Genomic DNA, 55,307 nt, shown 5'->3' on the forward strand with positions numbered 1-55,307 from the left:
GCGGTGGTGGCGACTGCTCGGTGACGTGGAACTCCCCGAGCAGGAACCCGCGCACGACCCCGTGGAGCCCGTCGGGTCGCCGCACCTCGGGCGGCAGGCCGTCGAGGTCGAGGTCCTCGTGGAGGTCGTCCCAGCCGTCACCCGGCGAGGCGGGCACGACGAGTGGCCGGTAGCCCTCGAGACTCTGCCCCACCACGGGTTTCGGCGAGCAGCAGCCGATCTCCCAGGAGGACACGTGGAAGCGGATGGTGCGGTGGTCCGTCATCTCGAAAGCCCCGCGATCTCGGCGAACCGGGGCGCGAAGGCTCCGGGCGCGGGGTACCCGACGACCCCAGGGTAACCCCGTGGGGGTCCCGGCGCCACGGTTCCGGTGTCCCGTCGGGTGCCCGGGGGGTTCTCAGCCCCGGTAGGGCGACGGCCCGCCCGGCGCCCGGTCGCCGGGCACGCGCACCGTCACGCGGAACTCGTGGCTCGAGGTCGGCACGACCTCCCCCGTCCACGGGTCCTCGAGGTGCCCGTCGTCCTCGCCGAAACCGCACAGCGCCGACCCGTCCGGAACCCGCAGGATCGGCTGCGTCGTCCCGTCCTCGTGGACCACCTCGACGTCGACCACCCGACCGCGCACGCGCTCGACGGGCCAGGTGACGCCGATCTCGTGCCGCACCTCGTCCAGCGACGTGGTGGCGTCCGGCCGCGTCACGACCATGCAGGCGACGTCGACGACCTGGCCGCGCTCGTACGACGGACCGCAGCACTCGTGCTCCCAGCCGCCCACCCGCACGACGACGTCGACCACCCGCTACCCCTCCGGCCGGAACAGCGAGTGCGGCGACGTCCGCGGCGGCACCCGCAGGCTCCACGGCTCGTCGTCCTCGCCGGGAACGCCGTACCCCTGCTCCAGGAGGTCACCGAACTGCTGGAGGTAGGAGAGCAGGGACGGGGCGAGCACCTGGTGCTGCTCGTCGTCGCGGCCGAAGGTGATGACCTGCCCGACGGTCCCGCGCACGTCGGGGTCGAGGTCGACGCCGACGTGGTTCCCGCCGCCGTCGTGGGTCAGCGGGACCCAGCCGCGCAGCGCGTACCTCGGGTGGACGAAGCCCTCGGGGGTCGAGGACGCGAACTCGTCGAGACCGGTCTCGCCGTCGAAACCCGCCCACTGGTCCCAGTGCAGCAGCACCCCGGCCAGCGGCAGCAGCGGTTCACCGCCGACGAGGCCGGCGGCCCACCGCGGGTCGTCGTGCCGCCACTGGACCTGACCGTCGGCCAGCCGGTAGACCGTCCGCACGTCGGCCGGCAACGGCCGCCCGAGGTGCGCCTCCGCCGCACCGAGCTGAGCGTCAGTGGCCGGCGGGTTCAGCAACGGGTCCCCGGGCACGAGGCGTGCCACCCGCTCGAACGCCGTGCGCGTGCGCTCGGCCACGTCCCCCGTGCTCCGCTCGTCGGTCATGCATCGAACCTACCGAGACCGCCGAGTGCGCGGTTCTGCATGCACAACACCCTTGACGGACGCGCAGGCGAGGGTGATGGTGTCCGTGTGCATGCACAACGACGAGGTGGGGCGAGGGAGCGGGCGTACGCGCAGTTGCGTGCCGACGTCCTGGACGGTGAGCTGCCACCCGGTGCCGTGCTGGCCGAGCTGGAGCAGAGCGCGCGGCTCGGCGTCTCCCGCACCCCGGTCCGCGAGGCCTTCGCCCAGCTCGTCCACGACGGCCTCGCCCGGCCCGTCGGGGGCCGGGGCCTGGTCGTCGCCCCGCTCGACCCGGCCGACCTCGACCAGCTCTACGACGTCCGCGAGGCGCTGGAGGTCAAGGCGGCCCGGCTCGCCGCGCGGGCCCCGGGCCGGGCGGTGTTCGCGCGGTTCGCCGACCGCTTCGGTCACGCCGCCGCTCTCGTGGGGACCGGGGAGCTCGACCGCTACTACGCCCTCACCGCCGAGTTCGACGCCGCGGTCGACGAGGCCGTCGTCAACCCCTGGCTCGTGCGCGCGCTGAGCGACGTCCGCACCCACCTCGTCCGCATCCGGCGCCTGGCGCGGCACGACCCGGCCCGGCTGCTCGCCGCCGCGTCGGAGCACCAGCTCATCGCCGAAGCGCTCGCGGCGGGCGACGCCGACCTGGCCGCGCACGCCGTCCACGTCCACCTGCACCGCAGCCGCACCCACTTCAAGGCCCACCTGAACACCCCGTCCCACCACCAGCACCAGCACGACGAGGAGAGCGCGTGAAGCAGCACGAGGTCCGCGTCCACCGCAGCGACGAGGAGTTCCCCCGCGAAGCCGAACTCGCCTGGCAGCTCGCCCGGCTCGCCACCGACGAGGTCGCCGTCGGTGGACCCGTCGACGACGACGTCGCCGAGATGGTCGTCAACCGGGTCATCGACAACGCCGCCGTCAGCGCCGCGTCGCTGCTGCGCCCGCCGGTCGTCGCCGCCCGGTCCCAGGCGCTGGACCACCCACCCTCGCGCGGTGGTTCCGGTGCGCGGGTCGTCGGGACGACGGAGACGACGTCGCCGGAGTGGGCGGCGTGGGCGAACGGCGTCGCCGTGCGCGAACTCGACTTCCACGACACGTTCCTCGCCGCCGAGTACTCCCACCCCGGCGACAACATCCCGGCTCTGCTGGCGGTCGCGCAGCACGTCGGCTGCGACGGGGAGCAGCTGCTGCGCGGGATCGTCACCGCGTACGAGGTGCAGGTCGACCTCGTGCGCGCGATCTCCCTGCACCGGCACAAGATCGACCACGTCGCCCACCTCGGCCCGTCCGTGGCCGCCGGGCTCGGGACGATGCTGGGCCTGCGCACCGAGGTCGTCCACCAGGCGATCGGGCAGGCCCTGCACACGACGACCGCCACCCGGCAGTCCCGCAAGGGCGCCATCTCCACCTGGAAGGCGCACGCCCCGGCGTTCGCGGGGAAGGTCGCGGTCGAGGCCGTGGACCGGGCGGTGCGGGGGCAGACCAGCCCCGCACCGATCTACGAGGGCGAGGACGGCGTCATCGCGTGGCTGCTCGACGGCCCCGACGCGCGCTACGTCGTGGAACTCCCCGAACCGGGAGAACCCCGCCGCGCGATCCTCGACACGTACACGAAGGAGCACTCCGCGGAGTACCAGGCCCAGGCCGTCATCGACCTCGCCCGCCGCCTGCACCGCGAGCACCCGGAACTGCGCGACCCGCAGAACGTCGAGAGCATCGTCCTGCACACCTCCCACCACACCCACGTCGTCATCGGCTCCGGGGCGAACGACCCGCAGAAGTACGACCCGACGGCGAGCCGGGAGACCCTGGACCACTCGGTCCCGTACATCTTCACCGTCGCGCTGCAGGACGGCGGGTGGCACCACGTCGACTCCTACGTCTCCGCCCGCGCCGGCCGGCCGGACACCGTCGCGCTGTGGCGCACGGTGTCCACCGTCGAGGACCCGGAGTGGACCGAGCGGTACCACGCGACCGACCCGGCCCGGAAGGCGTTCGGCGCCCGCGTCGAGGCCCGCCTGGTCGACGGTCGCACGGTCGTCGACGAGATCGCCGTCGCCGACGCCCACCCCCTCGGCGCCCACCCGTTCACGCGGTCGCAGTACGAGGCCAAGCTCGCCACGCTCGCGGCGGGGGTCCTACCCGACGAGGAGGTCGCCCGGTTCACCGCCCTCGCGCGACGGTTGCCGGAGCTGTCCGCCGAGGAGGTCCGCGACCTGCAGGTGGTCGCCCCACCCGAACTGCTCGAGACCGTCCCGCTGCCCGCCGGCCTGTTCTGAGGAGAACCCCGTGCTGCATTCGTCGACGACGCCGAGCGCCAAGCGCGCCGCGTTCCGCCAGGCCCTCGCCGGGACCGACCTCCTGCGGTTCCCCGGCGCCTTCAACCCGCTGTCCGGCCGGCTCGTGCAGCGGCACGGGTTCGAGGGCGTCTACGTCTCCGGGGCCGTCCTGTCCGCCGACCTCGGGTTGCCCGACGTCGGGTTGACGACCCTGACCGAGGTCGCGGGCCGGTCCGCGCAGATCGCGCGGGTCACCGACCTGCCCGTCCTCGTGGACGCCGACACGGGGTTCGGGGAACCCCTCAACGTCGCCCGCACGGTGCAGGTGATGGAGGACGCCGGGGTCGCTGGTCTGCACGTCGAGGACCAGGTGAACCCCAAGCGGTGCGGGCACCTGGAGGGCAAGCAGGTCGTCGACGAGACGACCGCCGTGCGCCGGGTGCGGGCCGCCGTCGACGCCCGGCGCGACCCCGACTTCCTCGTCGTCGCCCGCACCGACGTGCGCGGGGTGGAGGGTTTCGAGGCGACCGTGCGCCGGGCGAAGGCCGTGGCCGACGCGGGCGCGGACGTCGTGTTCGCCGAGGCGATGGCCGACCTGGGGGAGTTCGAGGCGATCTGCTCCGCCCTTGACGTCCCCGTCCTGGCGAACATGACGGAGTTCGGGCGGTCCGACCTGTTCACCCACGAGCAGCTGCGCGAGGCCGGGGTCCGCATCGTCATCCACCCCGTCTCGCTGCTGCGGCTGGCGATGGGAGCGGCCGACCGGGCCCTGGGGGGGTTGAAGGACGCGGGAACCCTGGAACCGGTGGTGGGGCAGATGCAGACCCGCGCGGAGCTCTACGACCTCGTCGACTACGCCGGCTACGGCGAGTTCGACTCCTCCGTGTACGACTTCAGCCTGGAAGGGAACCGAGGATGACCCACCCGACGATCAGCAAGGGCCTGGCGGGGGTCGTCGCGGACACCACCGCGATCTCGAAGGTCGACCCGGACACGAACTCGCTGCTGTACCGGGGCTACCCCGTGCAGGAACTGGCGACGCGGTGCTCGTTCGAGGAGGTCGCCCGGCTGCTGTGGGACGGCGAGCTCCCCGACACCGGAACCCTGGACGCCTTCCGGGAACGCGAACGCACGGGCCGCGCCCTCGACGAGCGCGTCCGCCGCGTCGTCGACGACCTGCCCACCTCGGCGCACCCGATGGACGTCGTGCGGACCGCGGTCAGCGTCCTCGGGGCGCTGGACCCGCAGGCCGCCGAGAACTCCCCGGCCGCGGAGCTGGCCAAGGCCGAACGCCTGTTCGCGGCGTTGCCGGCGGTCGTGGCGCACGCTCAGCGCCGCCGCCGCGGGCAGGACCTGCCCGCCCCGCGCGAGGACCTGGGGTACGCGGCGAACTTCCTCTGGGCCGTCACGGGCGAGGAGCCGGACGAGGTCGCCGTCCGCACGTTCGAGACGTCCCTGGTCCTGTACGCCGAGCACTCCTTCAACGCCTCGACGTTCGCCGCCCGCGTCGTGACGTCCACGCTGTCGGACCTGCACTCGGCCGTCACCGCCGCCGTCGGGGCCCTCAAGGGCCCGCTGCACGGCGGGGCCAACGAGGCCGTCTGGGCGGCGTTCGAGGAGATCGGACCGGGCCAGGGGGCGCCGGACCGGGCCCGGGCGTGGCTCGCGGACGCCCTGGAGGACCACCGGAAGGTCATGGGGTTCGGGCACCGCGTGTACCGCCACGGGGACTCCCGCGTCCCCACCATGCAGGCCGCGCTGCGGGAGCTGGCGGGGGCCCGCGGCCGGGAGGACCTGCTGGAGCTGTCCGACGCGCTGGAGACCGCGGTGGTGCAGGCGAAGGACATCCAGCCGAACCTGGACTACCCCGCGGGCCCGGCTTACCACCTGCTCGGCCTGGACACCGACCTGTTCACGCCCGTCTTCGTCGCGGCCCGCGTCGTGGGCTGGACCGCGCACGTGGTGGAGCAGCGGGCGGCGAACTCCCTCATCCGCCCGCTGTCGGCGTACGACGGTCCGCCGCTGCGGCACGTGCCGTCGCCGCAGGCCTGAGCGGGCCGGTCAGGTGCTCCGGGCCGGTGCGGTGCGGCACCCGGCGAGGAGGCGGGTGACCATCTCGCGGGCCTGCTCGCGCCCGTACCCCGGCCCGGGGATGGACAGGTTGCCCACCGCGCGCAGCAGGGTGGGCGCGACGATCCGCGGGTCGAGCTCCCCGGACCGCTGACCGGCTTCCAGCAGCGACGCGCACGCCGGTACCAGCTCGTCCAGGACGAGGGCGTGCAGGTTCGCCAGGCCCGAGTCCTCGGAGAGCAGGGCCTCACCCAGGCCGTGCTTGGTGGCGAGGAAGTCGACGAACGCCGCGATCCAGCGTTCCAGCGCGTCGACCGGTGGGACCGCCTGCTCCCGCAGCGTCGCGGCCAGGGCCGTGCACTCCTGCACCTGGTGGCGGTACACCGCGCCCACCAGGTCCGCCCGGGTGGGGAAGTGGCGGTAGACGGTGCCCACCCCCACCCCGGCGCGGGACGTCCCCCTGCAGGTCAAGGTCACGGCGCCCGTGACGGGCCGCGACCTGCCTGTCCTCGCCTTCTCCCACGGCAACTTCTCCCACGGCAACGCCTGGTCCGTGGACGGCTGCGGACCCCTCGTGGACCGCTGGGCCGCCGCCGGGATCGTCGTCGTCCAGCTCACCCACCTGGACTCCCGCCGCCACGGGATCGGCCTCGACGACCTCCTCGCCCGGGTCGGCACCCAGGTCCCCGGGCCGGCGGAGCGCACCGACACCGGCTGCGTCGCCGTCGCCGGGCGCTCCTGGGGCGGGCAGAGCGCCGGGGCCCTGCTCGGGGCGCGCGTGCTGGACGCCGACGGCACCCCCGGGGAGGACTTCCGCCACCCGCCGTGCGGGCGGGCGCGCTCATCGCCACCACGGGGACCGGCGACAGCCTGACCCCGTCCGCGCGGGAGCACCTGCCGTTCATGCGCCCGGACTGCTCCACGACGACCGCTCCGACGCTCGTCGTCGGTGGGCAGGACCGGTCGGCGATGCCCACCCGCGGTCCGGACTGGTTCACCGACGCCCACCGCCCCAGCCCCGCCCCCCGGCGGCTGCTCACGTCACCGACGGCGAGCACACCCTCGACGTCCTCGGCGGGGACGCCTCCGCCTGGGACGACCTGCGGCAGCGGGCCGCCGCGAGCTCGGGTGCCTTCCACGTCGAGAGCCAGGACGGGGCGGACGAGGGGGGACGCCGGTAGCCCGGGCCGGGCGGACCGGGCCGGTCACCGGCACACTGCCGGGGTGGCGAAGCAGAGCGCCGGTGTCCTGCTGCACCGGGAAGGCGCGAGAGGGGTCGAACTCCTCCTCGCCCACCTGGGCGGGCCCCTGTGGGAGCGCAGGGACGAGCACGCCTGGACGGTTCCCAAGGGCGAACCCGAGGCGGGTGAGGAACTCCTCGACACCGCCCGCCGGGAGTTCTGCGAGGAACTCGGCCTGGCGGTCCCCGACGTGGAGCTCGTCGACCTCGGATCCGCCCGCCAGTCCTCCGGCAAGGTCGTCACGATCTGGGCCGGCCGGGCCGACCTCGACGTGACGACGATCGTGCCCGGGACGTTCACGATGCCGTGGCCGCCGCGCTCGGGGCGCACGGCGGAGTTCCCCGAGGTCGACCGCGCGCAGTGGTTCTCCCCGGCGGACGCGCGGGCCAAGCTGGTGAAGGGTCAGGTCGTGTTCGTCGACCGGTTGCTGGACCTGCTCGACCGGACCTGACCCCTGCTCGGGGACGGGAGGACGGCAGGAGCGTGTGACGGTGCTGCTCCCACCCGCTCGCAGAGCTGATCCGAACGGGTGAAGCGTGCGGCCGCAGACGGTCGACACCCTGCTCTGGACGGGGTGGACCTCGCCGGAAGGCCCCCTCGTGTCGGACGCCTTCCCTACGGTCGTCCGCATGATCGAGTCCTCAGCCACCGCGGCCGCGCACAGCTCGGTCCGCGAATCGGAACCGTCTCCCGGTTCGCTCCGGTTGGAGACCGGCCTCGGCGTCGGGCCGTTCGGGGTCCTGGCGAACCCGCGGTTCTTCCAGGGGTTCCTGGAGCACCCCGTCGCCGCGGCCCGCGGCCTCCTGGCCGTGGCGGCGGTGGCCCGCGCCCGGTACTCCACCGGCGGGCAGGCGGGGTTCCGCGACCCGGTCGTCACGGCCGACGGGACGTCGCTGCGTTTCGAGTCGTTCTCGAGCTGCTGCGGCGTCCACGCCCGGCTCGACCTGCTGCCCGATGGCCTCGACGGCGAGACCGCGCAGCGAGGCACGACGAACGTCGACGTGAATCTCCCGCTGCAGCGAGCACTCGCCCTCGTGGGGGACCGTGACCGCCTGCACGTCGCCGTGGGGCCGGAGGACCTGACGGTGACCACGCCGACCGCTTCCGTCACCGAGGCGAAGGTGGCGCTGCCGCCCCGCTGGGTCCGGGGTTTCGCCGAGGCGGCGGTGTCGCTGGCGCGGATGGACCTGCGGGCCGAGGTCCCCGCGGCCGAGGCCAGGAGGTTCCTGCGTGCCCTGCCGCGTGGTGCCCGGCAGCAGACCCTGTGGGTCGTCCCGGCCGGGCGGGGTCTGCGGACCGCCACCCGCCCCGTGCCAGGTGCGGTCTGCCTCGCGGGGCCGCGCCGCCTCGAGGCGCTGAACGCCCTGCTGCCGCTGGCCACCACCGTCCGGCTCCACGGTCCGCCCGTCACCGGACGACCGACGGCCAGTGCGTGGGAGATCGACCTGCCCGGCGCCCGGCTCACGCTGGTCCTGTCCCCCGAACCGGCCTGGGGTTTCTCCGGTGAGGGCGGCGTGCTGGAGGTGCTGGCCGCGGTGGACCCCGCTGACGACACTGCCCGGGTGCTGGACCTGCTGTCCTGGGTCCCCGGCCTCCCGCTGGAGGACGTCGCGGACGCCCTCGCCCTGGACGCGGCCCGCACCCGGCGCGCTCTGGTGGAGCTGGGGACCTCCGGCCGGGTGGGCTACGACCTGGCTGTCGCGTCCTGGTTCCACCGGGAACTGCCGTTCGACCCCGCGCGGGCCGCGTGTGACAACCCCCGCCTGCGCACCGCCCGCGCCCTGGTCGCCGAGGGTGCGGTCCACGAGCGGCCGGACGGTGTCGTGGTGGTGCGCCGTCCGGACGGTGAGCGCCGTGTCCGGCGCGCCGGCACCGGTTTTTCCTGCACCTGCCCGTGGTGGATCGAGCACACGGGTGCGCGCGGGCCCTGCAAGCACGTGCTGGCGGCGCGCATCGTCCTGCAGGCCCGGACGAGCGCGCCGGCACCGGCGGTGGTCTCGTGACCCCGCTGGTCGAGGAGCTCCGGGTCGCCCTGGACCGCGACAGCGCGAAGCTCGTCGCCGAGCTCCTCACCGGGGTCCCGGAGGCCGAGCGGGCCCCCTGCCGGACCCTGTTGAAGCACTACCGGGAGAACAGGTTCCGCGACGCCTGGGTGGTGGCTGCCGCCGGTCTGGAGAGCGGGGCCGTCGCGGTGGCCCGCCGGTTGCGCAGCGCGAGCCCACCGACGAGCTGGCTCCCGATCGCCGGGTACCACCCCGACCAGGCGCGGACGTCGGGGGCGCGAGCCTGGCCCCTCGTCGCCGACGTCCTGCTGGACCGGCAGGTGGCGTGGCTGCCCGACCTCGTGACCCGCCTCGCCGAGGTGGATCCACGGGGGTGGGGCGACGACCGGCAGGTGCTGACCGAGCGGCTGCGCCTGGCTCTGGACCTGCCGCGCCCCTGCGGTGCCGGGTACCTGCGCTGGGTCGTGCAGCAGCGGCTCAGCGTCTCCTGGCGACGGGACGACCGTTCGACCGCCGAACGGCTGCGCGCCGAACCGGACCCCGACGCCCTGGTCGCAGCGGTCCTGACGGTGCCAGGCATCGGCACCGAGCTGGACGTCCGGCGTGGGGAGCACCTCGCGCAGTGGGGGCCCGAGGGCTGGCACGCCGCCCTGCGGGAAACCCTTGCCGACGGCACGCTGGATCGGGACCGCTTCCTCGACGCCCTGCTCGGTGCGTTGCTGGTCGGCGGTCCCGTCGCCCACCAGCACGACCTGGCCGTCGTGCTCGCCGACACCCGGGTCTCCCCGGAGCAGACGGCGACCCGGGTCCGGGAGTTCTGCGCCCTGGTCCCCGAGAGCACCGGCCCCGTCGCCGGCGCCGCCCTGGACCTCGTCCGGGCTGCTGTCGCGGGCGAGGTCGTCACCGCCCGCGGCGCTCTCGCGGCCACCTCCGCCGCCTCGCACCGCAGGGAGAAGGGCCTGGTGCGCACCCACGTGCGCTGGCTCGTCGACCTCGCCCGGCAGCACCCGGACCTGCGCGACGACGTGCTGCTCGCGCTCGCGGAGGTGTTCGCCCACGAGCACCACGACCTCGCGCGGCAGGCGTGGGACGCGGTCGACGGACTGCGCGACGGCGCCACCGGTGCGGTCCTGGACCACCTGCGGCACCGGTCCGGGGACCTCCCCCCGGACGTGCGCGGGCGAGCCGGGCAGGCACTGGGCGGCGTGCCCGACGCCGCGGCCCGCGAGGCCGCCGACACGGCCGACGACGATTTCGCGCCACTGCCCCCGGCGCCCCACCCGCCCCGGGTGCACGACCTGGACGAGCTGGTCGAGGCGATCGTCCAGCACTCGCGCCACGGACGCCCGGGCGACGCCGAACGGGTGCTCGACGGCATGGCGCGCTTCGGCGCACGGGACCTGGGCGCCCTCGTCGCCGCCCTGGACCCGGTCGCCGACCGGTTCGCTCTCAGCTGGGAGCGCACGCCCCACTTCGCCGTCCACCCGTTCCTCGCCGCAGTCACCCGACGCCCCGGTGCGCCGCGCTGGCGCGGGGAAAGACCCCCGCCTCCTGGGCCGCTCCCCGCCGGTGGTGAGGGGGTGCTCGCCCTGCGGGCTCAGGAGGTCGTCGACCGGGTGCGCGCCGGGGAGTCGTCGCCGCTGCTGTCCTTCCCGGACACCGCGGTCGGTCACGTCGACCCCGACCGCGTGCTCGAGGACCTGCAGCGCGCCGCCGCGACGGGAACCGCGCCGTGGCCCGCCGACCTCGAGCAGACCTGGCTCCGGTTCCCTCGCACCGACCTCGCCCCCTCCTACCTCGACCGGCTGCGCTCGGTGGGCGCACCGGCGGCCGACTGGCTGCTGCAGCAGCTCACCGCCGCCCGCCCCGAGGCGCTGGCGACGGCCGAACCGGTCCCGGAGCGGGGTTCACGCAGCGGGTACCGGGTCGCGGCCGAGGGGGCGGGACGGCCCGCTGTGTCCCTGAGCGGTCCCGACGCACGAACCCCACTGGCCAGGCAGGGACTCGACGGGACGGGGCTGCCCGCCCAGGTCGTCGGGCTCTGGTGGTGGGGCGGTGGGTGGGAGGCGGCGTACGCGCTGAGCTGCCTGCCCTCGCACCGGGAGGTCGCGGCCGGTCACCTCGTCGCGGCCCTGGTGAACACCGAGCAGCGCCGCGAGGTCTCGATCGTGTCGGCGCTCGCGGCGCTGCCGGAGGCTCAGGGCCCCACCGGCCGGGCCACGCACCTGGCAGTGGCCTACGCGTTGCTCAGCTCCGACGAGCGGGTCCGGCTGGCCGCCCTCGACGCCCTGGGCGGGTTCACCGCCGGCGGCGGTCTCGACGCTCCTGCGGCGGGCGCGGTGCTGGGGGAGCTGCTCACGCTGGAGGAGGTGAAACCGGTGCGGGTCGCCCGGACCCTCGCCCCACTCGCCCATGCCGACCGACCGCAGGTGCGCGGTTTCGTCGCCCGCTACCTCCTGGCCGCGCTGACCACGGTGCTCCCACTGCAGCGCAAAGGATGTGCCGACCTCCTGGCGCTGGCCGCAGACGCCTGCCACGAAACGGGCCCCCACCCGCGGGTGTCCGGCCTCGCGGAGGTCGTGGCCGCCGGCGGCCGCAGCAGGCTGGTCGCAGAGGCCCGCCGGCTGCTTCCCCTCACTCAGCCGTGAGGGGGAGCGGAGCCGGGTCTGGCCCCCGGGGCACCTCAGCCGTCGATCTCGACCGCCCCGACGGCCGTGACCCGGCCGGAGCCGAACGTGTCGAACCACGCCTCGACGACGTCGAAGGAGGACTCGACGTCGCCGACGAGCAGCGTGGCCCGGCCCAGGGGGCCGGCGGCCAGGGCGTCGACCAGGTGGCCGGTCACCCCGGGGGCGAAGAGCAGGTCCTCGGCGTCCAGCCCGCGGTCGACGGATTCCACGGCCAGTTCGGCCGCCGTGCCGTAGCGGTCCTCCCCCGCGGCGCGCTGCGGTGCGGGCAGCGGGGCCAGCGCCTCGGGCGCCACCCCCTCGGGCCCGCCGGTCACGGTCGTCGACGTCACCCCGCGGGCCGTCAGGGCCGCGGCCGCCGGCAGCGGGTCGCCGTCGGCGACCAGCAGGAGCGGTTCGGCCAGGCGGGCCGCGGGTCCCGACGCCGCGAGGGCGTCGACGAGGTGGTCGTCCTCACCGGAGGCGACCCAGCCGTGGGCGGCCGGCGGCATGAGCGCGACGAGGTCGCGCGAGGTCTCGTAGCGGTCGGCCCCGGCGACGCGGGCCACGCTCGTGACACCGAGGGCCCGCAGCCGCTCCGCCGTCGCCCCACCCAGCGCGTCGGCCCCGCCGACGAGGAGGACGGCCCGCACCCGGTGCTGCTGCAGGTACGCGGCGGTCGCGGTGGGCACGGCGTCGCGGGTGCCGAGCAGCACGGGGGCGGCCAGGCTGCGCGCCAGCGGCGCCGCGGACAGCGCGTCGACGAGGTGGCGGTCCTCACCGCTGACGAGCACGGCCACGTCGGCCTCGGGGAAGCCGTGCTCGGCGATGGCGGCCGCGGTGGCGAACCGGTCGACGCCGCTGAGCTGGACGACCTGGTTCGCCGTCCCGTCCGGCAGCGGCGCACCCCGGTAGGACGTGCCCGCCGCGCACCCCGGGTGGGCGATCGGGAGCTGGGCGGAGCAGACCGGCCGCAGCGTCTCGAACCCGGCCGCGGGGGCGGCGGAGGCGGGGCCGGCCACCCCCAGGGAGGTCGCGGCCAGCCCGAGGACGAGGGCCGCGGGGGCGAGGGTGCGACGCAGGGCGGGGCGGTTCACGGGGCCTCCTGGGACTGGTGCGGGAGGGGCCAGTGTGGCAGCCGTGACGTCCCTGAGCAGGGGGTTCCGGGCACCCGACCGGCCGAGCGCACCCTCGACCCTCCTGTTTACTGGAGGGGTGATCCGCACCCTGCTCAACGGCAAGATCCACCGCGCCACCGTCACGGGGGCCGACCTGTCCTACGTCGGCTCCATCACCGTGGACGCGGACCTGCTGGAGGCCGCGGACATCGTCGAGGGCGAACTGGTCCACGTCGTCGACGTGACCAACGGGGCCAGGCTCCAGACCTACGCCATCACCGGCGAGCGCGGCTCCGGTGAGGTGTGCATCAACGGCGCGGCCGCGCACCTGGTCGACCCCGGCGACATCGTGATCATCATGTCTTACGTGCAGGTCGAGGAGTCCGAGCGCGCGGCGCACCGCCTCCACGTCGTGCACGTGGACGCCCGCAACGCCGTGGTGGCGCTCGGGACGGACGCGGCCGAGCCCGTCCCCGAGACCGTCTGACGGACCTCGGGAGCAGCGGGACCCGCTAGGCCGGGACGGGGGTCTTGACGCGGGCCTCCACCAGCACCGGCAGGTGGTCGGACCCGGCCTGCTGCAGCGTCTTCACCCGCTCGATGTGCATGCCCTCGGAGATCGCGAAGTCGAAGTGGCCGCGGAACCGGCGGCGCACGTACGTCGGCAGGTCGCTGTGGGAGACCTCGAAGCCCTGCTCGGACAGCCGGCGCGCCAGCGAGCTGGCGAACCACGGGTAGTTGAAGTCCCCGACGACCAGGGCGGCGGTGCCGTGGGCCGCGGCCCGGATGGCCCCGAGGGCCTCGGTGATCTGGTGGCGCCGCATGGCGTTGGTCGCCGAGAGCGGAGCGGTGTGGATGGAGGCCAGCGTCAGCAGCGCCCCGTCGTCGTGGAGGTCCTCGAAGCGCACCGCCAGCAGCCGCTCGTGCGCCGGGGACAGGAAGCGGTCGTGCATGGACCGGCGCAGCGGCCGCAGCTCGTGGCCGTGGGCGCGCAACCGGTCGGGGCGGTAGTACAGGGCCAGGCCCAGGCGGTTGCGCTGCGTGGCGCCGGCCAGGACCAGCGGGCCCACGGTCTCGGGCAGGCGCAGGGTGTCGCACTCCTGCAGGCACAGCGCGTCGACGTCGTGGACCTCGGCCAGGTCGGCCAGTTCCAGCGTCGCGCGCCCCTCGTGCAGGTTGTAGCTGATCGCCCGCAGTGCGCGTCCCGTCGGCTGTCCCACTCCTCGAACGTACCGCCCGCTCAGGGGGAACGCTCGGTCTCCACCGACCGCACCACCCGGTCGCCGATCTCGAGCAGCTGCCGGGTCTGCTCGGGGGTGAGGGCGTCGAACACCAGCCGCCGCACGGCGTCCACGTGCCCGGGGGCCGCCGCGACGACGGCGTCCCGGCCGGCGTCGGTGAGCGTGGCGAGGGTGACGCGGCCGTCGCCCGGGTCCGGGCGGCGCCGCAGCAGCCCGCGCCGTTCGAGCCGGCCCGCCACGTGCGACAGGCGCGACAGCGATCCGTTGGCCGAGCCCGCCAGGCACCCCATCCGCAGCGTGCGGTCGGGGGCCTCCGACAGCGCCGACAGCACCCAGTACTCGAAGTGCGTCAGGCCCGACTCCCGCTGCAGTTGACCGTCCAGGGCCGCGGGCAGGGCCGTCATGAGGGTGACGAGCCGCCGCCACGCGGCCTGCTCGTGGTCGTCGAGCCACCGGGGTTCCACGTCGCCTCCACTGCTTGACGGTTCAAGTCGCTCGCCCTACCGTCGATTGAAGCATCAAGTGAGGGTCCCGGGGAACGGGTCGGCCCCTCGACGTACCGTCGAGCGGTCCGGCCCGCCGGTGCCCACACTGGGCGCGGCGACCCCCCGCCCGCCCGGGGCACCGCAGGTCTGAAGAGAGGAACAGATCGTGACCCAGACACCCGTCGCGACCGTCCGCACCGCCGTCGACGTCCCGCTGCGCTTCGCGGACGGCTACCGCACCAGCGCCCGCGTCCACACCTTCGCCGGGCTCGTCGACGGCAAGGAGCACCTCGCCCTGTCCCTGGGGAACTGGCAGGGCCGCACCCCCCTCGTGCGCCCGCACAGCGAGTGCCTCACCGGGGACGTCTTCGGCTCCGAGCGGTGCGACTGCGGCCCGCAGTTCCGCGAGGCCGTCGAGCGCATCGCCACGGCCGGCGGGGTCCTGCTGTACCTGCGCCAGGAGGGCCGGGGCATCGGCCTGTACGCCAAGCTCGACGCCTACGCGCTGCAGGACAGCGGGTTGGACACCTACGAGGCCAACGTCGCGCTCGGTCGCGGCGAGGACGAGCGCGACTACACCGTGGCCGCGCAGATGCTCGGGGCCCTGGGGATCGAGGGCATCGCCCTGCTGAGCAACAACCCCGACAAGGCCGGCCAGCTCGCCGGCCACGGCATCGTCGTGGAGCGGCAGGTGCCCACCGGCGTGCACCTGTCGGCGGCCAACGCCCGGTACCTGCGCGCCAAGCGCGACCACACCTCGCACACGCTGGACCTGGCGGGCTGAGCGTGACGTCACCCCTGCTCCCCTCCGGCGCACCTGCCGACGGGCCCACTCACGGGTCCACCGACGCGCTGGACGCGCTGGACGAGCGGCACGTGCGGCGGGCCGTGGACCTGGCCCGGCACGGGGCCGGGACGACGTCGCCGAACCCGGTCGTGGGGTGCGTGGTCGTCGCGGCCGACGGGGCCGTGGTGGGGGAGGGGTGGCACGAACGGGCCGGGGGCCCGCACGCGGAGGTGAACGCCCTCACGGCCGCGGGCGGACGCGCCGCCGGGGGGACCGCCTACGTCACGCTGGAGCCCTGCAACCACCGCGGGCGGACCGGGCCGTGCGTGGAGGCGCTGCTGGCCGCCGGGATCCGCCGCGTCGTCTACGCCGTCGACGACCCCGGCGCCGTGCAGGGCGGGGGGGCCGGGCGGTTGCGCGCCGCCGGGGTCGACGTCCGCGGCGGTGTCCTGGCCGCGGAGGCCGAACGGGGCAACGAGGCGTGGCTGACCTCGGCCCGCCGGGGGCGGCCCCACGTGCTGTGGAAGTTCGCGGCCACGCTGGACGGGCGCTCCGCCGCGGCCGACGGGACCAGCCGCTGGATCTCCTCACCGGCCTCGCGGGCGCAGGTGCACGACCTGCGCCGGCGGGTCGACGCGATCGTCGCCGGGTCCGGCACGGTGCTGTCCGACGACCCGCACCTGACCGCCCGTTCCCCCGACGGGGCCCTGCAGGGGCGCCAGCCCCTGCGCGTCGTCCTCGACCGGCGCGGGCGGGTCCCCACCACCGCCCGGGTCCTCGACGACGCCGCCCCCACCCTCGTCTCGACCGCCGCCTCCCCCGCGGAGCTGTTGCAGGAGCTGCACTCCCGCGCGGTGGTGTCGGTGCTGCTGGAGGGTGGGCCGACCCTGGCCGGTGCGTTCCTCGCGGCCGGTCTCGTCGACCGCGTCGTGGCCTACGTCGCCCCCGCGCTGCTGGGGCAGGGCCCGTCCGCCCTGGGACCGGCCGGGGTCGGGACCATCGCCGAGGCCGTCCGCCTCGACGTCGACGAGGTCGAGGTGGTCGGCGGCGACGTGCGCCTGTCCGGCCGGCCCGTGCGCTGACCCGGCCGGACGAGGGCCGCCACGGCGGCCCGGGCGGGATCAGCGAACGCGGCTGCCGTGGTCGGAACGGGCGACCGACAGGACGACCCGCCCGTGCACGTCGTCACGGCCAAGGACCGCGCGGGTCTGCGCGCTGATCCACTCCGCCTGCGCCGCGACCTCGTGCAGGTCGGCGGTGGGTTCGCAGGTGGCGCGCAGCTCCAGGACGAGCTCCCCGCGGTCGTCGATCGTGCGGCCCCTGGCGCTGCGGACGCCGGGGTGGGCGGCGAGCAGCTCGGCGGCCGTGCGGGCCGGGCCGTCGGCGGCCAGGCGCAACCGCCCGGAGGCCTGGTTGCCCGGCAGCGTCAGGTCGTCGGTGCCGCGGCGGGGCAGGTGGGCCACCAGCCACCACACGGCCAGGACGCCCAGGACCACGGCGGCGACGGCGGCCGACGCGGCGAACCAGCCGGCGCGCACCGCGTCCCCGGTGCCGGAGACGAGGCGGTCGCCCGTCCCGGGCAGCACCTGCGCCAGCCAGCCGCCCCACCACGCGACGGCCGCGACCCCGCCGACGAGGAGGACCAGGCCGAGCACGAACGCCACGAGACGGTCCACTCCTAAGACCTTGCGGCTCACCGGTTCCCGTCCTTCCCGCCCGCGCGGGGCGTGTGCAGGTGCAGCTTGACGCGGGGCCGGGGGTCCAGCCCGGCGACCAGGTCCTCCAGGGACTGCTCGAGCCGGGCCCGGACGTCCGGGGAGGTGGCGTGCACGCGGACCTCCAGCGAACGGCGGGTCGCCGAGCTGGAGGCCTTCAGGACGCCGTCGGTCCCCGACGCCGTGGTCGTGGCCAGGCGGGCCAGGTCGTGGGTCGTCGTGCTGACCCCGGCCCCGGACCCGGCTCCCGAGTCGGCTCCTGAACCGGTCCCGCGCAGGGACAGGGCGTGGCGCGAGCGGCGGGCCACCGCGGTCAGCAGCAGCCACACCCCCACCACGACCGCGACGACCCCGGCCACGGGCACGACGGGTGCGGTGCGGCGCAAGCCGTCGAGCCCGTCGGCGGCCGGGGCCAGCCAGCTGCTGCCGGACAGCGTCCCCCAGCTCACGAGCGCCTCGCGGCCCAGGACGACCGCGAGCGCCAGGAGCAGGACGGCCAGGACGGGGCCGACGACACCGATGCGGCCGGCTCCCGTGGGCGCCGAGGCCGGGGCCAGCGGCCGGGTGTCCTTCGTGAGGTCGACGTCGCTCACTCGACCCTCCTCCCCGTGTCGTGCTGCGGCAGGACGTACCGCTCGACGGTGACGTCGCAGGCGTCGACGGTGTAACCGCCGAGGTGGTGCAGTTGCGTGCGGACGCGGTCGCGGACCGCGGCGGCCAGGTCGGCGGCGGGCGTGGGCCACGAGCCCGCCACGTGGACGTGGACGCGGACCCGGTCACCGGCGCGGGTGCAGTCGACGCTGGGCAGGGCGCGGCCCAGGACGGTGTCCACGGCCCCTCCCACGGCCCGGCGGGCCTGCTCGGCGGGGCCGGAGCCGGGGGCCGGAGCGGGTGCGGCGCCGGTGCGGACGCTGCCGGGGACCTCGACGGCGGCCCGGGTCGCGATGCGCTCGGCCACGCGGTCGGCGACGTCGGTGCGCCCGCGGTCGGCGGCGTCGGGGCGGGCGTCCTGCGGGGGCAGGGTCCCGGTCTCAGCCACGGCTGCGTCCGGGCAGCAGGGAGCTCAGGTCGATCCGACCCTCCAGGTGCGCGCCGACGAGGTAGCCGACGGCGCCGAAGAGCAGGGCGAGCACGAGCCAGCCGACACCGGCGGTGCCGGCGATGAGGGCGAGCAGCAGACCGGCCAGCAGGCCGGTGGTGGACGACGACATCTGGACTCCTCGAGCAGGGTGGTCGGTGGGGACGGGCCACGGGGTCCTCGTCGGGACCCCGTGGCCCGGGGGGCCCGGGGAGGGCCCGCAGGCGGGTCAGGGGGCGGGGGGTGCGGCCGGGTCGGCCGCGAGGTCCGCCACGTTGACGAGCACGGCCGGGTGCAGGCCGTCGACCGCGAGCCGACGGTCCACGGCGTCGTGGACGGCCTGGGCCGTCTGCCGCACGGGGGCGTCGGCGGTGAGCACGACGTGCACCTCCACCGGGTGCGAGCCGTCGGCGTCGCGCGCCCGCGCGGTGAACGCCTCCTCGCGCAGACGGATCCCCCCGACGCGGCGGCCGGGCAGGTAGGTCCCGATCTCCCCCCGGTTTCCGGGGTGCAGGGCGCTGACCCCGGGGACGGCGAGGACGACGGCGGCCAGGTCGTCGGCCAGCCGTTCGATCGTGACCTGCTCGGCGACCGCCCGGCGCGCGGTGCCGCGGTCCGCGGGGTGGTCGGCCGCGGTCACTGGACCCGTGCGACCGGCGTCTCGGCGTCCTCGTCGTCCTCCTCGGGGAGGTGGACGTCGGAGACGGCGAGGTTGACCTCGGTGACCTCCAGGCCGGTCATGCGCTCCACGGAGGCGATGACGTTGCGGCGCACGGCGGAGGCGAGATCGGTGATGGGGACGCCGTACTCGGCGATGAGTTCGATGTCCACGGCGGCCTGGCGTTCGCCGACCTCGACCGAGACGCCCTGGGAGTGGTTCACGCGGCCGCCGGGGATGCGCTCGCGCAGGGCGCCGACGGCGCGGGCGGCGCCACCGCCGAGGGCGTGGACACCGGAGATGTCCCGGGCGGCGATGCCGGCGATCTTGGAGACGACGGTGTCGGCGATGGTGGTGGCGCCGTGGTCGCTGCCCAGCCCGGCCGGCTTGGCGGAGTTCCGCTCGGGGGCACCGGGACGGGTCGTGCTGGTGGTCACGTCGGACATGGTTCCTCCTGCGTCTCGACCGGCCGCCCTGCGCGGCCGGATCGTCCGTTCAGCAGGGTCGAGTCGCGGACCGGGAGAACGTCACGCTCTCAATCATGTGACGTGCGTCACATCTCCTCAGGTCGGGCCGGTGGGCCGGGGGACCCCGCCGCCGCGACCTCGCGCAGCGCCGTCCGGAACGCCCGGACGGCCGGACGGCCACCGGCGCCGCGCCGCACCCCCGTGAACAGGCGACGGGTCGGAGCCTCCGGCAGGTCCACCACGCGCAACCGCAGGGGCCCGGCCCGCACGAGGTCGGGCAGCAGGGCGACGGCGTGCCCGGTCTCGACCAGGTGCACGTGCAGCAGGGCGTCCGGGGTCCGGATGCGCACGTCCGGCTCGAAACCGGCCCGGCGGCACCGGGCCAGCGCCCAGTCCCCGGGGTCGGTGCCCTCCGGTTCCAGGACCCACGCCGCCGCCGCCAGGTCCTCGATGCGCGTGGCGCCCGCCCACGGGCCCCCCGTCGGCACCGCCAGCCGCAGCCGGTCGTGGACGAGGTCCTCCTCGTCCACCTCGGCCGAACGCGGGTGCGGGCGGTCGGGGTACTCCTCCCCCAGGACGAGGTCCACGTCCCGGGCGGCCAGCGCCGAGAACGCCGTCGCCGGCTCGCGGTGGTCGATGACGACGCGCAGCGCCGGGAACCGCTCGGCCAGCAGCGACAGCGTCCGCGGGACCAGGGCGAACAGGACGGTCTGGAAGCTGGCCACCCGCAGCACCCCGGCCACCTCCCCGTCCAGGGCCGCCAGGTCCGCCTCGGCCCGCTCCAGCTGGGCCAGGACCACGTCGGCGTGCCGCACGAGCACCCGGGCGGCGGGGGTCAGCACCACCCCGCGACCGACCTTCTCCAGCAGCGCCACCCCCGCCTCGACCTCCAGCTGGGACAACTGCTGGGACACGGCCGAGGGGCTGTAGCCGAGCGCGGCCGCGACGGCGGCCAGGGTCGAGCGGCGGTCGAGCTCGCGCAGCAGCCGCAACCGGTGGACGTCCAGCACGGTCCCTCCCGACCCGTCAGAAGAACTGAACGGTACCGCGGAGAAACGTGCGCTGGACAGGACGGTCCGGGTCGGCAGACTGGGGACGTGGGTCCCGTCCTCCTCGTCATCGGTTCGTGCACCTCGCTGCAGGTCGGCGCGGCGCTCGCCGTCCACCTCTTCGCCCTCGGGGGGAGCACCGGGACGACCCTGCTGCGCCTGGGGTTCGCCGCGCTCGTGCTGCTCGTCGCGGTCCGCCCGCGCGTGCGGCGCTGGACGGGGCTGCAGTGGCGCGCCGCCGTCGCGCTCGGCCTGAGCCTGGGGGCGATGAACGGCTGCTTCTACGCCGCGATCTCCCGGATCGACCTCGGGACGGCCGTCACGATCGAGTTCCTCGGGCCGCTGACGCTGTCGGCCGTCCTCAGCCGCCGCGCCCGGGACCTGCTGTGGGTCGCGCTCGCGCTCGTCGGTGTCGTCGTCCTGGGGGTCACCGGCGAGCACCACGGCGGTTCCCTCGACCCCGTCGGCGTGCTCTTCGCGCTCCTGGCCGGGGTGTTCTGGGCCGCCTACATCATGACCAGCGCCCGCGTCGGCGCGGTGGTCCCCGGCCACGGCGGTCTCGCCGTCGCCACCGCCGTCGGGGCGCTCGTCCTGGTCCCGCTCGGTGCCGGCGGTGCGCTGCAGGCCCTCTCGGCGCCCGAGGGCCTCTGGCTCGCGTTCGGGACGGCCCTGCTCGCCAGCGTCGTGCCCTACTCCCTGGAACTGGCCGCGCTGCGCCGGCTGCCCCAGCGCACGTTCGGCATCCTCCTCAGCCTCGAACCCGTCATCGCCTCCCTCGCGGGGTGGGCGCTGCTGGGGCAGCGGATGACACTGCTCGGCGGCGTCGGGGTCGTGCTCGTCGTCCTGGCCTCGGCGGGGGCGACCGCGACCGCCCGGGCGGACCGGCGCCCGGTGGAGAACGGCCGGGACCGGGTGGACCTCACGGCCCCGGCCGGCTGAGGCCGCCGACGGGCCCGTGCCCGGACTGGCACGCTGGTCGGGTGACCACCTCGACCGCGCGGTACTGGACCTGGGGACGGCGCCTGGAGGTCGTCGGCTACGTCGGGGGAGTCGTCGCCGGCGTGGGACTGGCCGTCGACAACGCGCGCGAGCGGAACTGGTGGTGGCTGGTGGCCGCCGTCCTCATCGTCGTGGTGGCCGGCCGGGAACTGCTGCTGACGCTCCGCCGCGGGTCCGCGGCGGGCCATGCGGCCGCCGACCGCCGTCGGCAGGAGGTGCAGGAGGTGCAGGAGGCCAGGTCTGCGTTGACCGACGACCGGCTGCGGGCGCTGGCCGAGCAGCACCGGCTGGACGTGACGACCTCGTCGGGGAAGATCGCGCTCATCAGGGTGCTGCGGGCCGAAGACCCCCGGCTGACCCTGGTGGACGCCAAGACCCTGGTCGACGGTCTGCAGCGGTAGGCGGGCCGGGTCGTGCCGGCGGGCGACCGGGCCGCCCTCGGCGGTGGCCGAGCTCGCGCTCGTGACGTCGCGTCACGCCTCCTCGCCCGATCGGGCTACAGGTGCGGCCCCGGACGGCCGAGGCAGTGGGGGAGCAACGACCCCCCGCAGCCCAGATCGTCCGGAGGACATCGTGGACACCACCGCCCGCACCCCCCGCCGCACCACCACCCGCCGCCGTCGCCTCCTGGGGGCGGCCGTGGCCGTGGCCGCCGCGGCCGGTGTCGCCGGGGCGGGGGCCGCGCACGCGGACGGACCGGGTCTCGTCGGCGACGGTGGGCAGGCGTGGCGTTCCTACGAGCTCGTCAACACCGCCCGCGCGCAGGCGGGTCTGCCGGCGCTGGGGCTGATCGAGGAGGCCAACCGCGTCGCGACCGACTGGGCGTTCCGGATGGCCGGTGACGCGCAGCTCAAGCACAACCCGGACCTGTCCCGGCAGCTCCAGGGGTGGTCGCTCGTCGCGGAGAACGTGGGCGTCGGTGCCGACTCCGACCAGCTCCAGGGCGCCTTCATGGCCTCCCCGGGCCACCGCGCGAACATCCTGCGCGCCGAGGTCAGCGTCGTCGGCCTCGGCGCCGTCCGCTCCCAGGACGGGCGCCTGTGGGTCGTCCAGGTCTTCGAGCAGCCGAACGGGCCGGTCGCCGGGTTCCACCCCGCTCCCGCGCCCGTCGCCCAGCCCGCGGCGCAGCCCGCCGCGCAGGTGGCCCCGCAGCCGCTGCCCGCTCCCGCCTCCGCCGTCGCCCCCGAGCTCGAGCGGGACCTGCGCGACCGGGCCTGAGCGCGGGTCCGCCCGCTCAGGGGCGCCGGCGCCGGCGCCGGCGGTGCTCGACGAACGCCTCGAGGTTCTCGCGGTAGTGGTCGGCGACGGCCTGGGCCGCGGCCTCGTTGCGGTAGCCCTCGTCGACGCGGATCGTCACGTAGACCTCCCACGCCCCGTCGCTGCGACGCCCCAGCCGCACCTCGGTCCACTCGTCGTCCAGGTGCGGCAGCAGCATCAGTTCCGGGAAGTTGCCCGGGTCGGCCAGCAGGTCGTCCGCCATGTCCCCACCCTGGACCCTCCGGCCCGGTGCGGGCGGCAGGACACGGCGAGGGCGCGCCCGCCGGGGCCCCTCACCGGTCGCCCAGCACCTCCACGTCACCCAGCCGCCGCCGCCACCGCGGCAGGTCCCGCCGCCGCGGCCGCACGAGGTGCGGGGTCCGGGCCGCGAGCAGCAGCGGCAGGTCCCGCAGGCTGTCGCTGTAGGCGTGCTCGACGGGCAGCTCGATCCCGGCCCGGCGCAACGCCTCGACCTTCGCCCCGCCCCGGATCGCCGCCGCGCGCGGCGTCCGCCAGCGCCGGTGCTCGTAGGCCGTGGCGACCAGTTCGACGTCGGCCAGGCCGAGGGCGTCCAGGACGAGCCGGGCCAGCGGTTCGGCGCACGCCGTGGCCACGACCACCCGGTCACCGGCCGCGCGGTGCTCCCCGACCCGGTCCAGCGTCTCGGTGATCACCCCGGCGCGGGCGTGCCGCACCGCGTGCTCGCCCCACGACCGCCGGAGCGCCGCCTGCGTCGTCCCGACGGTGGCCGTCGCGACGACGAGCAGCTCCGCGCGGCGGTCCAGCAGGAGGAGCGGGGCGAGCGCGAGGGCGGCGACCAGGCGCGGCGGCGAGCGCCGCCACCGCCGCAGGAGGAACGCGCCGAAGGCGTCCCCGGCGACCAGCGTCCCGTCCAGGTCGACCACGACCGCGCGCCGCCGCCCCGCAGGGCGACGGCGCACGGACGGGAGCTGCGCGGGGGGCCGGTTCAGGAGCTCTGCTGCTCCGTCAGCCAGCCGAAGGGGGCGGCGATCGCCTCGGCGGCCTGCGGCCCCCACGTCCCCGGCTCGTACGGGTGCAGCTCGGGACGCTCGTCCAGCATCGGCGCGACGACCCGCCACGCGTCGCGCAGCCCGGCCGAGGTGGTGAACAGGGCACGGTCGCCGATGAGCACGTCGCGCAGCAGCGCCGCGTACGGCGGCAGCGGTTCGGCGTTCGGCAGTTCGGCCAGGTCCAGGTAGAGCCTGCCCGGGACGAGGTCGTCGGACACACCGGGACGGCGGGCCGTGACCCCGGCGAACACGGACCCGTTGCCGGACAACGTGAACGTCAACGTCTCGGGCGCGGCCTCGTCGTCCTTCTGCGGCGAGTTCAGCGGCCGCTTGAACACGAGGGTCACGTTCTGGTGGCTCTCGGCGAGCTTCTTGCCCGTCCGCAGCACGAACGGGACGCCCTGCCAGCGTTCGGTGTCCACCCACACGCGCGCCGCGACGAACGTGTCCGTCGTCGATCCCTCGCGGACGTCCTTGATCTCCTGGTAGCCCGTGCCCTGGCCGAGGATGACCTCGGCGGGGTCCACCGGCCGGATCTTCGTCAGCACCGCCTCGCGGGCCTGGGCCAGCGCGTCCGAGGTCCAGTCCGCCGGCGGTTCGAGGGCGACCTCGGCGGCGACCTGCAGCAGGTGCGTGACGAGCATGTCCAGCGTGGCGCCGGTCTCGTCGTAGAACGTCGCCCGGTCGTCGACCCCGAGCACCTCGGGCACGTCGATCTGCACCTGCGCGACGTGCTCGTTCGACCACAACTGCTCGATCATCCGGTTCGCGAACCGGATGACGTGCAGCTGCTGCGTCGCCTCCTTGCCCAGGAAGTGGTCGATGCGGAAGACCTGCTGCTCGTCGAAGACCGACAGGACGAGCCGGTCCAGCTCCTCGAACGACTCCGGCGACGTGCCGTAGGGCTTCTCGTAGACGACCCGGGTGCCCTCGGCGAGGCCGTGCGCGGCGATGGCCTTCGTGTAGGACTGGAACGTCGAGGGCGGCAGGGCGAGGTAGTGGACGACCTGCGCGTCCTCGCCGACCTCCGCCTTCGCCGCCGCGATCGCGTCGAGCAGCTCGCCCGGGTCGTCCTCGCTGAACCCGCCGCCGGCGAACCGCAGCCCGGGCAGGATCGTGTCGATCACCTCGTCGGTGACGCCGCTCTTGCCGCGGGCGAACTCCCGCAGGCCGTCGCGGACGTGCTCGCGGTACTCCTCGTCGGGGGTGGCGCGGCGACCGCTGCCGATGAGGACCCACCGCTGCGGCAGCAGGTCGGCGGCGGCCAGGGCCGCGAAGCCCGGCATGACGAGCCGTTTGGCCAGGTCGCCGCTGGCCCCGTAGACGACGAAGACGGTGGGGCCGGCGCTCGTGGTGGCGCCCAGCGCGTTGTTCATGCGTCTCCAACTCGAGACTCGTGGGGGGACGTGCGGGGGTCCCGGTGCGGGACCGGCGCCTACGCTACCCGCGTGAGGAACACCACACCGTGGGCGGACCGGTTCGGGTTGGGCCTGGCCGCCGTGGGCCGCCCGGCGTACATCACCCTCGGCCGCGAGCAGGATCTCGCCGCCGGCCGCTCCGTGGAGCAGATGCAGGCCCGCTGCCACGACCTGCTCGACGCGGCGTGGGACGCCGGGGTGCGCTACGTCGACGTCGCCCGCTCCTACGGCCACGCCGAACGCTTCCTCGGCACCTGGCTCGCCGCCCACCCCGGCCGCCGCGAGCAGCTCACGATCGGGTCCAAGTGGGGCTACGAGTACGTCGGCGCCTGGACGCTGGACGCGGCCGTGCACGAGCGCAAGGACCACTCCTCGGCCCTGTTCGAGCGGCAGTGGTCCGAGACCTTGGAGGCCCTCGGCGGTCCGCCGGACGCCTACCTCGTGCACTCCGTGACTCCCGACTCCGGCGCCCTCGACGACGAACCCCTGCTGCGGGCGCTCGCCGACCTCGCCGGGACCGGTGTGCGGGTGGGGATCTCCACGAGCGGGCCGGCGCAGGGCGCCGTCGTGGACCGCGCGCTGTCGCTGTCCACGCCGTTCACCGCGGTGCAGTCCACGTGGAACCTCCTGGAACGCTCGGTCGGCCCGGCCCTGGCCCGGGCGCACGCGGCGGGCTGGCTCGTCGTGGTCAAGGAGGGCGTCGCCAACGGGCGCCTGACGGTTCACGGCGCCGCCCCGGTGCTCGCGCAGCTCGCCCGCCTCGACGGCCAGACCGTCGACGCGTTCGCCCTCGGCTCCGCGCTGTCCCAGCCGTTCGTCGACGTCGTCCTCAGCGGCGCGGTGACGCGGGAGCAGCTGGCGCAGAACCTCGCCGCGCGCCCACCGGCCGCCGTGCCGGACGGTGTGGTGGAGCGGCCCGAGGAGTACTGGGCGACGCGGAGCGCGCTGCCCTGGGGGTGACCCTCACCCGGCCGGGGAGAAACCCCGCGCGACGACGAACGCCACGGCCGTCACGTCCACGACGACCCCGACCACCACGAGCAGCAGGAGGTGGGCCGAGGTCGTCGCGTCCCGCAGGTGAGCGTCCGTGAGCAGGTGGGCCGTGTGCCGGCACTGCCGGGACCCGGCCAGGTGGTGCGAGACGACCCCCGACGCGGCGCACGCCACCCCGAGGGCGACGGCGGCCGCTCCGAGCTCGGGCGCGGTGAGCCGGGCGCCTCCCAGGGACAGGACGCTCGACGCCAGGCAGGTCCGGCGCCAGGCAGGTCCGGCGCCAGACAGGTCCGGCGCCAGGCCGGCGTGGTGCGTTCGGGCTGCAGACCGGGGTCGAACAGTTCGCGGTCCGTCACCGGGACAGCAGTCCGAGGACCACCGGCAGCAGGGAGGCCGCCAGCCGCAGGTCCGGCTGCAGCGGCAGGTCGAGAGACCCTCCAGGGCGACCCCCGCGGCCAGCAGCGCCAGGGACGTGCACTCGTCGGCGGGGGAGAACCGCGGGTCCGGTTCGTCTCCCACGCCGTGGACGGAGCGCGGGAACCGGGCCGGTCGCTCGGGCGGGCGCCGGGTGCTCACGGCCAGGCGGTACCGAGACCGGTCGTCGGTCGAGCGGGTCCTCGCGGGAACGGGTTCTGATCCCGCGCGGTCGGACCTCCTGCGCGCCGGGGCGGCCGTCCTCGACGGCGAACTACCGCCGAGTCAGCGTCGGCGCGTCGGGCGCCGACGGTCCGGCCACCGTTCCCGCCCGGGCCGGCATCGCAGCGGCGGGGTCGCGCACCTCGGGACCCTCGTCCCACGTGCCGGCGGGAACGGTGCGGCACTGCCGTCCGCCGAGCACGTCCAGGGACGCGGGGATGCCGAATCCCAGGCCCCGGTGCAGTCGCAGACCGCCGTCGGAGCGGGGGTGTCCCCCAGCGTCCTCCACCCGTGGCTCGCCTCACACGTGGCTCTCCTGACTGGTGCGTGAACCGTCGGCGGCTCCCACGGCCCGGTGACGGCGGGCAGAACCCACCGAGGGTGAGCATCGCCAACGGCACCAACGGCGTCGCGGGATGGAACCCGAACGCCAACCGCGTCGACGCCCGGAGCGTCGTGCTCGTCGACTCCACCACCCCGTTCGACAACCCGTGCTCGAACGTCGTCTCGATCGCCGGACGGTGTCCGACGATCGTGCGCGACAGCGCCACGAACGCCGGGACCCGGCACCGCCGCGCCCACCCGATCCGCTCCAGCTGCGCGGCCTGCTTCTCGGTCGGGTCCTCGGGGTTCGCACCCCTTCGCCCACCGCGCACCCGTCAACGCCCGCGCCGACCCGGCTGCGAGGGCCCTCGGCGCGGTCTGGACGACGTCGAGCGGGCCGTCGCCCGCCACGTCGAGCGGTACGACAACCGCCGGCTGCACGGCGAGCTCGGCATGGTCCCGCCGGTCGAGTTCCAGGCCCAGTTCGAGATCGCGGCCCGCGCGGAGGTCACCGCCGCCTGAGCGTTGCTTCACACCGTCTACGGAACCCGGGCCTTGACAGGTGGGCGATGTCGATGCCCATCGCCCGCGCGACGGCGATCGCCAGCGCGCCGATCGAGGCGGGCTGGTCCACGACGACCAGGATCCGTCCGTGGGTTTGCCGCTCGGTGAAGACGGCCCGCAGTTCGGCCTCATCGTTGCTCAGCGCTCGATCGTGCGGGCGTGGTGGTTGCTCTGGCCGACGTCGATGCCGCACGACACCTCGTAGGGGTGTTCGGTCCGCGCCACCCGCTGACCTCCGTGTCGTCGTTCTCGTCCGACGGCAGGCCGACCGAGACGCCCGCGTCAGCAGCCACGTCGCGAACAGCGGTAGCAGTCAGACAGGTCCCTGTGAGCGATCACCGGCGTCCACCCGCCGCCGGTGACGACACCCCCGGGTCACGCGAGCTGCGGGGGGACTCAGTCGTACCGGCGGCGGTGGCCCGCCACCCCTCGCGGGGTGGTCGACAAGGTGACGGGGGGCAGCCTCAGCGTCGCGTGCGGCTTCGCCGAACCGCGGCGGGGGCGTTGACCGACGGCGCGGTGGGCGGCGCGGTGGGGGCCCCGGTGCCCGGACCCTGCCCCGGTCCTCCGGAACCACCCGGCCCGCCCGGCACACCGCCCCCGCCGGTGGCTTCTCGCCCGGCCGGGTCGATCGGCGCGGTCAAGGCCACGGTGTACCCGGCGGTGACGTCGCCGGTGACGGTGGCCAGTTCGGTGGCGGCGTCGTCGTCGCCGAAGACGTTGTCGGTCTCCAAGGAGACCTGGGCCATGTTGGTGATGCTCCGGCTGTAGCCGGTGGTGGCGTACACGGCGTCGGCGGCGTCTTCGGGGATGGCCAACTGAGAGGTCTTGCGGATGGTGCCGCTGCCGCTGGTGGCCTCGGCGATGGTCGAGTAGACCTGGAAGTGGATGTGCGGCCAGCGCCCGGAGTAGCAGGCGGGGAAGATGCTGGTGAAGCTCACCAGACCGGCAGCACTCGTCGTGGCGATTCCGCGCAGGTAGTTCTGGTCCGTGATCCCGGTGGAGTACAGGGAGTAGTTGCCATCGCGATCGCAGTGCCACAGGTACACCGCGTGACCCGGCAGCGGGTTTTCGTCGAGGTCGGTGATCGTGAGGTTGATCGTCAGCGGGATGCCCGTGGCGGTCAGGTTGTTGGTCGTGCCGAAGGTGGAGCGGATGTCGTTCCGGACGATGCCGTCGGCGGTGCGGATCTCGACGCCGTTGCTGCCGTCGCCGGGGTAGGGGCCGGCGGTCTCGGACTCGATCTCAGGGACGGCCGCCGCCGCGGGCTGTGCGCCGACGATTCCGGCGACGGCGGCGGCAGCGCCGGCGCTACCCAGGCCGGTGAGCATGCGGCGGCGGCTGAGGGTGGCCAGGTCGAAGGCCAGGCCGTTGTCGTGCACCGCGCGGACGTAGGCGGCGTTGTCTACCTGGTTGTCCAGCGCCGGGTCCGGAGCGGGGTCGACGAACGATTCCGCGTCGTTGCACTGCAAGGGGTTCATGAAGAGTCTCCTGGGATTGGGACCCGGCTCGAAGCCGGGCTGTGATCGGGCTGGTGCCGAGGTCGTGGAGGCGACCGCCTCCGAAACCCCGAAGAGGTGCGGAGCCGTGGGTTCGTCCCAGCTCGCCTGCTACTGCAAGGCGGCCGTGATCTGGGTGTAGACGGCGTCGGAGACGGCGTCTGCGCTGCCGAAGACGAGGGCGTGAGAGATCGGGGTGCCCGCCGTGGTGGCGTCCTCGGTCAGAGCGGTGAGCACCTGTGCGGTGCTGGTGGGCAGCGTGTCCTTGCGCGTCAAGAGCATGGGGCCGCCCTCGAAGGCCAGGAGAGCCGACCCGGCCATGGCGTCGGGCCAGTTCTCTCCCGTGGCGACTCCGACGGCGGTGGTGGCGTCGCTGAAGGCGCCGGTGGAGGTGAACTGTTGTGCGACCAGGGCGGCAGTGGCGTAGCGGTCGGCGCCGGCGAGGTCGTCCCAGGTGCCGGAGGCACCGGTGGTGACCGCGCTGACGGCGGCACCACCGACGGCGTACTTCACCTCGAAGGTGCGTGAGCCCAGGTAGGCGCTGGTGGCGGTGCCCAGCTTCGTCCCGTCGCTGAGCAGGACCACGCCCAGGGCGTGGGTGGTGTCGGGGTCCTGCACGCCCATGAAGGCGCCGGCGGCCAGGCCGTCGGGGAAGTTCTGACCGGTCACCACCGAGACGGTGTCGGCCTGGGGCATCGCCTCGGCGATCGCGACGGCGGTGGCGTAGCGGTCAGCGCCGGCCAGGCGGACCGTCTCGAAGCCGAGCTCGTGGACGGCGGTTTCGACGTCGGAGGACAAGGCGTTGGTGTCGCCCAGCAGGTAGACGGTGCCACCGGTGGGCAAGACGTCCTGCAAGGAGACTGCGACGGCAGGGTCGAGGCTGGCGGTGGAGGTCAGCAGCAGCGGCCCACTCTTGTCGGCAGCCAGGGGCGCTCCGGCCAAGGCGTCGGCGTAGGTGTCGGAGCGGGTCAAGACCACGGCCTGAGCTTTCCGGCCGGTGAACGCCGCTGCGGTGGCGACGGCGGTCGCGACCCGGTCGGCGCCGTAGACGCGGGTGACGGTGGTGGCCGCCAGGGCCGGGCTGGTGCTGCAGACCACGACGGCGGCGGCGGCAGTTGCCGCAGCGACGCTGAAGCGGAGGGGACGGGAGAGCAGACGCATGCTGGGGTAACCCTTCGAACCTCGATGTGTGGACGGGCCGATGGCGGGACCGGCCGGGTGAGCAGTTCAACCCTAGAGTCGATTTGTTACTTTCAGCCGATTGCGAAGGACTCACAGTGACGACACAGAACTCTCCGCCGGCTGGACGTAGTGGTCGTGGCCCTGAGCAGGTGCCACCACGGTGCCCGTCCGCGCACAGCGCGGGTCTCCGTCGGCCGGCGGTGCCTGTGCGGGCGGCGCGGACCGCGGCCAGGCCGTTGCCGGCCGTCCGCACCTCCCCGCCCTCGTCGTCAGCTCCGCAGCCGGGGGACCGTCGATCCGAGGACCGTGGTGAGTCCGCGCGTCGTGGAGCGGTCCGCTGCGCCTCATCGCGCAGGAACCCTGGCTCGGGCCGTGGTCGGGCCGCGCGGCAGGAGCGGGGACGCCGGGGCTCCGACGACCACGCGGCGTCTGGCATTCACAGCTGACGCACACCCCGAGCACGTCAAGTTCCTCAGTGGGCCTCCGATGGTGACGACGTCAATCCCGCAGGAAGGACCACCATGGCCCAGCACGATCGCAATCCCGTCCCCGACCACGGCACCGGCGTGATGCACCTCGGCACGTCTCGCGACGCCGCGGTGCGCACCTACGAGGGTCGAGTCCTTCCCCGTCAGGGCGAGGACGTCGACGACCAGGGCCTGGCCTTCGACATCACCACGATGCTGAACCGCCGACGGGTGCTGTCCGTCCTCGGCCTCGGCGCCGCCGGCCTCGCTCTGGCCGCCTGCGGCGAGGGCGACACCGCCGGTTCCTCCACCAGCAGCAGCACGACGAGCTCGTCCAGCGCCCTGAGCGAGATCCCCGACGAGACCGCCGGCCCCTACCCCGGCGACGGCTCCAACGGCGTCAACGTCCTGACCCAGTCCGGTGTCGTCCGCTCCGACATCACCTCCAGCTTCGGCAGCTCCACCACCACCGCCGCCGGCATCCCCATGACCCTCACCCTCAGCATCGTGGACATGGTCGAGGACGACTCCCCCATGGAGGGAGCCGCGGTCTACGTCTGGCACTGCGACCGCGACGGGAACTACTCCCTGTACTCCAACGGCATCACCGATGAGAACTACCTGCGCGGGGTCCAGTCCGCCGACGCCGACGGCAAGGTCACCTTCACCAGCATCTTCCCCGCCTGCTACTCCGGACGCTGGCCGCACATCCACTTCGAGGTCTACCCCTCCCTGGACGACATCACCGACGCCACCAACGCCATCGCCACGTCCCAGGTCGCCCTGCCCGAAGAGGTCTGCGACACCGTCTACGCCACCACCGGCTACGAACAGTCCATCACCAACCTCGCCGGGGTCACCCTGGCCAGCGACAACGTCTTCAGCGACGACTCCGGCGCCAGCCAGCTGGCCACCGTCACCGGCGACACCACCAGCGGCTACCAGGTCTCCTTGACCGTCGGCGTCGACACCTCCACCACCCCCACCGCCGGCGCGGCCCCCGCGGGCGGCGGTGGTGGTGGCGGTGGCACGGGCGGCACCCCACCCTCGGGGGCACCCGGCGGGATGCCGACTGGCATGCCGGCGGACCGGCCCACCTCGGCCTGAGGACAACCACGTCCGTCGACCGAACAGCACCACTTCCGGGTCGACGGGAGGGGATCACCGTCCGGGTGGTGCGGTAATGCGAGGAGCGGGGGCTGCTGCACCCCGAGCGCAGCCTGGGCGGGCAGCGCCACTACCCGACCCCGCGGTGGACCGGGTCCGGTTCATCCAGGACCTCCACGCCGCCGGGCTCGGCAGCAAGGCCGTCCTGCGGATCCTGCCGGGCACGGACCACGGAGTGCTGACCGACGGGGAGCAGGACCAGCTGCTGACCGAGCGCGAACGGGTGCAGGCCCAGCTCGTGGAGCTGACGGTGACGCGGGACACGCTCGACGACGTCGTCCGCGCCGGTCAGGCCTACCGCGCCGACCCGTCGGCGCCCGCCCGCCGCGCCGCGAGGCCTCCCGCGAGGGCTGGATGGTGGAGGTGCCGACGAACCGCCACCCCGGGTACCTGCTGACCAGCGGGAAGCCGGGGGAGAAGGACGCGCGGATCGCCTTCGGTGCCGCCGGGCCCGTCCTCACCCTCGCCGAGGTCAGGGCGTGGCGGGCGGACCCGTCCAGGTCGCGGTGAACGGATCGGGCTGATCGAGCACCGGGGATGGTCCCGCTGTGGGAATGTCCCCGGTGTGAGCCCGTCGTTGAGCGAGTCCGCGTTCTGGGTCCTGACCGCTCTGGCGCGCGAGCCCCTGCACGGGTACGCCATCCTGCGTTCCGTCGAGGACCTCAGCGACGGGGGACCGATGCTGCGGGTGACCACCCTCTACGCGACGTTGGAACGGTTGCAGCAGGACGGGTTGGTCCGGGTCGTCGCGGAGGGCGTGGTGGACGGCCGGGCCCGCCGCACGTACGACATCACCGACGGGGGGCGCCGCGCCCTGGCGGGCGAGGCCGAGCGCCTGCACGGACTGGCCGAGCGGTTCACCCCGTCGAGCGCGGTGGGGTTCGCCGTGGCGGGGTTGGCGTGCTTCGTGCTGGGTTTCGCCGGGACGTGGGCGCTCGCGGACGGTGCGACCGGATCCGCCCCCGCGGTGGCGACCTCGATCGCCCACGTCGCGACGGCGGGGTTCGCGCCGGCGCTGGTGTCGTTGAGCGCCCTGGCGTTGCTGCGCCACGGCGGTGTCGTCGGGGTGGCCGGCACGGTCGGTGCTGGTCTGCTGGCCGTCGCGGCGTGGGCGGCGGCGGCCCTCGCGGCCCTGTCGTGGAGCGTGGGTTTCGACCGTGCTGGTGCCGGCCTGCCGCCGACCACCTCCAGCGCAGCGTTCCCCGTGCTCCTGGTGGTGGCTCTCGTGCTCGGCGCAGCCGCCCTCACCCCGGTGTGGAACGGGGTGCTGCGGGGCGTGCGGCCGCCGGGACTGCGAGGTCCCGTGGTCGTCGCGTGCGCCCTGTTCTCGGCGGTCGCCCTCGGCGTCGCGTCCGTGACCCCCGGCCCGGGGGCCGTCACCGCGGTCGTCCTGCTGGTGACGAGCCTCGTCGTGCGCCGTCCCCGCACCAGGTTCCCGGAGCGGCCCGACGCGACCCCGGTGTTCTTGACGTCCACGGCGGCCGCACCCGGTCCCCGCGGGGGTCCTCCACCGCTGACCCCGGCGTTGCGCCGTCGGGTCGCCGCCCTCAGCGCGCTCGGCGTGCTGCTGGGGGTGCCGAGCGCGTTGCACGTCTTCCTCGGTGGCCCGGCCACGTCGTTCGCCGGAGTCCTCGGACTGCCCGGCGTGAACCTGGGGTGGGCGGCGGGAACCCTGGCGGCGATCCCAGGGGTCCTCGCGGGAGGCGTGCTCGCCGCCCGGCAGTGGGGGCGGTGCGTGAACCGTGTCACGGCAGCCGTCGTGGGGGCGCTGGCGTTGACGTGCTTCGCGCGGTTGCAGGGTCCGGACGGACCGCTCGCGCCGCTGTTCCTCGCCGCGCTGTTGGCCGCGCTGGCGGTCGTGTCCGTGGTCAGGGAGCGCCTGCCCGGCCGGTGGTGGTCGCGGTGGGCCCTGGTCGTGCTCATCGGTTCCGTCGCGGCCTGGACGGTCGCTCTGCCGCTGGTGGTCGTCGCTCCTCTCGGAGCACCCGTCCTGACCGCGGTCCTCCTGGTCCGGGTCCTGCGGGCACCCGGCGTCCGGGTCCGGTCGACCTGAGGTCACGCCTCCGGCGGACCCGCCCAGGTCGCGCTGAGGCTGTTGCGCGCCAGGCGTTCCAGCTCGTCGTCGGTGAGGTCGAGGGCGTCGCGCACGGCGCGGTAGTTGTCCGCGACGTAGCCGCCGAAGTAGCTGGGGTCGTCGGAGTTCACGGTGACGAGGACGCCGGCGTCGAGGAGTTCCCGCAGCGGGTGGGTCCGCAGGTCGGGCGTCACCTGCAGCCGCTGGTTCGACAGCGGGCAGACCGTGAGCGGCACCTGCTCGCGAGCCAGCCGGGCCACCAGGTCGGGGTCCTCCACGGACCGGACGCCGTGGTCGATCCGTTCGACGCCGACGTCCAGGGCCTCGCGCACGTAGTCGGGGCCACCCTCCTCCCCGGCGTGGGCGGTGGCGCGGAAACCTCGGTCCCGGACCGTCGCGACGTACCGCGCGAACCCCGACGGCGGGTTCCCGAGTTCCGTTGACCCCAGCCCGAACCCGACGATCCGATCCGCCCACGGCATGACGGCGTCGACCATCGCCAGGGCGTCGTCCTCGGTGCGGTGCCGCTGCGCGGAGGTGATGAGCGCGGCGTCGATGCCCGTCTCGGCCCGGGCCCGGTCGAACCCCTCGAAGATCCCGTCGAGCTGGTCGGCGAGGGGGACCCCGAGGGCCAGGAACGTCTGCACCCCGAAGAACACCTCCGCCCGGACCACGCCGTCGGCGGCGGCACGCACCAGGTAGCGGTGGGTGAGGTCGGCGAAGTCGCCCCGCTCCCGCAGCACCCGGCAGCCGACGAAGAACACGTCGAGGAAGGACTGCAGGTCGGTGAACGCGTACGCCGCGCGCACCTCCTCGACGCTCCGCCACGGCAGCGCGACGTCGTGCTTGCGGGCGAGGTCGAGGAGGTGGTCGGCCTCCAGCGTCCCCTCGAGGTGGACGTGCAGCTCCGCCTTGGGCAGGTCCTCCACCCTCGTCCGTCCGGTCACGCGACGAGCTCGGCGCTCTCGCGCAGGAACCGGCGGTTCGTCCAGATGTTCAGGTCGACGACCGCGTTCCAGACCCGGTCCGAGCGGCGCAGCACCGACAGGCCCACCCGGTTCACGGCCGCCGCCAGCGGGACCAGTCGGTCCTGCGGGGCGGGGTCGCCCAGCCCCAGTGCCCGGCCGAGGTCCGGGCCCTGGAGGTGGCGGGCCACGGTGCGGGCCGCGAGGCGCCCCGGCCCGAGCGGGACGCGGACGAGGTCGCGCAGGCCACCGGCGAGGGCCTCGATCCCGGCCTCGGTGAGCAGGCGGGAGTCCTCCGAGGGCGGGCCGGTGAGCGCGTCGACGCGGCGCAGGAGTTCGGCGGCCGAGCGCCGGTCGACGGCGCCGGTGATCAGGGCGGGTTCGACCCCCAGCAGTCCGCCGAGGAACCGCCAGTAGGTGAGGAACTGCGCGTACTCGGCGTCGGTGACGGCGAACCCCAGCCGGTGCGCGGAGCGCGGTGCGACGACGGTGAAGTCCAGCCACGTCCGCACCGAGTCCATCTGGCTGATCGGGACGACCCCGTCGGGGGACGCCGAGGCCCGCTGGACGTCACGGCGGGCCACCGCGTGCCCCAGGCGGACCCAGGCCGTCATGACCCAGCCCTCGGCGCCGCGGACGAGCCCACCGGGCAGGGAGGCTGCGGACAGCCAGCGCGCCGTCTCGGTCAGCCGGTGCTGGGTGCCGTGCACGAGGCGGCCGGTGCCGGTGAGGACGGCGGCCGGTCCCGGCGGCCGGTAGGAGCTGATGAGCGCCCCCGCGCCCACGTCGAACACGTGGACCGCCAGCGGCGCCGTGAAGGTCGCGCGGGCCCCGGCCGCCAGCAGGTCCGCCTCGCCCGCGGCCGCCACGCGCTCCTGCTCGGCGACGAACGCCCGGACCGCCGGGTGCGCCGCCGTGGACGAGCCCTCCCGCAACGCCTGGGCGAACTCCCCGCGGACCGCGGGGTCGTCGTGCACCGCGTCGGCCAGGGCGTCCGCGAGCGCGTCGCCGCGTCGCTGGGCGGCTGTCAACTGGTCCAGGGTGGGCAGGTCCCGGGTCGTCACCGTCGTCCTCGCAGGTCGTCCATCTCGCGGCGGTCGCGCTTCGTCGGCCGCCCGGCGCCGCGGTCGCGGACACCGAACGCGCCGAAGAACTCGTCCTTGGGCGGTGGGGGCGGGGAGTGGTCCACGTACGCCGCCCGGGCCAGGGGAGCACCCACGCGCTTGTCCAGCAACTGGACCACCTCGAAGACCTTCTCGTACCCCTCGGCCCGGATGCGGACGACGTCCCCGACGTGGACGCTCGTCGCGGGTTTCGCCCGTTCGTCGTTCACGCGGACGTGTCCCGCCTTCACCGCGGCGGACGCGACGGACCGGCTCTTGTAGAGCCTGACCGCCCACGTCCACGCGTCGATCCTCGTCATGCGTCTCCTCGAACCGCTACTTCCCGGACAGGACCCCGTCGACCAGTTCCTGCGCCTCGTGCTGGACGTGGCGCAGGTGGTCGGCACCCTTGAAGGACTCGGCGTAGATCTTGTAGACGTCCTCGGTGCCGGACGGGCGGGCGGCGAACCACGCCGACTCCGTCACGACCTTCAGACCCCCGATCTTCGCGCCGTTGCCCGGTGCCTCGGTGAGCTTGCTCACGATGGGTTCCCCGGCCAGTTCCGTCGCCGAGACCTGGTCGGCCGACAGCTTCGACAGCGTGGCCTTCTGCTCGCGCGTCGCGGCGGCGTCGGAGCGGACGTACTGCGGGCGGCCGAACCGCTCGACGAGGTCGCCGTAGTGCTCGCTCGGGGTGCGGCCGGTGACCGCGGTGATCTCCGAGGCGAGCAGGGCCAGCAGGATGCCGTCCTTGTCGGTGCTCCAGACCGAGCCGTCCTTGCGCAGGAACGAGGCCCCGGCCGACTCCTCACCGCCGAACCCGACGGAGGCGTCCAGCAGGCCCGGGACGAACCACTTGAACCCGACGGGGACCTCCAGCAGCGTGCGGCCCAGCGACTCCGCGACGCGGTCGATCATCGAGCTGGACACCAGCGTCTTGCCGATGGCGGCGCCCGCCGGCCAGTCCTTCCGCGTGGAGAACAGGTACTGGATGGCGACGGCGAGGTAGTGGTTGGGGTTCATCAGCCCCGCGTCGGGGGTGACGATGCCGTGCCGGTCGGAGTCGGCGTCGTTGCCGGTGGCGATCTGGAACTCCGAGCGCCGGTCGATGAGGGAGTGCATCGCCGAGGGGGAGGAGCAGTCCATCCGGATCTTGCCGTCCCAGTCCAGCGTCATGAACCGCCACGTCGGGTCCACCAGCGGGTTCACGACCGTCAGGTCCAGGCGGTGCCGGTCGGCGATCGCCTGCCAGAACTCCACGCTCGCCCCGCCGAGGGGGTCGGCACCGATGCGGATGCCGGCGTCGCGGATCGCGTCGATGTCCAGGACGTTCGGCAGGTCGTCGACGTAGGTGCCGAGGAAGTCGTAGCCCTGCGCGGCGGCGCGGGCCTTCGAGAACGGGACGCGGCGGACGCCGTCGAGCCCGGCCTCGAGGTAGGCGTTGGCCTTGGCCGCGATCCAGCCGGTCGCGTCGGTGTCGGCCGGGCCGCCGTTCGGCGGGTTGTACTTGAACCCGCCGTCGCGCGGCGGGTTGTGCGAGGGGGTGACGACGATGCCGTCGGCCAGACCGGACCCGGTCGTGCGGATCGTGCGGCCCTCGCGGTTGGCGGCGAGGATCGCGTGCGAGACCGCCGGGGTCGGCGTCCAGGAGTCCCGGTCGTCGACGAGGACGGTGACGTCGTTCGCGCCGAGGACCTCCAGCGCGGACACCCACGCCGGCTCGGACAGGGCGTGCGTGTCGCGGCCGAGGAACAGCGGGCCGTCGTACCCCTGCTCGCGGCGGTAGTCCACGATCGCCTGCGTCGTGGCGAGGATGTGGTCCTCGTTGAAGGCGGCGTCGAGGCTGGAACCGCGGTGCCCGGAGGTGCCGAACGCGACGCGCTGGCCCACGTCGGACGGGTCGGGCTTCGTCGCGTAGTAGGCCGTGACGACGTGCGAGACGTCGATGAGGTCCGAGGGCTGGGCGTGCTGTCCTGCGCGGGGGTTCGTCATGGCTTCCTCGTCACTCCTGGGCTCCGGCTGGTCTGGCTCGCACCTGTCGTGCCGATGATGCTGCACCGCCCGCGCCGGCCCCGCCACCGCCCCCGCCCGCGGTGAGCCGGCGGCTCGGAACGCACCTGCCCCGCCGCAGGCGCATGATCGGCCGCAGGACCGCACCGACCGCCGGTGCGCCGGAGGCAGGAGGACGCATGAGCAGCACGCGGTGGACGGCGGGCGACGTGCCCGACCAGCACGGCCGGGTGGCGGTCGTCACCGGCGCCAACACCGGTCTCGGCTTCGAGACCGCGAAGGTCCTCGCCGCGCGCGGGGCGACGGTGGTGCTGGCGGTGCGCGACGTCGGGAAGGGGACCGCGGCCGCGGAGCGCATGGCGGGGGACGTCTCGGTCCAGCGCCTGGACCTGTCCTCGCTGACGTCGGTCCGCGAGGCGGCGCAGGCGCTGCGGGAGGAGCACCCCCGCGTGGACCTGCTGATCAACAACGCCGGGGTCATGTACACGCCGAGGGAGACGACGCAGGACGGCTTCGAGCGGCAGTTCGGCACGAACCACCTGGGGCACTTCGCGTTCACCGGTCTGCTGCTCGACGCCCTGCTGCCCGTGGCCGGCTCGCGCGTGGTGACGGTCAGCAGCATCGCCCACCGCATCCGCGCCGCGATCCACTTCGACGACCTGCAGTGGGAGCGGTCCTACTCCCGCGTCGGCGCCTACGGGCAGTCCAAGCTGGCGAACCTGCTGTTCACCTACGAGCTGCAGCGTCGGCTCGCCGTGCGCGGGGCGGGCACCGTCGCGGTGGCGGCCCACCCCGGGGTCTCGAACACCGAGCTGGTCCGCAACTCGCCGGCACCGGTCCGTGCGGTGATGGACCGGCTCGGCTCGCTGCTGACGCAGTCGGCCGAGAGGGGCGCGCTGCCGACGCTGCGGGCGGCGACGGACCCGGCCGTGCTGGGCGGGCAGTACTTCGGCCCCGGCGGTCCGGGGGAGTCCCGCGGGCTGCCCCGGCAGGTCGCCTCCAGCCCGCAGTCGCACGACCTGGACGTCCAGCAGCGGCTGTGGACGGTCTCCGAGGAGCTGACCGGGGTGCGCTTCCCCGTGTAGGCCAGGCGCTCAGCGGGTGGCGTGCGCCCGCAGGTGGCCCAGGACGGCGGCGAGGAGGGAGATGCCGGCCGCGACGCCGAGACCGGCGCCGACGTGCCAGCGCAGCAGGGCCGCCCCCGCCGCGGCCCCCGCCAGGATGAGCAGGACGGCGCCCAGCCGGCGGCGCCAGCCCTCCCCGGTGCCGCCGGCGAGCCGGGAGTCGGCCGCCAGTCCCGTCAGCGTCGACGTGACGACGACGGTCGTGACGTCCTTGACGGCGAGCCGCCGCGCGGCGGCGGCCTGCCCGCCCATCGCCACGCCGAGCACGGTCGTCACGGTCAGGGCCGAGGGCGGCGGGGTCGTGCCCTGCGGCACCGGCAGGTCCGGCATCTGGGAGGTGGCCACGGCCAGACCGGCGAGCACGACCCCCACGACGACGAACACCCAGGTCGAGGCGGTCGTCCACCCCGTCGCGGCCTTGCGCAGCACGCGGCCCACGAGCGCGGCCCCGGCGAGGAAGCCGAGCAGCGCGAGCACGGGGCCCAGGATCGGCAGGTCCTCGGAGCCGGTGAGCGCCATCCCGAGGATGACGACGTTGCCCGTCATGTTGGCCGTGAAGACGCGGTCCAGGCCGAGGTAACCGACGGCGTCGACGATCCCGGTCGAGAACGTCAGCACGAGCATCAGCGCCAGGTGCCAGGACGTCCGACGCGGGCCGGAGCCGGTCGTCGTGGTGGGCGGTCCGGCGGTCTTCTCGGGGGGCATCGCGTTCTCCTGCTCGGCGGGTTCCGAACCCGGGTGCCTCGTGAAACACCGGGGAAACACAGGAAGAGTACGGTGCTCGAATTGTATACGTTCGGCTGCTGAGTCCGACCTGCGAGAGGTTCGCGATGACTGCTCGACCAGCACTGCTCCGTCTCCTGCCCCGTCTGCTGCCCGCCGCCCTCACCGTCCCGGTCCTGGGCCTGGCGGCCTGCGTGCCCGTGCAACCCGTCGGTCAGGCGCCCGAGCGCGAGGACGTCACCGGCGTCGCCATCGGGGACCGGCCCGTCCGCGACGGCGGGGACCTCGTCATGGCCCTGTCGGCCGAACCCGACCGGCTCGACCCCACCACGTCGTCCTCGCTCTACACGCGCTACGTGATGAACGCGATCTGCGAGAAGCTCTACGACATCGACGCCGAGGGGAACCTCGTCCCCCAGCTCGCCGCCGCGCTGCCGACGACGTCCCCGGACGGGCTCACCGTGACGATCCCCGTCCGCTCCGGCGTCCGGTTCGCCGACGGCACCCCGCTCGACGCGGCAGCCGTCGTCACCACGCTCGAACGGAACCTCACCCTCGAGACGAGCACCCGCAAGAGCGAACTCGGGCCCGTCGACACCGTCGAGGCGGCTGATCCCTCGACCGTCGTCGTCCGCTACGCCACGCCGTTCGCCCCGCTCACCGCCTCCCTCGCCGACCGCGCCGGGATGGTCATGTCCCCGACGGCCCTGGCCGAGCTCGGCACCGACTTCGGGGACCACCCGACGTGCGTGGGGCCCATGAAGTTCGTGGACCGCGTGCCGCAGACGTCGATCACCGTCGAGCGGGACCCGGAGTACTACGCGGCCGACGAGGTCCACCTCGATTCGATCACGTACCGGATCATGACGGACGCCAACATCCGGGCCGCGAACCTGCGCTCCGGGGACGTCCAGGTCGCCGACACCCTGTCCCCCCAGGACGTCGCCGCCCTGGCGCAGGAGAAGGGCATCGGCCTGCTGCAGACCGGCTCGTTCGGCTACCAGGGCGTCACCTTCAACCTCGGCAACACCGACGGCGTCGGGAAACCCCCGGGCCGCATCGACACCCCGCTGGCGACCGATCCCCGCATCCGCGAGGCGTTCTCCCTGGCCGTCGACCGCGAGGCGCTGGTGAACTCGGTGTTCAACGACTGGTACGAACCGGCGTGCTCGTTCGTCTCCCCGGACAGCACCTACTCCACCGGGGCCTCCGACGCCTGCCCGCCGCACGACCCCGAACGTGCCCGGCAGCTGCTCACCGAGGCCGGGGTGGAGCTGCCCTACCGGATCCGGGTCTCGGCCTCGAACACCGCCGACACCCTGCGGTTCTCCCAGGCGTTGCAGGCCAGCGTGCAGGAGGCGGGCTTCGCCCTCGACATCGAACCGGTCGAGTACTCCACGCTGCTCGACCAGCAGTCCTCCGGTGCCTTCGAAGCCGTCCAGCTCGGCTGGTCCGGCCGCGTCGACCCCCACGGGAACGCCTCGAACTTCCTCACCACGGGCGCGGGGAACAACTACTCGGGCTACTCGGACCCCGAGGTCGACGCGCTGCTGAAGCAGGCCGCGCGCAGCACCGACCCCGCGACGCGCGCCGACCTCTACGGTCAGGTCGTCACGATCGTGCAGCGGGACAACCCGATCGTCTACCTGTACCGCGTGCGCAGCATCACCGGGTACGTGAGCTCCGGTGCGGACGCCGTCGCCGGGGTCGAGACCTACGCCGACGGTGTCGTCCGCCTCGGGCGCGCCGCCTTCCTCCAGGAGAGTGAGTGATGGGACGTTTCCTGCTGTCCCGGCTGGGCCAGAGCGTCGTGACGCTCGTGCTCGCCTCGATGGTCGTCTTCGCCGGGGTCCGCGCCCTGCCCGGTGACCCCGCGCTGGCCGTGGCCGGGGAGGAGGCGACACCCGAGGCGCTGGCCGCCGTGCGCGCCGACCTCGGCCTGGACCAGCCGGTCTGGGTCCAGTACTGGACGTTCCTCACGAACGCGCTGCGGGGCGACCTCGGGAACTCCGTCCGCACCGGGACCCCGGTCACCGACCTCATCGGGGCGACGCTGCCGGTCACGGTCTGGCTGTCCGTCTACGCCATGCTGTTCGCCGTCGTGTTCGGCCTGGCGATGGGCGTCGTCGCCGCCGTCCGGCGCGGCACCTGGGCCGAGGCCGGGGTCAACGGGCTGTCGCTGCTGGGGTTGTCGGTCCCGAGCTTCTGGCTGGGGCTGCTGGCCATCCTCTACCTCGCCGTCGGCACCGGCTGGTTCCCCGCCTCCGGGTACGTCTCCCCGGGGGAGGACCCCCTGCGCGCCCTGCACCACCTGACGTTGCCGGCCGTCATCCTCGGCGCGGGCATCGCCGCGGTCGTCATGCGCCAGACCCGCGCCTCGATGCTGCAGAACCTCTCGGCCGACTACGTCCGCACCGCCCGCGCCAAGGGCGCGTCGCGTTCGGCCGTCGTGCTGCGGTTCGCGCTGCGCAACTCCCTCGTCGTCGTCGTGACGCTCGTGGGGCTGCAGCTCGGCGGGCTGATCTCCGGGGCCGTCGTCACCGAGCGCATCTTCGGCCTGCCCGGGTTCGGGAAGCTGACGCTGGACTCGGTGTTCAGCCGCGACTACCCCGTCATCGAGGGCGTCGTGCTCGTCGTGACGCTCGCCTACGTCGTCATCAACCTGGTGGTCGACCTGCTCTACACCGTCCTCGATCCTCGCATCCGCGTCGCCGGAGGTGCCCGATGAGCCAGACCGTCCAGGCCGCCGACCGGCTCGAGGTGGACCTCGGGTCCAGCCGCGGGCTCGTCCTGCGGCGCATGCTGCGCAACCCCGCCGGCGTCGTGGGGATGGTGCTCGCCGCCCTCGTCGTCCTCGCCGCGCTGCTGGCACCGGTCCTCGCGCCGTACCCGCCGACCCAGGTCCACTTCGAGACGCCGTTCCAGGTCCCCCGCACGGTCGGGTTCTGGCTCGGCACCGACGACCTCGGCCGCGACGTGCTGTCCCGCATCCTCTTCGGCCTGCGGGCCTCGCTGCAGGTGGCGCTGCTGGCCGTCGTGCTCTCGGTCGTCGTGGGGACGCCGCTCGGCCTGGCCGCCGGGTACTGGCGCGGGCTGGACGTCGTGGTGTCCCGCGTGACCGACGTCGTGCTGGCGTTCCCGTTCCTCGTCCTGGCCGTCGGCCTGGCCGCGATCCGCGGGGCGAGCCTGGGCAACGCGGCGATCGCCCTCGGCATCGCCCACGTGCCACAGGTGATCCGCGTGGTGCGGGCCGAGACGCTGCGGCTGCGGGGCGCGGAGTACGTCCTGGCCGCCACGACGATGGACGCCTCCGGGGTCCGCATCCTCGCCACCCACGTGCTGCCCAACGCCGTGCCCTCGATCGTCGTGCAGGCCACGGTGATCGTGCCGGCCGTCGTCATCGGCGAGGCGCTGCTGTCCTTCCTCGGCCTGGGCATCCAGCCGCCCACCCCGAGCCTGGGCATCATGCTGTCCGACGCGCAGCAGTACATCTTCCGCGCGCCGACGGCGGCGCTCTTCCCGGGCCTGGCGATCGTGCTCGTGTGCCTGGCCTTCAACCTCTTCGGCGACGCGCTGCGCGACGCCCTCGACCCGAGCGGAGACCACCGGTGAGCTTCACGCCCCCGACCGAGAACACCACCCGCCCCACCCTGCGCGGCACGTTCGGCATGACGGCCTCGACCCACTGGCTCGCCTCGGCGACGGGGCAGTCCGTGCTGGAACGCGGCGGGAACGCCTTCGACGCCGCCGTCGCGGCCGCGTTCGTCCTGCACGTCGTCGAACCCCACCTCAACGGGCCCGGCGGCGACATGACGGGGGTGTTCGCCACCGCGCAGGACCCGACCCCGGTCGTCCTCAACGGCCAGGGCCCCGCGCCCGCGGCCGCGACCATCGGGCACTACCGGGCCGAGGGCCTGGACACCGTCCCCGGGGCGGGGGGGCTCGCGGCGGCCGTCCCCGGCGCCGTCGACGCGTGGATGGTGCTGCTGCGCGACCACGGCACGTGGGAACCGGCTGACGTCCTCGACCCCGCCATCGGGTACGCCCGCGACGGCCACCCCGTCGTCGGCCGCGTCGGGACGACCATCGCCTCGGTGGCCGACCTGTTCCGCGAGCACTGGCCGAGTTCGGCGGCGCTGTGGATGCCGCAGGGTTGCATCCCGCAGGCCGGGGACGTCGTCACGAACCCCGCCTGGGCGCGCACGCTGGAGCGGCTGGTCGAGGCGGGGAAGAACGCCGGCTCGCGCGTCGAGCGGATCGAGGCGTTCCGCCGGGAGTGGCGCGAGGGGTTCGTCGCCCGTGAGGCCGTGGAGTTCCTGCGCACCCCGCACCGGCACTCCTCCGGCACCGACCACGCCGCCGTCCTGGAGACCTCCGACTGGGCCGCGTTCTCCGCCGGGTACGAGGAGGCGACGACGATCGAGTTCCGCGGGACGACCGTCGCCAAGACCGGCCCGTTCGGCCAGGGACCGGTGCTGCTGCAGGCGCTGCGCATCCTCGACGGGTTCGACGACGCCGACCTCGACCCCTCGACCGTCCGCGGCGCCCACACCGTCCTGGAGGCGCTCAAGCTCGCCCTGGCCGACCGGGACGCCTGGTACGGCTCGGCGGCCGACCCGGACGTCCTGCGCGACCTGCTCTCGGAGGAGTACGCCGCGGCCCGCCGCGCGCTCATCACCGACCGCGCCTCACACGAGTTCCGCCCGGGGTCCCCGGGGGGTCGGACGCCGCACGTCCCGCCGCTGCGCACCGACGCCCCGTCCGCGGTCGGGGTGGGAGAACCGACGGTGGGCGAACCCACGGTCGAGAGCACGGGCACCACGCGCGGCGACACCTGCCACGTCGACGTCGTGGACCGGTGGGGGAACGTCGTGTCGGCCACGCCGTCGGGCGGCTGGCTGCAGTCGTCCCCGGCCGTTCCCGACCTCGGTTTCTGCCTGGGGTCGCGCCTGCAGATGACGTGGCTGGACGAGGACTCGCCCTCGGCGCTGCGCCCGGGGGAACGTCCGCGCACGACGCTGACCCCGACCCTGCTGCTGCGCGACGGGGTTCCCGTGGAGGCGGTGGGCACCCCTGGCGGGGACCAGCAGGACCAGTGGCAACTGATGTACCTGCTGCGCACGCTCGTCGGCGGGTACGAACCGCAGCAGGCGATCGACGCCCCCGCCCTGCACACGACGTCGATGCCCGGGTCGTTCTGGCCGCGGACGTGGACGCCCGGTGGCGCGGTCGTCGAGGGCCGGATCGGGGACGACGTCATCGCCGGCCTGACCGAGCGCGGGCACGTCGTGACCCGCTCGGGGGACTGGTCGCTGGGCCGGTTGACCTGCGCCGGCCGGGACCCCGAGACGGGTGTGCTGCACGCCGCCGCGAACTCCCGCGGCGCCCAGGGCTACGCGGTGGGGCGGTGAACGGCGTGACGAACCTGCTGGAGGTCGAGGGGCTCGAGGTCGCCTACGGCACCACCACGGTCCTGCACGGGGTCGACGTGACGGTCCGCCGCGGGCACCGCGTCGCCGTCGTCGGGGCGTCGGGTTCGGGGAAGTCGACCACGGCCGCCGCCGTGATGGGTCTGCTCCAGGGCGCCGGGCGCATCACCGGCGGGCGCGTCGTCGTGGCCGGGGACGACATCACCGCCGCGTTGCGCGGCCGGGACGAGAACCGGTTGCGGCGGCTGCGGGGCCGGCGGATCGGCCTCGTCCCGCAGGACCCGATGTCGAACCTCAACCCCTCGGCCCGGGTCGGGCGCCAGGTCGCGGAAACCCTCGCCATGCACGGGCTGGCCAAGGGTTCCGCCGCCCGGGACCGGGCCGTGGAACTGCTGGAGGAGGCCGGCATCCCCGACGCCGGCCGCCGCGCCCGTCAGTACCCGCACGAGTTCTCCGGCGGGATGCGCCAGCGCGTCCTCATCGCGATGGCGTTGGCCGCCGAACCGGAACTGCTCATCGCCGACGAACCCACCTCCGCGCTCGACGTCACGGTGCAGCGCCAGATCCTGGACCACCTCGACCGGCTCACCGCCGCGCGCGGGGCCTCGCTGCTGCTCGTGACGCACGACCTGGCCCTGGCCGCTGACCGGTGCGACGACGTCGTGGTGATGTCCGAGGGCCGGGTCGTGGAGACCGGGCCGGCGGGGCGGGTGCTGCGGGCGCCGAGCGCCGATTACTCCCGCGCTCTCGTGGCGGCGGCCCCCGCGACGGCCGGTCGCACCGCGCCGCGCGAACTGCCCGAACGGACGAGCGAGGACGTCCTCGTCGTGCGCGACCTGGTGAAGGAGTACCGGATCCGGGGCCAGCGCGAGAAGCTGCGGGCCGTCGACGGGGTGTCGTTCACCGTGCCCGCCGGGACGACGACAGCGGTCGTGGGGGAGTCGGGGTCGGGCAAGACGACGACGGCCCGGCTCGTCCTCGGGCTGGAGGACCCCACGAGCGGACGGATCGCCGTGGACGGCGGCCGCCGCGACGTGCAGCCGGTGTTCCAGGACCCGTTCGGTTCCCTGGACCCGACGAAGACCCTCGAACGCCTCATCGACGAACCCCTGCGCATCGCCCGTGTCGGCGACGCCCGTTCCCGCAAGGCGCGGGTCGGGGAACTGCTCGACCAGGTGTCGCTGAGCCGGACCCTCGCGCAGCGTCGTCCGGTGGAGCTGTCCGGCGGGCAGCGCCAGCGCGTCGCCATCGCCCGGGCGCTGGCGCTGAACCCGAAGGTCGTCGTCCTGGACGAGGCGACGTCCGCGCTGGACGTCCTCGTGCAGCAGCAGGTGCTCGACCTGCTGGAGCAGTTGCAGGAGGACCTGGGCCTGACGTACCTGTTCATCACGCACGACCTCGCCGTCGCGCGGCACCTGGCGCACCGCGTCCTGGTGATGCGGTCCGGGCGGGTCGTGGAACAGGGCATGATCGGGGACGTGTTCGACCACCCGCGCGAGGAGTACACCGCCCAGCTGCTGTCGGCCATCCCCGGCCGGGCGGCGGCCTGAGCGTGGGGGCGTCGGCGGAGCGGGTCACCGAGCAGTTGCGGCGCGACGTCCTCGGCGGGTTCTTCCCGCCGGGGACGCGGCTGACGGAGACGGCCCTCGTGGACCGGTACGGCACCTCCCGGGTGCCGGTCCGGGAGGCGTTGCGCGCGCTGGCCGGTGAGGGGTTCGTCGAGCTGCGCCCCAACGCCGGCGCCCGTGTCGCCGAGGTCCCCGTCGACGACCTCGCCGACCTGTACGCCGTGCGCTGCGTGATCGAGGAGATCACCGCGAGCCGGTGCGCCCGCCGGGTCGCGGCGGGGGAGAGCGCCGTCGTCGAGGAGCTGGCGGAGATCGTGGAGGCGGGGTTCGCCGCGCTCGACTCCGGCGACCCGGTGCTCGGTGCGGAACTGAACTCCCGGTTCCACGGGACGATCGCCCGGTTGTCGGGGTCGCACAGCATGACCCTCGTGCTGCGCCGGGTCAGCGAGCAGATCCAGTGGGCCTACGCCACGACCGTCCCGCAGCAGGGGCACCGCGCGTGGACCGAGCACCGCCGCATCGTCACCGCCATCGCCACCGGGGACGAGGCGAAGGCCGGTAAGGCGATGGTCAAGCACGTGGAGACGTCGCGGCGGGGGTTCGCGCGTCGGTAGCCGGTCGTGTGCGCTGAGTTCCTGTCGGACCCCTCGTGCAGGGTGCGCTTCGTGACCGCAGACCGCCCCCAGTGCCCTTCCGACCTCCCCGACGGCTACAGGGAGCTGCTCGAGCAGTTGAAGCACCGCGTCCGGACGACCCAGGTCCGCGCTGCTCGCGCCGCCAACACTGAGCTGCTGCGGCTGTACTGGTCCGTCGGGAGGGACGTGCTCGATCGGCAGCAGGCCGCCGGATGGGGGGCCAAGGTCATCGCCCGGCTCGCCGCTGATCTGCGGGCCGCCTTCCCAGAGCAAACGGGTTGGTCGGTCCGCAACCTGCACTACATGCGGTCCCTGGCAGCGGCGTGGCCCACCGAGGCGGACTTTCTGCCACAACCTGTGGCACAACTCCCGTGGGGACACGTACGGCTCCTGCTCGACCGTCTTGACGGGACCGATCTACGCACGTGGTACGCCGCCGCCGCCGTCCAGCACGGCTGGTCCCGCAATGTCCTGCAGCACCACTTGGCCACCGAGCTGCACCGCCGCGAGGGGGAGGCGCCGTCGAACTTCGCCGCCCAGCTCCCCGCCCCGGACTCCGACCTGGCGCAGCAGCTGACCCGCGACCCGTACGTCTTCGAGCACCTGGCGCTGACCCGGCCCAAGGCCGAACGCGACCTGGAGCAGTCGCTCGTGGACCGCCTGCAGGACACGCTCACCGAGTTCGGCCACGGCATGGCGTTCGTCGGGCGGCAGGTCCGCTTCGACGTCGACGACTCCGAGATGGTCCTCGACCTGCTGCTCTTCGCGGTCGAGCAGTGTCGCTACGTCGTCGTCGAGCTCAAGGTCGGTGCCTTCTCCCCGGCCTACACGGGCCAGCTCGGGGCCTACGTCGCCCTCGTCGACGACCGGCTGCGCCGCCCGGAGCGGCACGCCCCCACCGTCGGCATCCTGCTCTGCACCCGGGCCCCGAAGAACGAGGCCGTGCGGTACGCCCTCACCAGCTCGGCCGCGCCGCTGGCCGTCGCCGGGTACACGTACGACCGCCTGCCCGCCGAGGAACGCGCCGCGTTGCCGGACGTCGACACCCTCACCGCCGCTCTCGGCGGTGGCGGGCACCGCCCGTTGGACCCACCCACCACGCCGGCGGCGGGCGACTGACCGGGGATACCCCGGCACGCGGTCAGGCGGCGCCCTGCTCCTGCGAGCACCACCACGTCGTCCGGCCACCGACCGTCGCCCGCACCATCGCTCCGCCGCAGCGCGGGCAGTGCTCCCCGGACGTGCGGTGCGGGATGACCTCGCCGGTGTGGACGCCGCCGTGCTTGACGGCGTGCCGGATCCCGGCCCGCAACTGCCGGCGCAGCTCGTCGAGCTCGGCGGTGCTCAGCTCACCCGCGGGGGTGCGCGGGTCCAGGTGGGCCCGCCACAGCACCTCGTCGGCGAGCAGGTTGCCGATGCCCGCGACGACCGACTGGTCCAGCAGTCGGGCCTTGAGCGGGGCGGTGCCGCGGCCGACGCGTTCGCGGAACTCCTCGCGCCCGACGTGCTCGGCGTCCGGGCCCAGGGCGGACAGGTCCGGGTCCAGGCGCACCCGGCCCAGGCGCCGCTTGTCGAGCAGGCGCAGCGTCCCACCGTCGGCGAACGTGAGCGTGAAGCGGTACCACTCGTCCTTCGCCACGCGCGGCACCTTCGGCGTGCCCTCGTAGTCACCGCCGACGACCCGCTCACCGTCGGCGGAGGTGATGACGATGCGCCCGCTCATGCCGAGGTGGATGCCGAGGGCCGGGCCGTCGCCGGAGGTGTCGCACCACATCGACTTGCCCTGCCGGTGCGCCGCCGTCAGCTCGCGGCCGACGAGGGCGGTGCGCAGGTCGCCGGGCTTGTGGGGACGGCACTCGTAGGTGTCGTTGTCGTCGACATCGGCGATCTCGCGGTGCAGACCACCCGCCTCGACGACCTGGCGGGCCGATTCGACCTCGGGGAGTTCGGGCACCCGCGGAACCTAACCGAGCCCGCGCTCGTCCGCCCCCCCGGCCGCTGCCACCCCGGCGCGGGGGAGTCCTCGTTGCCTCCACGAGGCCGATCACCGACCGCGTGGAGGCAACGAGGCCCACCCCCGGGGGCCGCGACGCGCGTCAGGCGCGGGTCTGCGGCAGGAACGGGTAGTCGGTGTACCCCTCGGGTCCGGTCCCGTAGGACGTCGTCGGGTCGAGGACGTTCTCGGGGTGCCCGCCCTGCCAGCGGGCGAGGAGGTCCGGGTTGGCCATGACGGCACGGCCCACGGCCACGACGTCGGCGACCCCGTCGGCGAGGTAGCCCGTCGCCTCCTCGCGCGTCGTCACCTCGGCGAAACCGGTGTTCACCATGAGCGGGCCGCCGAAGCGCTTGCGCAGCCCCTGGACGAACTCGCCGGCGGGTTCGGCGTGCAGGACGCTCAGGTACGCCAGGCCCAGCGGCTGCAGCTGCTCCACGAGGTGGGTGTACGTCGCCTCGACGTCGGCGGGGTCCTTCTCCCAGGCGTCCTGGATGTTGTGCGCGGGGGAGATGCGCACGCCGACGCGGCCGGCGCCGATCTCGGCGGCCACGGCGCGGGCGACGCGGGCGGTGAGCCGTGCGCGGTTCTCCGGCGACCCGCCGTACTCGTCGGTGCGCTGGTTGGCGCCCGGGGCGAGGAACTCGTGGAGCAGGTAGCCGTTGGCGCTGTGGATCTCGACCCCGTCGATGCCGGCGTCCACCGCGCGGCGGGAGGCGGCCACGAGGTCGGCGACGACGTCGTCGATCTCGGCGCCGGTCAGCGCGTGCGGGACCGGGTACGGCTTCTTGCCCTGCGGAGTGCGCACCTCTCCGGAGACGGCGATCGCGCTGGGGGCGACGATGCGGTCGGTGCCGGTGATGGCGGTGTGTGAGACGCGGCCACCGTGCATGACCTGGATGACGATGCGCCCGCCGGCGGCGTGCACGGCGTCGGCGACCCGGCGCCACCCCTCCTGCTGCTCCGGCGTCGCCAGACCCGGCTGCCCGGGGTAGGAACGGGACTCGTGGCTGGGGTAGGTGCCCTCGGAGACGATGAGGCCCGTGCCGGCCCGCTGGGCGTAGTGCTCGACGAGCAGGTCGTTCGGCACGCCGTCGGCGTCCGCGCGGGTGCGCGTCAGGGGGGCCATCACGAGGCGGTTGGGCAGGGTGAGGTCGCCCAGGGCGACGGGCGAGAACAGATCCATGTGCACCTGCAACAACCGGACTCCGGTCCGGATTCCCGCCCCCGTAGAGTTCACCCCCGTGTCCGGTGTCCTCGTCGCGATCACGTGCGCGCTGTGCCTGGTCCTGGGCGGGTGGGCCGTCGTCACCGTCGCCCGCGACCGCCGCGTCGGCCGGGCTCTGCTCACCGGCCTAGCCGTGGTGGAGCTGTCGGTCCTCGCCACCGTCGTCGACGGCGTCGTGGCGCTGGCCACCGGCACCCGCCCCGTCGAGCTCGCCACGTCCGTCGCCTACCTCGTGGTGGCCCCGTTCATCCTGCCCGCCGGCACGTTCTGGGCGCTGGCGGACCGCTCGCGGCCGAGCACGCTCGTGCTCGCCGTCGCCTGCTTCGCCGTCCTCGTCATCGCCTACCGGGCCTTCCTGCTCTTCGCGGTGACCCGGTGAGCGCGCCGGACCGGACGCCGGGCCGGCCGGGGCGCACGACCGGGCTGGGGCGCGTCCTCGTCGCCCTGTACGCCGTCTTCGCCATCGCCGCCGTCTCGCGCGCGGGCGTCCAGATCGCCACCGACTTCCACGAGGCCCCCCTGGCCTACCTGCTCTCGGCCCTCGCCGGGGTCGTGTACGTGCTGGCGACGGTGGGTCTGGGCCGGTCCGGGCCGCGCTGGCGGCGCGTGGCGTGGGTGGCGTGCAGCGTCGAGCTGCTGGGCGTCCTGACCGTCGGCACCCTCAGCCTCGCCGACGCGCAGGCCTTCCCCCGCTCGACGGTGTGGTCGGGGTACGGCTCGGGGTACGTCTTCATCCCCCTGGTGCTGCCGGTGCTCGGGCTGATCTACCTGCGGCGGGAGTCGCGGGCGGCGCGCCCCCCGGCCTGACGTCCGCACCGCTTCACCTCGCCCCACCGCGTCGGCGGGTCGATCCCGGCAAACTACTCACTCGGTACATACACGTGGTGTACGTTGCCGATCATGTCGCTCGCCGAGCTGCACCTGGCGCTCCTGTCGGCGGGGCCCGCGCACGGGTACGACCTCAAGGGGTCGTACGACGCGTGGTTCCCCGACGCCAAGCCGCTGCCCTTCGGGCAGGTGTACGCCACGCTCGGGCGACTGGTCCGCGACGGTCTGGCCGAGGTGGTCGAGACGCGCTCCGAGGGGGGGCCGGAACGAACCGTCTACGCGGTCACCGCCGCGGGCCGGCAGCGGTTGCGGGAGTGGCTGGCCGAGCCGGCCCCGCCCGCCGTCGCCGGCACGGAGGACCTCGTGCGCAAGGCCGTCGTCGCCCTGCGCACGAGGGACCCCGACCGCCCGGCCAGCTCCTTCGTCGACGACCAGCGCGCCGCGCACCTGCGCCGCATCCGGGCGCTCGCGGCCGGTGACCGCTCCGGGGCCCAGGACGACCTCGGTTCCCGCCTCGCCCGCCGCTACGCCGCCCTGCACCTCGACGCCGACCTGCGCTGGCTCGACGAGGCCGCCGCAGCGCTCGAGACCCGTTCCCCGCACCCCGACCAGGAGGGTCCCCGATGAACCTGCCCCGCGACGACGCGACCGGTCCCGGCCCTGCCCTCGCGCTGCGCTCCGTGAGCCACGCCTACTCCCGCACCCCCGCGCTGCGCGAGGTCTCGCTCACCGTGGAGCCCGGTGAGGTCGTGGCCGTCACCGGACCCAGCGGGTGCGGCAAGTCGACGCTCCTGCACGTCGCGGCCGGGCTGCTCGTCCCGCAGGCCGGTTCCGTCGACCTCCTCGGCACCGACCTGCACGACCTCGACGAGACGGCGCGCGCCGTCCTGCGCCGCCGGGGCGTCGGCATCGTCCTGCAGTACGGCCAGCTCGTGCCGGACATGACGCTGGAGGACAACGTCGCCCTCCCGCTGCTGCTCGACGGCGGCGACCTCGCCGCCTCCCGCACCGCCGCCCGCGACGCCCTGGCCCGGGTCGGCCTGGAACAGGCCGGGCAGGCCGTGCCCGAGGAGCTGTCCGGGGGGCAGGCCCAGCGCGCCGCCATCGCCCGGGCTCTCATCACCTCCCCGAGGCTCCTGCTGGCCGACGAACCCGTCGCGAGCCTGGACGCCGTCGCCGCGGCGGACGCCCTCGACCTCATGCTGGCGGTCGCCCGCCGCGACGGGGGCGCCGTCGTCCTCGTCACCCACGACAACCTCGTCGCGGCGACGGCCGACCGCGAGGTCAGGTTGCGCGAGGGCCGGGTCGAGCGCGAGACGGTGCTGCGGTGAGCGCGGACCTCGCGACCCGTCGCCGCGCCGCCTCCTCGCTGCAGCCGGCCGCGGTGCGGGCAATGACGGCCGTGCGCTCGCAGACCGACCGGGTGCGGTTCCGGGCCACCGCGGCCGCCGCGGCGGGAGTCGGGGTGGCGCTGCTCATCGCCTCCTCGGCCGCGACGGTCCACGACGACGTCGTCGTCGGGACCTCCGTCTGGACGAGGGTGGACGGGACCCGGGTCACCGAGGAGATGGTCACGGCCTCCGGCGGACTCGCCCCGTTCCTGGCCGAACCCGGCCTGCGCCCGGGGTTCGCGATCGCGGCCGTCCTGCTCGTCCTGCCCTTCCTCGCCCTGGCCGTGCAGGCCGTCCGCGTCGGGCGGGTCGTCGACGAGCGCCGCAGCCGGCGGCTCCTGCTCGCCGGGGCCACCTGGGCGGACGTGCGACGCCTGCGCATCGCCCGCACCCGCGCCGCGTTCGTGCGCGGGGGCCTGCTGGCCGGGCCGGTCTACCTGCTGCTGTGGCTCGTCCTGGGGTGGGCGCTGCCCACGGGGTCACGGCTGCTGCCGCCCCTGCACCCGGTCATGCCGTTGGTGTGGCTCGCGGTCGTGGGGGTCCTCGCGGTGGGGGCGCGCGTGCTGGCCGTGCTGGGGTTCCGCCGGGCCGAACGGCTGACCTGGGACGGAGCCGGTGCCGGTGTCCCCTCGCGGACCTTCGTCCTGCTCAGCGCCCTGGGCGGGGTGGGGCTCGTCGTCGCCGCCCCCGCGCTGGCCCGGTCCGACCAGGTGTTCCCGGCCCTGCTCGTCCTGACCGTCGTCCTGTTCCTCCTGGCCGCCGGTGGGGCCGCGGCCCGGTTCGCGGCGGCGCGCCGCGTCGACCCCGCCGGGGCTGCGGTGCCGGTGGAGCGGGCACGGTCCGCGCCGCGCAGGTGGTGGCGGCGGGACACCGCGGCGCACCTGCTCACCGACGCCCAGCGCCGCGGCAGCACCGCGGCCATCACCGGGACGGCCGGCGTCCTGTTCGTGTGCGGGCTGTCCTTCGGCGTCGAGACGGCGCTGGCGGCCCAGGTCCTGGTGGAACGCAGCGCCGAGGCCGGGTCCGACTGGTCCGACTGGTCCGACGTCGCCTTCTACCTGACGGGGTCCGCCCTGGCCGCCGTCGTGGGCGTCGTCGCCGCGCTCGTCGCGGTCGCGGCCCTCCTGCTGAGCCTCACCGACCAGTTGCTGGGGAACCGGCGGGCCGTGGCGTCCGTCGCGGCCCTGGGGGTGGAGACTCGGCGCCTCGTCCACGTCCAGGCGCTACGCCTGCGGCGCACGGCGGTCCCCGCCACGGTCGTCGGCACCGTCGTCGCCGCCGTCCCGTACACCTTCGGGTTGGTCGCCTCCGCCGCGGACGGCGGCTGGTCCCCGTACGTCCTGCTGCCCGCCGTCGTGGTCGTCGTCGTGGCGCTCGTCACGACGCTGGCCTGCGACCTCCTCGCCCGTCTGCTCGCGGGCCGGGTCCGTCAGGCGGCGGCCCTGGAGAACCTCCGGGTCCCCTGACCCGGAACGCACCGTGTCCTGGCACCCGCGGGTGCCGCCAGCAGTCGAGCGGGGGAGTTCGTCGTGGTGGGTCACTTCCGGGGGTGCCGGCACGAGGGCGACGGCGGCGTCCTCAACGTCCCGAACGCCGTGACGGCGGCGCGGACCGTGGGGAGCCTGGCCTGCGCGGCCGTCGCGATCCTCGTCGGCTCCGAGGTCTGGCTCGCGGTCGCGCTGGCGGTGTACTGGATCGGCGACATCGCCGACGGGGCGCTGGCCCGACGGCTGGGGCAGGAGACCACCCTCGGCGCGGTGTTCGACATCGTCTGCGACCGGGCGTGCGGCGCCTGCTTCTTCCTCGGGTGGGCCGCGCTGCACCCGGAGACGGCCCTGGTCGTCGTGCTGTTCCTCGCCGAGTTCATGGTCGTCGACTTCCTGCTGTCGTTCAGCTTCTACCTGTTCCCGATCAACAGCCCGAACTACTTCGGTGCCGTCGACCGCCGGGTGTTCCTGCTGAACTGGTCGAAGGTGGCCAAGTCGCTCAACAGCGGGCTCATCGCGGTCCTGCTCCTGACCGACGTGACGCTGTGGGTCCCCGCGGCCATCGCGACGGTCCTCGTGGCCGTCAAGAGCTACTCGCTGCTGCGCACGTCCCGGCTGCCGCGGCCACGGGACGCCGACTGCGTGGTGACCGGGGGCCTGTTCGCGGTCGCCGGCCCGTGAACCCGCTCGTCGGGTCGCTGTCCCTCCTGGGGGTCTCCTTCGTCTCGGCGCTCACCCCGTTCGTCAACGCCGAGGCCGCCCTCGTCGCCTCGCAGGCGCTGGAGGACCCCCTGCCGTGGCTGCCGGCGGCGCTCGCGGCCGCGGTGGGGCAGATGGGGGCGAAGTACCTGTACTTCCGGCTCGGGTACTGGCGCTCGTCGACG

60 protein-coding genes and 3 pseudogenes (2 of these 63 running past the window's edge) are annotated in these 55,307 nt (G+C 74.6%); 34 read left to right on the plus strand and 29 right to left on the minus strand.

Annotation, left to right across the window (positions count from 1 at the left end):
* From AB2L27_RS00590 to AB2L27_RS00600, 3 genes are all read right to left on the minus strand, one after another.
* Nucleotides 1–265, minus strand: partial view of a hypothetical protein gene (locus tag AB2L27_RS00590; RefSeq protein ID WP_370439509.1) — the 5' portion only. The gene continues 74 nt to the left of window position 1, outside the view; the window shows 265 of its 339 coding nt (coding positions 1–265); it begins with the start codon at nt 263–265; the stop codon falls past the left edge of the window.
* 132 nt (nt 266–397) lie between these two features.
* Nucleotides 398–796 carry a hypothetical protein gene (locus AB2L27_RS00595; protein WP_370439510.1) on the minus strand — a complete coding sequence of 133 codons (399 nt, stop codon included), beginning with the start codon at nt 794–796 and terminating at the stop codon, nt 398–400.
* A gap of 3 nt (nt 797–799) precedes the next feature.
* Entirely contained in the window at nt 800–1,447 is a 648-nt protein-coding gene (locus AB2L27_RS00600; RefSeq protein WP_370439511.1) for an SMI1/KNR4 family protein, read from the minus strand.
* 87 nt (nt 1,448–1,534) lie between these two features.
* Between AB2L27_RS00600 and AB2L27_RS00605 the strand changes: the two genes are divergently transcribed.
* From AB2L27_RS00605 to AB2L27_RS00620, 4 genes are read left to right on the plus strand one after another with little or no spacing between them, the layout of a single operon-like run.
* Entirely contained in the window at nt 1,535–2,224 is a 690-nt protein-coding gene (locus AB2L27_RS00605) for a GntR family transcriptional regulator (RefSeq protein WP_370439512.1), read from the plus strand.
* Complete coding sequence (locus AB2L27_RS00610; protein WP_370439513.1) at nt 2,221–3,750, plus strand: MmgE/PrpD family protein; 1,530 nt, start codon at nt 2,221–2,223, stop codon at nt 3,748–3,750. The genes AB2L27_RS00605 and AB2L27_RS00610 overlap by 4 nt, the downstream gene beginning before the upstream one ends.
* Nucleotides 3,751–3,760: 10 nt before the next feature.
* Nucleotides 3,761–4,669, plus strand: a complete 909-nt coding sequence (gene prpB, locus AB2L27_RS00615) for a methylisocitrate lyase (protein ID WP_370439514.1) — start codon at nt 3,761–3,763, stop codon at nt 4,667–4,669.
* Nucleotides 4,666–5,802 (plus strand): bifunctional 2-methylcitrate synthase/citrate synthase, encoded by a 1,137-nt coding sequence (locus AB2L27_RS00620; RefSeq protein WP_370439515.1) that lies wholly within the window; start codon nt 4,666–4,668, stop codon nt 5,800–5,802. Before prpB ends, AB2L27_RS00620 begins: the two co-directional genes overlap by 4 nt.
* Before the next feature lie 9 nt (nt 5,803–5,811).
* Here AB2L27_RS00620 and AB2L27_RS00625 read toward each other — a convergent pair.
* Nucleotides 5,812–6,270, minus strand: a pseudogene (locus AB2L27_RS00625) (TetR/AcrR family transcriptional regulator); the annotation flags it as partial.
* Here AB2L27_RS00625 and AB2L27_RS00630 point away from each other — a divergent pair.
* The 4 genes and pseudogenes from AB2L27_RS00630 to AB2L27_RS00645 all read left to right on the plus strand — a co-directional run bounded on the left by AB2L27_RS00630 (nt 6,248) and on the right by AB2L27_RS00645 (nt 11,712).
* Nucleotides 6,248–7,001, plus strand: a pseudogene (locus AB2L27_RS00630) (alpha/beta hydrolase). The pseudogenes AB2L27_RS00625 and AB2L27_RS00630 overlap by 23 nt on opposite strands.
* A gap of 43 nt (nt 7,002–7,044) precedes the next feature.
* Nucleotides 7,045–7,512: an NUDIX hydrolase gene (locus tag AB2L27_RS00635; RefSeq protein ID WP_370439517.1), complete on the plus strand. Its 468-nt coding sequence runs from the start codon at nt 7,045–7,047 to the stop codon at nt 7,510–7,512.
* Between the two features lie 178 nt (nt 7,513–7,690).
* A complete protein-coding gene (locus AB2L27_RS00640; RefSeq protein ID WP_370439518.1) occupies nt 7,691–9,064 on the plus strand; it encodes an SWIM zinc finger family protein in 1,374 nt (457 codons plus the stop codon).
* Nucleotides 9,061–11,712 carry a hypothetical protein gene (locus AB2L27_RS00645; protein ID WP_370439519.1) on the plus strand — a complete coding sequence of 884 codons (2,652 nt, stop codon included), beginning with the start codon at nt 9,061–9,063 and terminating at the stop codon, nt 11,710–11,712. The genes AB2L27_RS00640 and AB2L27_RS00645 overlap by 4 nt, the downstream gene beginning before the upstream one ends.
* Nucleotides 11,713–11,747: 35 nt before the next feature.
* Here the strand turns inward: AB2L27_RS00645 and AB2L27_RS00650 are convergent, their stop codons facing one another.
* Nucleotides 11,748–12,827, minus strand: a complete 1,080-nt coding sequence (locus AB2L27_RS00650; protein WP_370439520.1) for a cell wall-binding repeat-containing protein — start codon at nt 12,825–12,827, stop codon at nt 11,748–11,750.
* A gap of 118 nt (nt 12,828–12,945) precedes the next feature.
* Here AB2L27_RS00650 and panD point away from each other — a divergent pair, with 118 nt between their 5' ends.
* Entirely contained in the window at nt 12,946–13,335 is a 390-nt protein-coding gene (gene panD / locus AB2L27_RS00655) for an aspartate 1-decarboxylase (RefSeq protein WP_370439521.1), read from the plus strand.
* Between the two features lie 25 nt (nt 13,336–13,360).
* On the opposite strand, the gene AB2L27_RS00660 is transcribed toward panD, so the two are convergent.
* Together AB2L27_RS00660 and AB2L27_RS00665 are read right to left on the minus strand one after the other, a co-directional pair.
* Nucleotides 13,361–14,068 (minus strand): endonuclease/exonuclease/phosphatase family protein, encoded by a 708-nt coding sequence (locus AB2L27_RS00660; RefSeq protein WP_370439522.1) that lies wholly within the window; start codon nt 14,066–14,068, stop codon nt 13,361–13,363.
* Nucleotides 14,069–14,088: 20 nt separating this feature from the next.
* Nucleotides 14,089–14,493 carry a MarR family winged helix-turn-helix transcriptional regulator gene (locus AB2L27_RS00665; protein WP_370439732.1) on the minus strand — a complete coding sequence of 135 codons (405 nt, stop codon included), beginning with the start codon at nt 14,491–14,493 and terminating at the stop codon, nt 14,089–14,091.
* A 247-nt stretch (nt 14,494–14,740) separates the two neighbouring features.
* Between AB2L27_RS00665 and AB2L27_RS00670 the strand changes: the two genes are divergently transcribed.
* Together AB2L27_RS00670 and ribD are read left to right on the plus strand one after the other, a co-directional pair.
* Nucleotides 14,741–15,358, plus strand: coding sequence for a GTP cyclohydrolase II (locus tag AB2L27_RS00670; protein WP_370439523.1), 618 nt, complete (start codon nt 14,741–14,743; stop codon nt 15,356–15,358).
* A gap of 68 nt (nt 15,359–15,426) precedes the next feature.
* Nucleotides 15,427–16,443 (plus strand): bifunctional diaminohydroxyphosphoribosylaminopyrimidine deaminase/5-amino-6-(5-phosphoribosylamino)uracil reductase RibD, encoded by a 1,017-nt coding sequence (gene ribD, locus AB2L27_RS00675; RefSeq protein ID WP_370439733.1) that lies wholly within the window; start codon nt 15,427–15,429, stop codon nt 16,441–16,443.
* Between the two features lie 39 nt (nt 16,444–16,482).
* On the opposite strand, the gene AB2L27_RS00680 is transcribed toward ribD, so the two are convergent.
* From AB2L27_RS00680 to AB2L27_RS00710, 7 genes are all read right to left on the minus strand, one after another.
* Entirely contained in the window at nt 16,483–17,058 is a 576-nt protein-coding gene (locus AB2L27_RS00680; RefSeq protein WP_370439524.1) for a hypothetical protein, read from the minus strand.
* Nucleotides 17,055–17,669, minus strand: coding sequence for a DUF6286 domain-containing protein (locus AB2L27_RS00685; protein WP_370439525.1), 615 nt, complete (start codon nt 17,667–17,669; stop codon nt 17,055–17,057). The genes AB2L27_RS00680 and AB2L27_RS00685 overlap by 4 nt, the downstream gene beginning before the upstream one ends.
* Entirely contained in the window at nt 17,666–18,115 is a 450-nt protein-coding gene (locus AB2L27_RS00690) for an Asp23/Gls24 family envelope stress response protein (protein WP_370439526.1), read from the minus strand. The genes AB2L27_RS00685 and AB2L27_RS00690 overlap by 4 nt, the downstream gene beginning before the upstream one ends.
* Nucleotides 18,108–18,287 carry a DUF2273 domain-containing protein gene (locus AB2L27_RS00695; protein WP_370439527.1) on the minus strand — a complete coding sequence of 60 codons (180 nt, stop codon included), beginning with the start codon at nt 18,285–18,287 and terminating at the stop codon, nt 18,108–18,110. Before AB2L27_RS00695 ends, AB2L27_RS00690 begins: the two co-directional genes overlap by 8 nt.
* A 96-nt stretch (nt 18,288–18,383) precedes the next feature.
* On the minus strand, nt 18,384–18,794 hold the full coding sequence (locus AB2L27_RS00700; protein WP_370439528.1) for an Asp23/Gls24 family envelope stress response protein: 411 nt from the start codon (nt 18,792–18,794) through the stop codon (nt 18,384–18,386).
* Nucleotides 18,791–19,258, minus strand: coding sequence for an Asp23/Gls24 family envelope stress response protein (locus tag AB2L27_RS00705; RefSeq protein WP_370439529.1), 468 nt, complete (start codon nt 19,256–19,258; stop codon nt 18,791–18,793). Before AB2L27_RS00705 ends, AB2L27_RS00700 begins: the two co-directional genes overlap by 4 nt.
* 107 nt (nt 19,259–19,365) lie before the next feature.
* Nucleotides 19,366–20,289, minus strand: a complete 924-nt coding sequence (locus tag AB2L27_RS00710; RefSeq protein WP_370439530.1) for a LysR family transcriptional regulator — start codon at nt 20,287–20,289, stop codon at nt 19,366–19,368.
* Between the two features lie 87 nt (nt 20,290–20,376).
* On the opposite strand from AB2L27_RS00710, the gene AB2L27_RS00715 reads away from it, so the two are divergent.
* The 3 genes from AB2L27_RS00715 (at nt 20,377) to AB2L27_RS00725 (ending at nt 22,545) form a co-directional block, all read left to right on the plus strand.
* Nucleotides 20,377–21,267: an EamA family transporter gene (locus AB2L27_RS00715; RefSeq protein ID WP_370439531.1), complete on the plus strand. Its 891-nt coding sequence runs from the start codon at nt 20,377–20,379 to the stop codon at nt 21,265–21,267.
* 41 nt (nt 21,268–21,308) lie between these two features.
* A complete protein-coding gene (locus AB2L27_RS00720) occupies nt 21,309–21,728 on the plus strand; it encodes a hypothetical protein (protein WP_370439532.1) in 420 nt (139 codons plus the stop codon).
* 172 nt (nt 21,729–21,900) lie between these two features.
* Complete coding sequence (locus AB2L27_RS00725; protein WP_370439533.1) at nt 21,901–22,545, plus strand: CAP domain-containing protein; 645 nt, start codon at nt 21,901–21,903, stop codon at nt 22,543–22,545.
* A gap of 16 nt (nt 22,546–22,561) precedes the next feature.
* Here the strand turns inward: AB2L27_RS00725 and AB2L27_RS00730 are convergent, their stop codons facing one another.
* The 3 genes from AB2L27_RS00730 to AB2L27_RS00740 all read right to left on the minus strand — a co-directional run bounded on the left by AB2L27_RS00730 (nt 22,562) and on the right by AB2L27_RS00740 (nt 24,991).
* Nucleotides 22,562–22,807, minus strand: a complete 246-nt coding sequence (locus AB2L27_RS00730) for a hypothetical protein (RefSeq protein WP_370439534.1) — start codon at nt 22,805–22,807, stop codon at nt 22,562–22,564.
* A 70-nt stretch (nt 22,808–22,877) separates the two neighbouring features.
* Entirely contained in the window at nt 22,878–23,525 is a 648-nt protein-coding gene (locus AB2L27_RS00735) for a haloacid dehalogenase-like hydrolase (RefSeq protein WP_370439535.1), read from the minus strand.
* A 26-nt stretch (nt 23,526–23,551) separates the two neighbouring features.
* Nucleotides 23,552–24,991 (minus strand): glucose-6-phosphate dehydrogenase, encoded by a 1,440-nt coding sequence (locus AB2L27_RS00740; protein WP_370439536.1) that lies wholly within the window; start codon nt 24,989–24,991, stop codon nt 23,552–23,554.
* Between the two features lie 72 nt (nt 24,992–25,063).
* On the opposite strand from AB2L27_RS00740, the gene AB2L27_RS00745 reads away from it, so the two are divergent.
* Nucleotides 25,064–25,993 carry an aldo/keto reductase gene (locus AB2L27_RS00745; protein ID WP_370439537.1) on the plus strand — a complete coding sequence of 310 codons (930 nt, stop codon included), beginning with the start codon at nt 25,064–25,066 and terminating at the stop codon, nt 25,991–25,993.
* 3 nt (nt 25,994–25,996) lie between these two features.
* Here the strand turns inward: AB2L27_RS00745 and AB2L27_RS00750 are convergent, their stop codons facing one another.
* From AB2L27_RS00750 to AB2L27_RS00770, 5 genes and pseudogenes are all read right to left on the minus strand, one after another.
* On the minus strand, nt 25,997–26,200 hold the full coding sequence (locus AB2L27_RS00750) for a hypothetical protein (protein ID WP_370439538.1): 204 nt from the start codon (nt 26,198–26,200) through the stop codon (nt 25,997–25,999).
* A gap of 398 nt (nt 26,201–26,598) precedes the next feature.
* Nucleotides 26,599–27,318, minus strand: a complete 720-nt coding sequence (locus tag AB2L27_RS00755; RefSeq protein WP_370439539.1) for a transposase — start codon at nt 27,316–27,318, stop codon at nt 26,599–26,601.
* 206 nt (nt 27,319–27,524) lie between these two features.
* A pseudogene (locus AB2L27_RS00760) lies at nt 27,525–27,775 on the minus strand (IS110 family transposase); the annotation flags it as partial.
* Between the two features lie 239 nt (nt 27,776–28,014).
* Nucleotides 28,015–29,031 carry a dioxygenase family protein gene (locus tag AB2L27_RS00765; protein ID WP_370439540.1) on the minus strand — a complete coding sequence of 339 codons (1,017 nt, stop codon included), beginning with the start codon at nt 29,029–29,031 and terminating at the stop codon, nt 28,015–28,017.
* A gap of 129 nt (nt 29,032–29,160) precedes the next feature.
* Nucleotides 29,161–30,210, minus strand: a complete 1,050-nt coding sequence (locus AB2L27_RS00770; RefSeq protein ID WP_370439541.1) for a cell wall-binding repeat-containing protein — start codon at nt 30,208–30,210, stop codon at nt 29,161–29,163.
* A gap of 590 nt (nt 30,211–30,800) precedes the next feature.
* Here AB2L27_RS00770 and AB2L27_RS00775 point away from each other — a divergent pair.
* From AB2L27_RS00775 to AB2L27_RS00790, 4 genes are all read left to right on the plus strand, one after another.
* A complete protein-coding gene (locus AB2L27_RS00775) occupies nt 30,801–31,805 on the plus strand; it encodes a dioxygenase family protein (RefSeq protein WP_370439734.1) in 1,005 nt (334 codons plus the stop codon).
* Nucleotides 31,806–31,950: 145 nt separating this feature from the next.
* Entirely contained in the window at nt 31,951–32,262 is a 312-nt protein-coding gene (locus AB2L27_RS00780; RefSeq protein WP_370439542.1) for a MerR family transcriptional regulator, read from the plus strand.
* Entirely contained in the window at nt 32,229–32,375 is a 147-nt protein-coding gene (locus tag AB2L27_RS00785) for a hypothetical protein (RefSeq protein WP_370439543.1), read from the plus strand. The genes AB2L27_RS00780 and AB2L27_RS00785 overlap by 34 nt, the downstream gene beginning before the upstream one ends.
* Before the next feature lie 55 nt (nt 32,376–32,430).
* The gene (locus AB2L27_RS00790; RefSeq protein WP_370439544.1) at nt 32,431–33,918 is read left to right on the plus strand and encodes a helix-turn-helix transcriptional regulator; all 1,488 of its coding nucleotides are present in this window, start codon (nt 32,431–32,433) and stop codon (nt 33,916–33,918) included.
* A 2-nt stretch (nt 33,919–33,920) separates the two neighbouring features.
* On the opposite strand, the gene AB2L27_RS00795 is transcribed toward AB2L27_RS00790, so the two are convergent.
* The 4 genes from AB2L27_RS00795 to pgm are packed head-to-tail and all read right to left on the minus strand — an operon-like array spanning nt 33,921 to nt 37,999.
* Nucleotides 33,921–34,886, minus strand: a complete 966-nt coding sequence (locus AB2L27_RS00795) for an adenosine deaminase (protein ID WP_370439545.1) — start codon at nt 34,884–34,886, stop codon at nt 33,921–33,923.
* On the minus strand, nt 34,883–35,968 hold the full coding sequence (locus tag AB2L27_RS00800; protein WP_370439546.1) for an oxygenase MpaB family protein: 1,086 nt from the start codon (nt 35,966–35,968) through the stop codon (nt 34,883–34,885). Before AB2L27_RS00800 ends, AB2L27_RS00795 begins: the two co-directional genes overlap by 4 nt.
* Complete coding sequence (locus tag AB2L27_RS00805; protein WP_370439547.1) at nt 35,965–36,327, minus strand: RNA-binding S4 domain-containing protein; 363 nt, start codon at nt 36,325–36,327, stop codon at nt 35,965–35,967. The genes AB2L27_RS00800 and AB2L27_RS00805 overlap by 4 nt, the downstream gene beginning before the upstream one ends.
* A gap of 16 nt (nt 36,328–36,343) precedes the next feature.
* On the minus strand, nt 36,344–37,999 hold the full coding sequence (gene pgm / locus AB2L27_RS00810; RefSeq protein ID WP_370439548.1) for a phosphoglucomutase (alpha-D-glucose-1,6-bisphosphate-dependent): 1,656 nt from the start codon (nt 37,997–37,999) through the stop codon (nt 36,344–36,346).
* A gap of 197 nt (nt 38,000–38,196) precedes the next feature.
* Between pgm and AB2L27_RS00815 the strand changes: the two genes are divergently transcribed.
* Nucleotides 38,197–39,102 carry an SDR family NAD(P)-dependent oxidoreductase gene (locus AB2L27_RS00815; protein WP_370439549.1) on the plus strand — a complete coding sequence of 302 codons (906 nt, stop codon included), beginning with the start codon at nt 38,197–38,199 and terminating at the stop codon, nt 39,100–39,102.
* 9 nt (nt 39,103–39,111) lie between these two features.
* On the opposite strand, the gene AB2L27_RS00820 is transcribed toward AB2L27_RS00815, so the two are convergent.
* Complete coding sequence (locus AB2L27_RS00820) at nt 39,112–39,846, minus strand: DUF1275 family protein (protein WP_370439550.1); 735 nt, start codon at nt 39,844–39,846, stop codon at nt 39,112–39,114.
* 125 nt (nt 39,847–39,971) lie between these two features.
* Here AB2L27_RS00820 and AB2L27_RS00825 point away from each other — a divergent pair, with 125 nt between their 5' ends.
* From AB2L27_RS00825 to AB2L27_RS00855, 7 genes are read left to right on the plus strand one after another with little or no spacing between them, the layout of a single operon-like run.
* A complete protein-coding gene (locus AB2L27_RS00825; protein ID WP_370439551.1) occupies nt 39,972–41,636 on the plus strand; it encodes an ABC transporter substrate-binding protein in 1,665 nt (554 codons plus the stop codon).
* Complete coding sequence (locus AB2L27_RS00830) at nt 41,636–42,592, plus strand: ABC transporter permease (RefSeq protein ID WP_370439552.1); 957 nt, start codon at nt 41,636–41,638, stop codon at nt 42,590–42,592. Before AB2L27_RS00825 ends, AB2L27_RS00830 begins: the two co-directional genes overlap by 1 nt.
* Nucleotides 42,589–43,476, plus strand: a complete 888-nt coding sequence (locus tag AB2L27_RS00835) for an ABC transporter permease (RefSeq protein WP_370439553.1) — start codon at nt 42,589–42,591, stop codon at nt 43,474–43,476. The genes AB2L27_RS00830 and AB2L27_RS00835 overlap by 4 nt, the downstream gene beginning before the upstream one ends.
* A complete protein-coding gene (locus tag AB2L27_RS00840) occupies nt 43,473–45,275 on the plus strand; it encodes a gamma-glutamyltransferase family protein (RefSeq protein WP_370439554.1) in 1,803 nt (600 codons plus the stop codon). The genes AB2L27_RS00835 and AB2L27_RS00840 overlap by 4 nt, the downstream gene beginning before the upstream one ends.
* Entirely contained in the window at nt 45,272–46,843 is a 1,572-nt protein-coding gene (locus AB2L27_RS00845; RefSeq protein WP_370439555.1) for a dipeptide ABC transporter ATP-binding protein, read from the plus strand. The genes AB2L27_RS00840 and AB2L27_RS00845 overlap by 4 nt, the downstream gene beginning before the upstream one ends.
* A gap of 2 nt (nt 46,844–46,845) precedes the next feature.
* The gene (locus AB2L27_RS00850) at nt 46,846–47,475 is read left to right on the plus strand and encodes a GntR family transcriptional regulator (protein ID WP_370439556.1); all 630 of its coding nucleotides are present in this window, start codon (nt 46,846–46,848) and stop codon (nt 47,473–47,475) included.
* 51 nt (nt 47,476–47,526) lie between these two features.
* Complete coding sequence (locus tag AB2L27_RS00855; protein ID WP_370439557.1) at nt 47,527–48,615, plus strand: PDDEXK nuclease domain-containing protein; 1,089 nt, start codon at nt 47,527–47,529, stop codon at nt 48,613–48,615.
* Between the two features lie 22 nt (nt 48,616–48,637).
* On the opposite strand, the gene AB2L27_RS00860 is transcribed toward AB2L27_RS00855, so the two are convergent.
* Both AB2L27_RS00860 and AB2L27_RS00865 read right to left on the minus strand, forming a co-directional pair.
* Nucleotides 48,638–49,450 (minus strand): Fpg/Nei family DNA glycosylase, encoded by an 813-nt coding sequence (locus AB2L27_RS00860; RefSeq protein ID WP_370439558.1) that lies wholly within the window; start codon nt 49,448–49,450, stop codon nt 48,638–48,640.
* Nucleotides 49,451–49,592: 142 nt separating this feature from the next.
* Nucleotides 49,593–50,675, minus strand: a complete 1,083-nt coding sequence (locus tag AB2L27_RS00865) for an alkene reductase (RefSeq protein ID WP_370439559.1) — start codon at nt 50,673–50,675, stop codon at nt 49,593–49,595.
* A 58-nt stretch (nt 50,676–50,733) separates the two neighbouring features.
* On the opposite strand from AB2L27_RS00865, the gene AB2L27_RS00870 reads away from it, so the two are divergent.
* From AB2L27_RS00870 to AB2L27_RS00900, 7 genes are all read left to right on the plus strand, one after another.
* Nucleotides 50,734–51,096 carry a hypothetical protein gene (locus AB2L27_RS00870; RefSeq protein ID WP_370439560.1) on the plus strand — a complete coding sequence of 121 codons (363 nt, stop codon included), beginning with the start codon at nt 50,734–50,736 and terminating at the stop codon, nt 51,094–51,096.
* The gene (locus AB2L27_RS00875; protein WP_370439561.1) at nt 51,093–51,524 is read left to right on the plus strand and encodes a hypothetical protein; all 432 of its coding nucleotides are present in this window, start codon (nt 51,093–51,095) and stop codon (nt 51,522–51,524) included. The genes AB2L27_RS00870 and AB2L27_RS00875 overlap by 4 nt, the downstream gene beginning before the upstream one ends.
* A gap of 93 nt (nt 51,525–51,617) precedes the next feature.
* On the plus strand, nt 51,618–52,172 hold the full coding sequence (locus tag AB2L27_RS00880) for a PadR family transcriptional regulator (RefSeq protein WP_370439562.1): 555 nt from the start codon (nt 51,618–51,620) through the stop codon (nt 52,170–52,172).
* On the plus strand, nt 52,169–52,876 hold the full coding sequence (locus tag AB2L27_RS00885; protein WP_370439563.1) for an ABC transporter ATP-binding protein: 708 nt from the start codon (nt 52,169–52,171) through the stop codon (nt 52,874–52,876). Before AB2L27_RS00880 ends, AB2L27_RS00885 begins: the two co-directional genes overlap by 4 nt.
* Nucleotides 52,873–54,402 (plus strand): hypothetical protein, encoded by a 1,530-nt coding sequence (locus AB2L27_RS00890; protein WP_370439564.1) that lies wholly within the window; start codon nt 52,873–52,875, stop codon nt 54,400–54,402. The genes AB2L27_RS00885 and AB2L27_RS00890 overlap by 4 nt, the downstream gene beginning before the upstream one ends.
* Before the next feature lie 63 nt (nt 54,403–54,465).
* Complete coding sequence (locus AB2L27_RS00895) at nt 54,466–55,104, plus strand: CDP-alcohol phosphatidyltransferase family protein (RefSeq protein ID WP_370439565.1); 639 nt, start codon at nt 54,466–54,468, stop codon at nt 55,102–55,104.
* Nucleotides 55,101–55,307: the start of a hypothetical protein gene (locus tag AB2L27_RS00900; protein WP_370439566.1), read on the plus strand. 279 nt of this gene lie beyond the right edge of the window; only the first 207 of its 486 coding nucleotides appear in the window; its start codon is at nt 55,101–55,103; its stop codon lies beyond the right edge, outside the window. The genes AB2L27_RS00895 and AB2L27_RS00900 overlap by 4 nt, the downstream gene beginning before the upstream one ends.

The organism is Kineococcus halophytocola, from assembly GCF_041276425.1.
Lineage (GTDB): Bacteria > Actinomycetota > Actinomycetes > Actinomycetales > Kineococcaceae > Kineococcus > Kineococcus halophytocola.

Bases quoted from the DNA above. Each gene is read 5' to 3' on its own strand.
- AB2L27_RS00600 (WP_370439511.1), bottom strand. From the start codon at position 1,447: ATGACCGACGAGCGGAGCACGGGGGACGTGGCCGAGCGCACGCGCACG.
- AB2L27_RS00620 (WP_370439515.1), top strand. From the start codon at position 4,666: ATGACCCACCCGACGATCAGCAAGGGCCTGGCGGGGGTCGTCGCGGAC.
- AB2L27_RS00640 (WP_370439518.1), top strand. From the start codon at position 7,691: ATGATCGAGTCCTCAGCCACCGCGGCCGCGCACAGCTCGGTCCGCGAA.
- AB2L27_RS00665 (WP_370439732.1), bottom strand. From the start codon at position 14,493: ATGACGGCCCTGCCCGCGGCCCTGGACGGTCAACTGCAGCGGGAGTCG.
- AB2L27_RS00695 (WP_370439527.1), bottom strand. From the start codon at position 18,287: ATGTCGTCGTCCACCACCGGCCTGCTGGCCGGTCTGCTGCTCGCCCTC.
- AB2L27_RS00705 (WP_370439529.1), bottom strand. From the start codon at position 19,258: ATGTCCGACGTGACCACCAGCACGACCCGTCCCGGTGCCCCCGAGCGG.
- AB2L27_RS00730 (WP_370439534.1), bottom strand. From the start codon at position 22,807: ATGGCGGACGACCTGCTGGCCGACCCGGGCAACTTCCCGGAACTGATG.
- AB2L27_RS00740 (WP_370439536.1), bottom strand. From the start codon at position 24,991: ATGAACAACGCGCTGGGCGCCACCACGAGCGCCGGCCCCACCGTCTTC.
- AB2L27_RS00765 (WP_370439540.1), bottom strand. From the start codon at position 29,031: ATGAACCCCTTGCAGTGCAACGACGCGGAATCGTTCGTCGACCCCGCT.
- AB2L27_RS00770 (WP_370439541.1), bottom strand. From the start codon at position 30,210: ATGCGTCTGCTCTCCCGTCCCCTCCGCTTCAGCGTCGCTGCGGCAACT.
- AB2L27_RS00775 (WP_370439734.1), top strand. From the start codon at position 30,801: ATGCACCTCGGCACGTCTCGCGACGCCGCGGTGCGCACCTACGAGGGT.
- AB2L27_RS00805 (WP_370439547.1), bottom strand. From the start codon at position 36,327: ATGACGAGGATCGACGCGTGGACGTGGGCGGTCAGGCTCTACAAGAGC.
- pgm (WP_370439548.1), bottom strand. From the start codon at position 37,999: ATGACGAACCCCCGCGCAGGACAGCACGCCCAGCCCTCGGACCTCATC.
- AB2L27_RS00815 (WP_370439549.1), top strand. From the start codon at position 38,197: ATGAGCAGCACGCGGTGGACGGCGGGCGACGTGCCCGACCAGCACGGC.
- AB2L27_RS00820 (WP_370439550.1), bottom strand. From the start codon at position 39,846: ATGCCCCCCGAGAAGACCGCCGGACCGCCCACCACGACGACCGGCTCC.
- AB2L27_RS00825 (WP_370439551.1), top strand. From the start codon at position 39,972: ATGACTGCTCGACCAGCACTGCTCCGTCTCCTGCCCCGTCTGCTGCCC.
- AB2L27_RS00830 (WP_370439552.1), top strand. From the start codon at position 41,636: ATGGGACGTTTCCTGCTGTCCCGGCTGGGCCAGAGCGTCGTGACGCTC.
- AB2L27_RS00835 (WP_370439553.1), top strand. From the start codon at position 42,589: ATGAGCCAGACCGTCCAGGCCGCCGACCGGCTCGAGGTGGACCTCGGG.
- AB2L27_RS00865 (WP_370439559.1), bottom strand. From the start codon at position 50,675: ATGGATCTGTTCTCGCCCGTCGCCCTGGGCGACCTCACCCTGCCCAAC.
- AB2L27_RS00880 (WP_370439562.1), top strand. From the start codon at position 51,618: ATGTCGCTCGCCGAGCTGCACCTGGCGCTCCTGTCGGCGGGGCCCGCG.
- AB2L27_RS00885 (WP_370439563.1), top strand. From the start codon at position 52,169: ATGAACCTGCCCCGCGACGACGCGACCGGTCCCGGCCCTGCCCTCGCG.